This is a genomic window from Campylobacter sp. VBCF_06 NA8, assembly GCF_027737825.1.
In the GTDB taxonomy this organism is placed as follows: Bacteria; Campylobacterota; Campylobacteria; order Campylobacterales; family Campylobacteraceae; genus Campylobacter_B.
The window spans coordinates 227,757-285,427 of the sequence record NZ_JAOVUB010000002.1; the positions used below are offsets into that span (position 1 = coordinate 227,757).

Genomic DNA, 57,671 nt, shown 5'->3' on the forward strand with positions numbered 1-57,671 from the left:
ACCAAAAAATATGCAATTTTTTTCTATTGTCATTGCGAGAAGCGAAGCGACGAAGCAATCCAGTGAATTACGAGCAATTTTGCAATTTAAAAAACGCCTTACGGCGTTGCTGGATTGCTTCGAATTTGCTACGCAAATTCTCGCAATGACAAATAATCTAAAATTCAAACATAAATTTAGCTTAATTTTATAAATTTTTCAGTATAATCCAAGTTTCATTTCACACGCATTTATCCTTATTTAGTTGCAAATTTGGCAAGTTGTGAAAGCAAATTTCACGCCCAAAAAGCCCTAAATTTGCTAAAAAATGCGGAGGAATAAACTAAATTTCGGGCTAGTCCCACAAGGAGAAAACTCATGGTTACAATGAGAGATTTATTAGAATGTGGCGTTCATTTTGGTCACCAAACACGCCGCTGGAACCCAAAAATGAAGAAATTCATTTTCGGCGAGAGAAAAGGTATCTATATCATAGATTTGCAAAAAACTATCCGCTACTTCCGCTACACTTACAATGTGGTTCGCGACGCAGCAGCTGAGGGCAAAACAGTGCTTTTTGTCGGCACTAAAAAACAAGCAGGTGCGACTTTGCGTGAATACGCTGAAAAATGCGGAATGCCATTTGTAAATCATCGCTGGTTAGGCGGTATGCTAACAAATTTCAGCACTATCAAACAATCAATCCGCAAACTAGAAGTCATCGAAGCTATGGAAGAAGACGGCTCAATCAACCTTCTAACAAAAAAAGAAGCCCTAATGCTACGCCGCAAAAAAGAGAAATTAGAGCAATATTTAGGCGGAATTCGCAATATGAAAAGCTTGCCTGATATGATTTTCGTCATCGATGTAGTAAAAGAAAAAATCGCCGTAGCAGAAGCAAATAGACTAAAAATCCCTGTTGTAGCTCCACTAGATACAAACTGCGACCCAGATGTTGTAGATTTCCCAATTCCGGGTAATGATGACGCTATCCGCTCGGTTCAACTTTTCTGCCAAGAAATGGCTGAGGCTATCAACGAAGGAAAAGCTTTAAGAGATCAAGACGGCGAAGTAAGCGAAGAAAAAGCAGAAGTAAGCCAAGAAGAAAAAGATGAAATCGTAGAAGAAGCGATGAGCGAAGAAGATTTCGAAACAGCAGAGGACGCAGAATAATGGAAATTTCAGCACAAATGGTAAAAGAGCTTCGTGAAAGCACTGGCGCAGGTATGATGGACTGCAAAAAAGCATTAGTTGAAACAAACGGCGACATGGAAAAAGCCGTAGATTTGTTGCGCGAAAAAGGTCTTGGCAAAGCTGCGAAAAAAGCAGATCGCTTAGCTAGCGAAGGTCTAGTATGTGTCGAAGTAAATGGCAATGCTGCAACAATCAGCGAGGTAAATTCAGAAACTGACTTCGTCGCAAGAAACCAAAATTTCATTGATTTGGTTAAAAATATCACGGTTCATGTCCAAAAAAATAGCATTGAAACAGTAGAAGCGCTAAATGAGAGCGTAATCGACGGCGTGAAATTCGAAGATCACCTAAAAACTCAAATCGCAACAATCGGCGAAAATTTGGTTGTTCGTAGATTTGAAACTATCAAAGCTGGCGCAAACGGCGTAGTCCAAGGATACTTGCACTCAAACAGCCGTGTGGGCGTCATCATCGCAGCAGCTTGCGATAGCGAAAAAACTGCCGAAGGCGCAAAAGATCTAATCCGCAACCTTTGTATGCACGCAGCAGCTATGAAACCAAGCGTGATTAGCTACAAGGATTTGGATAAAGAATTTATCGAAAAAGAATTCGCAGCACTTGTGGGCGAGTTAGAAAAAGACAACGAAGAGAGAGTAAGACTAGGCAAACCTTTGCACAAAATCCCAGTATATGGCTCACGCGCTCAAATCACTGATGAAGTTTTGGCGACTGAGACTGAGAATTTAAAAGCAGAACTTAAAAAACAAAACAAACCTGAGCAAATTTGGGACAAGATTATCCCGGGTCAAATCGATAGATTTATCGCTGATAACACTCAAATCGATCAAAGACTTACGCTTATGGGACAATTTTTCGTAATGGACGATAAAAAAACTATCGAGCAAGTAGTGGCTGAGACAGCTGAGAAACTCGGTGGCAAAATCGAAATCGTAAAATATGTCCGCTTCGAAGTAGGCGAGGGCTTAGAGAAAAAAGTCGATGACTTCGCAGCAGAAGTCGCAGCACAAATCGGCTAAAAATGACACTTTTAAAGGGCGTTAATCTTACTCATGCGTATGATTATACGCTCTTTAACGATATAAATATCACAATAAATTCAAATTCTACTAGCGCCATTTTGGGCGTGAGTGGTTGCGGTAAATCCACACTTTTGCACATTTTATGCACACTTTTAAAGCCAAATTCGGGCGAAGTTTTTTACAATGACACAAATTTATACTCGCTAAGCGCGGACGAACGGCTTAAAATTCGCAGACATGATTTTGGCATAATTTTTCAATCACACTACCTTTTTAAGGGTTTTTCTGTCAAAGAAAATATCGAACTTGCAGCTAAGCTTACAAATAACAAAATTGATTATGAAATTTTAGAAAAACTAAAAATTACTGGGACACTATCCCAAAATATCGGCGAGCTTAGCGGTGGTCAGCAGCAACGCGTCAGTATCGCTAGGGTGCTAAACAAACGCCCACGCATTATTTTTGCCGATGAACCAACTGGAAATTTGGACAAAAACACCGCTAATGAGGTCATGGAGGTGATATTTGATTATATCGCCAAAAATGACGGCGCACTCGTGCTTGTTACCCACGATGAAAGCTTAGCTGGCAAATGTTCGTCAATTTATCGCCTAAATAATCAAAATTTAGCTAAAATATAAGCAATCACTAACCAAAATTATCCTAAAATAGGGAAATTTTTTTTCAAAAAGGCTAAAAATGAAAATTTTACTTGATAGCACAAATGAACAAGTTGCAAAAGTAGTTAATATTTGTTGCGAACGCACACACTCTGATTTAGCGCAATATAGCATGGACGAACAAGATTATGATTTGGTAATAAAAGATTATAGTGAAGAGGATAGCATTTCTCATTTTGATGTCGATAAAACCCTGTTTTTGATCTCCAAAGACGATATTATCGTGGGTGCAACACACACGCTGACTAAGCCATTTGCGCCTGCTGAATTGATTAAATTTATTAGCGGATTTTCATCGGCAAAACCAAATCCTGAGATAAAATCAAAAATGGCACAAGAATTCGCCGATGTCAGCTCGATGATGAAAGAGATCGAGTCAATCGATGAAAATGGCGACAAGGGCGCTGATATGGGAATCGGCCTAGCGCCAATCAATGATAGCGCAGACGAGGAAACAAAAGCTGAAAACCCTGCACCAAAACCAAAATCAGCCCTAAATATCGATGCTGGCGATACAATCTCTCTTGCTACTAGCGCAGAAGCTAGCGATGAGGCGCAAAACGAAGTAAAATCTGAACCTGCAAAAAATGAGCCTTTTAATATCGAAATTCCTGATAATTTAGATGATTTGGTTTTAGAACTTGCTCCTAGCGAGCCAGAGGCTAAACCAAGCGATGATAGTGTTAGCGAGCCTGCAAACGAGGCCGAAACTACCGCAGAAGCTAGCGTAGAGCCAGCTAGCGAGGTAGCTTCTGAAAGCAGCGAAGCTAGCCAAAGCGAGGCTAGCACGCAAAATTTCGAAAGCCTTTTAGATGATTTTTATAACTCTGACGATGATGTTCCGCTATCTGCATTAGCTGAAAATATCGATGATGACACACCGCTTTCTGCTATGCTAGATAATGTAAATGACGATGTCCCGCTATCTGCATTGGCCGAAAATATCGATGATGATACGCCGTTAAGTGAAATTTCACTTGATGATCTTGACGATGATAAACCTTTAAGCGCGTTAGCAGATGAAATTTCGCTAGATGATATTGATGATGACATGCCGCTAAGTGCTGTTATGGATCAAATTTCAGACGATATGCCACTTAGCGAGATTGCGCAAAATAACGAGCCAGAAGAGGCACAAGATGAGCAAAAAGAAGAAGCCAAAGAAGAACCAAAAGAGCAGAGCGACGACTCATCTGATAGTGATTTTGGTTCGATGTTTTCTTCGATGTTTGATAATGCTAGTGATGATGAGCCAAAGGATAAAGCAGAGGGTGAAAAAGAGAGTGAAGCTCCAATCGCGCTAGCTAGCGACACAGAAATTCCTTTGGCAAATGTTTCGTTAGAGCCAGCATTTGAGAGTGTAGAGCATGGCGAGGACGAGGCAAAGGCTGAGCCAGAAACCCAAATTTTACAAGATGAGACCCCAGATGAGGACGATGAGGAAACTGGCGATGATGATTTGCTTTTTGATAATATTTTAGCCCTTGAAAAAGATAAAAAAGTCGCTTCCGAGCCTGTTAAAGCGGCAGCGCAAGATGAGAAAAAAGATGAAAAACCAAATTTTGATGATTTGGATTTACCGCAAGTCGCAAGTGGCGTAGAGCTACCTGATATCAAACCAGCTGTCGATGTCAGTGTCGAGCCGACCGCTCAAAGTGAAGTTCCTGCGCATGTCGCACCAAAAACTCGCGATGAAGTTAATCGAATTTTAGAGCAAGAGCGCAGATTTTTGAGCGTTGATGAGCTAAAAGAGCAGTTACGCTACGATTTAGAGGCAAATATCGCTAGTGTGTTGGAGCAATTCTCTGGCGAGGAAAACATACAAGAAGCACTTAAAGACCTTAGAATCAATATCAATATCTCATTTGAGGATAAATAATTGCTAGGTAAAATTTTACTAGTTTCAGGTCCAAGCGGCAGCGGTAAGAGCACCCTTATAAAGAGACTTATCGCTGAGTTTGGCACAGATGAGATATATTTTTCTATCAGTTCTACCACAAGAGATATGCGAGATGGCGAAAAAGATGGCGTGAATTACCATTTCATCAGCAAAGACGAATTCAAAGCCGGCATAGAAAATGACGAATTTTTAGAGTGGGCGCTCGTGCATGGCAACTACTACGGCACATCGTTAAAAGCCGTGCGAGAGGCGCTAAATTTGGGCAAAATTGTGATTTTTGATATCGATGTGCAAGGTTTTGAAATCGTTCGCCAAAAAATAAGCAAAAACGAGCTTACTACGGTTTTCGTAACCACTCCGAGCCCAGCAGAGCTAGAAAAGCGTCTGCTAGCACGGGCAGATACAGCCTCTGGCGATATCGCCACTCGTTTGCAAAACGCAAAAGACGAGATAAAATATCTCGCGCAATACGATTATTTCGTAATCAACGACGAGCTAGAAAGCGCGTATTTAAATTTTAAATCAATCTACAAAACAATCAGATTAGAAACCGCTAGATGCGATATTTCAGCGGTTATGAAATCTTGGAAATAAGGAGAGACAATGGGCGTTAGCGTTCAACAATTGCTAATTATTTTGGCTATTATAGTGTTGCTTTTCGGAGCAAAAAAAATCCCTGAGCTTGCAAAGGGCGTAGGCAAGGGTATCAAGTCGTTTAAAAAAGAGATGGAAGACGACCCAAAGCTTGAAGAGAGCGTGAAAAAAGAGAGCGAAACTACCAAAGCTGACGAATCTCAAAAGGCTTAGTTTTTGAAAAATTTAGCTATAAACGAAATCTCTCGCGTCCTAGGGCGCGAGGTAATCATCGAAAAACCAAAAGACAAAACCCTAGCTCACTATGCTTCGCCTGTGGCTTTTTCGCTCGCAAAAGAGCTTAGAAAAGCCCCTAAAATCATCGCCCAGGAGCTAGCGGCTAAATTTAGCGATAACGAAATTTTATCAGCAAGTGCGATAAATGGGTATTTGAATTTTCATATAAAACCTAGCGTGCTTGGAAATTTAGCCCAAAATGCGCTAAATTTGGGCGAAAATTTTGCGAAAAATAGCGCAGAGCATAAAGGCGAAAAAATCCTGCTTGAATACATCAGCGCGAACCCAACCGGCCCTCTTCACATAGGCCATGTCAGGGGCGCAGTATATGGCGATACCTTCGCTAAGGTAGGAAACTACCTAGGTAGCGAGGTTTGCACAGAGTATTACATAAACGACGCTGGCAATCAAATCGAATTGCTTGGTATTTCCATGATACTGCGAGCGAAGGAAATTTTCGGGCAGAGTGTCGAGTATCCCGAGAAATACTATCGCGGCGAGTATATCGATGAGTTGGTAAATTTAAGCGTAGAGAAATTTGGCAAAGAGATTTTTTATGATGAGAGCAGAGTTTTAGAACTTGCAGAATTTGCCAAAGACGAGGTTTTGAAAATCATCAAAAAAGATTTGGCTGATTGCGGAATTACTATACAAAACTGGGCTAGCGAAAAGAGCCTTTATGGCGAGCTTGATACGACTATTGCCAAGCTTGAAAAAAGTGGCGAAATGTATAAAGAAGACGGCAAGGTTTGGATTAAATCTAGTGCCGTGGGCGATGAAAAAGACCGCGTCGTTATCCGCGAGGACGGCCGTCCGACATATCTAGCGGGCGATATTGTATATCACAATAACAAATTCGAGCGCGGATTTGAGCGATATGTCAATGTCTGGGGCGCAGATCACCACGGCTATATCGCGCGTTTAAAGGCGGCAATCCACTTCCTAGGATACGATGAAAATGCCCTAGAAATCGTGCTTATGCAAATGGTTAATTTGCTAAAAAACGGCGAAGCGTTTAAAATGAGCAAGCGATCAGGCACAAGCGTGCTAATGAGCGATGTGCTAAGCGCGATTGGCAAGGATAATTTGCGCTTTATGTTTATTAGCAAAAAGGGCGAAACACCGCTAGAATTTGACATTGACGAACTTGGCAAGGAAGACAGCTCGAACCCGATTTTTTATATCAATTACGCTCACGCTAGAATTTATCAAATTTTTGGCAAAGCTGGCAAAAATATGAGCGATAGCGAGGTTTTGGGCGCAGATTTTAGCACGCTTGACGAGGCTGGGCTAAATTTGGCTTTTGAGGCGATGACGCTAAATGAGGTTTTAAACGAAGCCTTTGCTAGCAGAGGGCTGCAAAAAATCCCTGATTTCCTTAAAATTCTAGCCGCAGATTTTCACAAATACTACAACGAAAACCGCGTGGTTGGCAGCGAAAACGAAAATGCCAAACTCAAACTTTTTGCCCTTGTCGCGCTTAGTATTCGCACGGCGTTTGGCTTAATGGGGCTAAGTGCGAAAGAGCGCATGTAAATTTTGCCGAATTTTCGGCAAAATTTCATTTCAAAATGAAAAATCCTATCAAAACTCTACTTTATAAAATCAAAAAACCGCTCCCGCCGGGTGCGCGCAAAATCAGCGGAATCATCAGCGATGTGCGTGCCTGCGAGGTGAGGGAGAATTTTTTTGTCGTGATTTTTCATGTAGGAGGGCTTAGGTTTAGCTCGATTTTTGCCAAATGGTGGGCGAAAAACGGCGATTTGATCGATGTGATTTACACCAGAGGTTGGCAGGAGGGCACTTATAGCGCGCTTAGTGTCACCAGCTATTCGACCACGGCTTATTGGGGAAATTGGAACTTGATAAAGCGATTTTGTGGCGTGGTATTTTCGCTACTTTTCGTCGCATTTATGAGCGCACTCATCGTATCTGGCGTGGAAGAAATCGCGCGGATAGAGTATTTTTACGACAAGCTAATTTATTTTCTTTTCTTTTGCATTGTCGCAATCGTCTATGGCATGGGCGTGGTAAATGCCTATGTCAAATTTAAAGTATTTTTTAGTTTTATCTACTACAAGCGCAAATCTGATAAATTTTTAAAAGCCCTAAATTTAAGATTTCCGTTAAAATAAATTTTGAATTTTAGCCCAAATTTTGATTTTTCGCCTTAAAATAGCTTCCAATCTCGCTGATTAGCACGCCTGAGATTATCAAAACAGCGCCTAAAATTTGCCAGCGATTTAGGATTTCTCCACCTACGAAAACCCCCATAATACCCGCAGTTACTGGTTCTAGCGTGAAAAACAGAGCGACCTTAATCGGCGTGGTGTAGCGCTGCATCAAAGCCTGCGCAAAAAACCCAAAAACCGTCCCTACAAGGCAAATGAAAATCATCGCAATGAAAAATTTCGTATCCAGCACAGGCGCGACACTCACGCCACTGACAAAGTAGCTTGCCAATGCGCAAAACAGGCTAAGTGAGGCGATTTGGACATAGACCATGCCAAAAATTTCGCATTTGCGCACGAAATTCGCCGTCAGCACGATATGAAACGAATACGCGCTCGCGCAAATGAGTGCCAAAATTTCGCCCGCTCCAAAGCCAAGCTCGGTTTGGCAGATGAGATAAAGCCCCGCCACAGCGAAAGCAACGCCGATATAGGCGTATGAGTAGATTTTGTATCCAAACAAAATGCTGGCGATAAATGGCACGAGCGCGACATTTAGCCCCACGATAAAGGCTACCGACGAGCTAGCGGCGAATTTCATCGCAAAGGCTTGGCTTACAAACCCCGCGAACAAAAACAGGCTCAAAACCACGCCATAGCGGATTTGCGTGCGTGAGATAGATTTGATTTTGCGCCAAAACAGAGCCGCGATAATCACGCTAGCGATAAAAAATCGCCAAAAAAGCAAGACAAAAACATCGTTGCTCTCAATCGCCCATGCTGTGGGCAAATACCCCAGCCCAAAGGCAATCGCCACAAAAATCATGCCGATATCAGCTCTAAATTCCATGCTTAAATTTTTCATAAAGACCCTTTTTGTATTTGGCAAAAATTTAGCAAATTTGGCTTAAATTTGGAATTTTAAAATGTAATTAAATTTACAAAATAATCAAGAATTAATTATAAATTTTCCGCTTCGCAAGCCCGCAACCCTGCGCCAGAATTTGAAATTTAAAAATGGGGTCAAATTTGACCCCATTGTGCTTTTTAAAGCAGAGTTAGAAAGTTATTTCTATGATTTCATAAGGCTTGGTGAAGCTTTCATCCTTGACTTTGAGCAGGTTTTGAAGCTGTGGCGCTAGGACATAATAGACGATTTTGACATCGACAGTGTAGGTGTTTTGTGGCATAGTTACGCTAAATTCTCTGCTCTCCCCAGCGTTTAATCTCGTATCTTCCTTCAAAGTTTTTGCGGCATACGATAGGGTTTCATCGCCTTTGCTATCTGTATAGATCGCACGAAGCGCGCCTAAATTTTGCGTTGATAAAATTTTGCCAAGCCTGTCTTTAAATCTGACATGCACTTCAACCGAACGCCCGCTAAATCCTGTCGGGACCTTGTGAGTGGTTAAATTTTTTAAATTTATCACCGCTTTGTCGCCGCCTAAGCGATTAAATCTAAGCTCAATCGCCTCTTTTAGGATATCTGAGTTGCGCGCGCCGTTGAAAAAGTGAGATCTGATATCTCTGATAACCGCGCCCTCCCTAGGTGCGCCAGGGGCGATGATTTTTTTGCTCGATTTGCCCATGTGGCAATCCACGCAAAGTTTGGCGTTTTGCACGCCTGCGCCCTCAGCTTGTGTGTTATAAATCGAAAGCTTAGATTTGCCGCCTTGTCCTTGGTGGCAAGAGTTGCAAAGCTCGTCGTTGTTTTGGAAAAAATCTCGTTTTTGGCTTTGGTGATACAGAGCGTCAGCCTCGCTCACATCGTATGGACCGGTCACATAGTCCTCGCTCCACGAGAAGCTTTTGTATCCAGAGATGCTCGGATCGCTTTGGTCTGGTTTGATTTTATCGACATTGTGGCAAATGTAGCACGAAATGCCGTTTTTGACATCTTCGCTTTTGGTAAATTCTTTGACCTTGTCTTTCTCGCCAAGATCAAGCGACAGCGCCACGCTCATCGATACATCGAGCTCTTTGATTTTCATTTTTGCGTTGTGGCATTGACCGCATGATAGCGTTAGACTCTCTTCTAAATTTCCCGTTTCTTTGGCGATTAATGAAATTGATTTTTTGTAAAGTTCGTTAGAATCCTCGTGTGATAGCGCGTGTAGGGATTTGACCCAAGCTTCATGCACATCGCTGTGGCAGGTGGCACAGACATTTGGATCAGCGAAATCAGCCTCAGCAGCAAACAAAAATGAGAAACCTAGTCCCAAAAGCCCTAAAAATTTAAACCTCATAATCTCCCTCCAAATCGAAATTTAGGCTATTCTAGCAAAAGAATTCTTAAAATATTCTATTAGTTAAATTACACTTTTTAGATAAATTTAATATTTTATTTATCCGAATTGCGCTAAATTTCGACGAATTTTTGGAGGTTGAAATTTGAAATTTTTAGAGCAATTTAGCATTATTTTAGGAATTTCTCTGTGCGCTGAAATTTTATCCAAACTTATCCCACTTAGCATACCAGCTAGTATTTACGGGCTGATACTTATGCTTTTGGCTTTGATTTTTAGGGTGGTTAAAATCTCGCAAATCAGGGAGAGCGCGTCGTTTTTCATGCAGATAATGCCTGTGATTTTTATCCCGGCAGGGGCTGCTATCATCGTAGCTGGCGATGTTTTGATGGCGAATTTTTGGGCGATAATCGTGATTGTGGCGATTTCTACGATTTTGGTAATGGGTGCTAGCGGGTTTGTAACGCAGATTTATTACGAAAAAATGCTAGAAAAAGAGCGCAAAAAGCTCTACGAGGACGAAAAATGAGAGAGATACTTATAAATTCGGCGTTTTTTGGCGTTTTTTTGTGTTTGATTTCGTTTCAGGCTGGAATTTATCTGAAAAAACGCTTCAAACTAGCGATTTTCAACCCGCTTTTGGTGGGGACGATTTTGACGGTTTTGACGCTGGTGATAGTGGATATCCCATACGATAAATTTAACGCCAGCGCCGCGCATGTGAGCTTTTTTCTCACGCCGATTACGGTGTGTTTGGCGGTGCCATTATACGAGCAACTCTCGCTCTTGCGTAAAAATTTTGTCGCGATTTTTGCGGGGCTGTTTTCGGGCGTGCTGGCTGGGACTTGCAGTATTTACGCGCTGGCTTTGATTTTTGGCATAGACCATGCGCTCTATGTGACACTGCTACCCAAATCCGTAACCGCGCCCATTGGCATGGGTATTAGCGAGAGTTTGGGCGGAATCGTAAATTTGACCATGGCGTGCATAATCGCAACGGGGATTTTAGGAAATATATTTGGAGAGGCGATTTTAAGGCTATTTCGTATAAAAAAATCCGTAGCAAAGGGCATTGCGCTTGGGTGCGCAAGCCATGCTATGGGGACAGCAAAAGCCCTTGAAATCGGAGATATCGAGGGCGCAATGGCGTCTTTGGCGATGGCTGTAACCGGGCTTTTTACCGTGGTTGGGGCCAGTATTTTTGCAAACTTCATTTAAGGAAATTTTATGGTAATCACAATCGCTAGACAAACAGGGGCAGGTGGGCGCGAACTAGCCCAAAAATTGGCAGCTAGGCTGGGATACACTTACCTCGAAAAGGCCGATTTGCTCAAACGAGCCGATTCTTTGGGGTGCTTTGAGATGATGTATGAATTCTACAACGAAATGCCCATAAATATGCTCTTGCACGCCATTTCGCACAACGAAATCGCAAACGAAGAGAAGCGCGAACGCATAGCCAAAATTTATCGCCAAATCGCACATGACGGAAATATCATAATTTTGGGGCGTTGTGCTGGGTATTTTTTGCGCAGTAGGGGGGATTTGCTGCGTGTGTTTTTGCGCGCTGAGGACGAGTTTAAACTCGCTCGCCTTGCTAGCGAAACCAAGGGCGATGTCAGGGAATTTATGGAAAACTCAGACTCTGGCAGAGCGAGCTTTCATAGGTATTACACGAACGAAATTTGGGGCGCGTCGCAAAACTATGATATCTGCATAAACACATCGTTTTGCGGTGTCGATGGCGCGGCGCAAATCGTGGAAAATTTGATTAAATTTAAAGAAAATTTGAGCGATAAATGATTTAAATTTTCAAAACTTATAGCGCGTAGTATAAAATTTTATACAATCAATTTTGAGAGAATTTATTAAAAATTTTGCTTTCAAAATTGATTGATATTGATAAAAGTTATTGACTTATATTCTAAATTTCGTTAAAATACCCCGATTTTTCGCTATTTTCAAAATCACTGTATTTTTGATAAGCAAAATTTACAAATTTTATCCACGGGGGAAATTTATGGATTTTCTAAAAGACTATATTGATTATATAATTATTTCTATTTTGGTTTTTATGAGCTTTTTGGTCGTTTGGTTTAGCATAGAGCGGGTGCTGTTTTACAGAAGAGTATCGCCAAAAGACTACAAAAGCAAGGCACTGTATGAAGAGGCACTGAGCAAAAATCTCACTGCGCTTTATATTGTGTATTCTAACGCCCCGTATATCGGGCTTTTGGGCACTGTGGCTGGCATTATGATTACATTTTATGACATGGGTGCTAGTGCCAATATCGACGCCAAAGCTATCATGCAAGGCCTCTCTCTCGCGCTCAAAGCCACTGCGCTGGGGCTTTTGGTCGCTGTGCCTACGCTGATGATTTACAACTGCTTTTTGCGCAAAGTCGATGTCATGCTCAATCGCTACGAGGGCTAAAATGCGACTACCTAGGAAAGAGGGGCTAAATATCGTCCCATTTATCGATATTATGCTGGTTTTGCTAGCAATCACGCTTAGCGTTTCGACCTTCATCGCACAAGGGTTAATTAAGGTCGATTTGCCAAGTGCCAAAAGCGCGCAAAGCCCAAGCGAAGAGAAGAAAATCACCATTAAAATCGACGAGCACTCGCAAATTTTCATCGATGATATCGCCGTAGATAGCGAGGCTTTGAAGTCAAATTTAGAGCATTTGCAAAAGCATGATTTGATTGTTTTAGAAAATGATAAAAACTCCAAATTTGAGGCTTTCGTCATCGTAATGGACGCCCTAAAAGAGCTAAATCACGAAAATTTCGCAATTGTGACGAAAAAAGATGAATAGCGCAATCGGATTTTTTACTTCGCTGATTTTGCATATTGCCTTGCTTGGGCTTGCGTTTGCGAATTTCAGGGTGCCAAATTTGATGCAAGATGAGGCGTTAAGCGTGATTAGAATTGAAAATTTCGTCGCTTTGAGTGATACTGCGCCCGAAAATGTGGAAAATTTAGCCGAGCAAAATTCACAGCCTGAACCTGCCCCAGAACCTGTTTCTGAACCAGAGCCACAGCCTGTCCCTGAACCAGAGCCCGAGCCTACCCCTGCGCCCGAACCTACGCCAGAGCCAGAGCCTGCCCCTGCACCTGAACCGCTCCCTAAACCTGAGCCAAAACCAAAACCAAAACCAAAAAAAATCGCAAAAGAAAAGGCTGTAAAAAAGAATTTCGATAGCAACAAAACAGGTGCAAATTTGCCAAATTTAGCCCAAACTAATGCTAGCGCAGGCGCACCAAAAGCGGGCATGGCAAACATACAAGGCAATGCCAAGAGCGATAATATCGGTGGCGTGATACAAAAAATCATCGCAGCCTACGCGCAAAAAAACTACCCAAAAAGCGCGAAAATGCGTAAGCAAACCGGTGTGGTAAAGGCGGAGTTTTCGTATTTGCCCGGTGGCGCGGTGCAGGGCGCAAAGATCACAGCTAGCTCTGGTGTGGAGGCGCTCGATGAGGCTGTTTTGAAGGCGATAGAGCGCACGAAATCGAAATTCCCGCCCACGACAAGCGCGCGAACTTTTGTCGTAAATGTGCGCTTTGTGCTGAAATAAATTTCAAAATTTTGCAAATTTAGCGATTTTAAAATTTTAAATTTGTAGATTGCCGCGCTCGTTTCACTCGCTCGCAATGACAGATTAAGGAAAATTTGCCAGCCATTGTCATTGTGAGCTTTCACAGAAAGCGAAGCAATCTACGAGATTAAATTTACGATTGATTTTTATGTTATTATGAGTAAAGCTTTGCAAAGCGAAGAAGCCTTATTTAAATGATTATTAAATTATTTTATCTTTTTTTGGTGGGCAAGGATGCCCGACCTACGATACTCATAGTTCTTTCCTTTAAAAAAATTTGATTATTAAAGTATGTTGTAACTTTTTGGTAAATTATCAATATTTATATTTTTTTGTAAAAAATATTTTTTTACTTCCTTATAAATTTCATCGTTATATAGATAAATCAAATAATATCTAGCCGACAACAATGCACCATACATGGGCACAGTGTGGTGTGGCATAGCAATTTGTATAAATGGAAATATTTTAAAACCATTTAAATTTTTACTTATGAATACAAAAGCAAAAAATTTTAGTATTAAATTTGAAAAATAAAATGAAAGCAAAAAATACATTGTTTTCAAAATTCCAGTTGATAAAAATGTTAAACTTATCACTATAAGCATAAATAAATCAAAGAATATGTCGAACATAGATTTTTTCATTGTGCATTGAGTAAAGAAAGGTTTAGCCAATTCATCTTGTATAATATTGCATTTCCTTTTTAATTTTCCGTAATCATAAAATTCGATATGATGATTTGTAAATTTAATTTTATGATTTTTAAATTTGAATTTTTGCAAAATCGCAACAATAACAATATAACCTATTGGTATCAAACTTAACCAAAGCAACTCTTGTGGCACTTTACCCCAACGCAATTCGTTGAGTATTCCAGCAAATATTCCAGCAAAAACGAAAGATGAAATCCATAGCGTTAGCACAAAAAATTCTTCATAACTTTGTATAATGAGCGGCTCTTTATCATAATCCCTAAAATTTGGATCGGTTTGTTTTTTATTTTCTAGCCATTGTTGATATTTAGCTTCTTTTTCTTTTGCTTGTTGAATTTTCATTTCGGCTTTTTTAGTCATTTGCTCTGCTTTTTCTCGCATTATTTTTTCATTATCCAAATTTAATCCTTTTTATAAAATCCCAGTCAGTATCTGTGATACTGAATTTATCAAATTTTACAAATTCAACCCCGCTTAATCAAATGTAAAATTTAGTAAATCACATTTGCAAGATAAAGTCCATTTGGTGGGGCTGGTATGCGGGTGAGGGCGTGGGAGAGGTCTATGGGGCGATTTGATTTGAGTGAGGCAAGGGCGTTTGCTAGCATTAACCTTACTTGCGCGCGCAAAAAGCCGTTTGCGACGAAATTTACCACGCTGAGATTTCCATGCGAATACGCACGCGCTACGAAAATTTCACGAACCGGGCTTTTTATCTCGCTTCCAACCTTCATAAACTCGCTAAAATCGTGCTCGCCGATAAATTTCGCAAGAATTAAATTTAGCTTTTCGGTGTCAAATTTGGGCATAAAAATTTGAAAATCGCTTAGAAATGGGTTAAATTCGCCGTGGTTGATGATGTATCGATACGCCCTAGCTTTGGCGCTGTATCTTGGGTGAAATTCATCGCTTACCACGCGCAGGTCGCGCACGAAAATATATGGCGCGCAGTGGCGATTGATGAGCTCTTTAAGGCGCGGTAGGCTTTGGTAGAGTTCGCATTTTACGGTGCTTGTTTGGCGCAGGGCATGCACGCCCTTGTCGGTGCGAGAGCTAGTGGTGAGCGCGCCAAAAATCCCGACTCTGCCTAGCGCGATTTTGAGCGCGTCCTCGACGCTACGACCATGTGGCTGGGACTGCGAGCCACAAAATCGCGCGCCGTTGTAAGCGTAGGTAAGAAGTAAATTTTGCATTTTAATATCGCGGTTTGATTTTGAAGTTATAATAAATCCAAGATAGGATAAATGTCAGCAAAAATGTTACGCTAATGGCGATTTGTGGGCGTTTGGCTAGTATCATAATCAGCGCAAAATAGCTAAAAAGCACCCCAAAAATCCCAGCGTAAATAAAGCCCTTTTCGTAGCGGTAAGTTACGATTCCAAAGCTTAGCGCAAAAAGCACGCTTGCTAGCGGAAATAGCGAAACAAGCACATAAATGCTGAAATCTTTTTTGCGTTTGTCGTTTTTGCGCATTTCGCGCCAGTATCCTAGCACATCGCTCCCTGTGCGGATATTGCTCTTAGAAAGTGTGCGTATGATAAGCTCGTCAAACTCAGTAATATGCCACTCGTCGCTATCCACGGTGTAGATTTTGCCATCGCGTAAAAGCGCGGAGAAGCTTTGATTTTCGCTTACAAACTCGCCTTTTTTGGCGATGATTATGCGCTCATCTTCGCCTTTTTTGCCGTGGTTGTAAAATACTAAATTTTTGTAAATTTTGCCGTTTTCGCCCTCGTCTTCACCCTCGATGAAAACCATCCACTCCGAAAATTTCTGTCCAAATTCACTAGCTTTGATATTTAGCGTGGCGCTGACTTTTTTGTAGTCGATGAAATTGTCTTTGAGATTTTCGGCGATTGGCATCATCACAAGCGAAATAAAGAGCAAAAGAACCGAAAAAATCGCCGCAATCACGCTGAAAAACACAGCGATTTTGCGCGTAACATAGCCGATAGTAAAAAGCACGATTGTCTCATTTTCTTTCGAAAGGCGGAAAAGCGCCATGCTAAGGGCGACAAAAAAGGCAATCGGCACGGTGAAAATGAGAATTCGCGGTAGCATAAAAAGGTAGAGTTTGATTAGCTCTATCAAATTTATCTCGATAAAAGAGGTAATGCGCGCAATCTGCAAGAAAAACACAATCGACATAATGATAAAAAGCGTGCTAAATAGCGATGCAAACGAGCTTATGAAGTTGCTAAATAGGTATTTTTGAACTCTATCCATAAATCATTTCCAAAAGCTCTAAAATTTGAGCTTTGAATAAAATCGTAAGCAAAAGTCCAGCTGATAAAAACGGCACAAACGGCAGTTCGTAGCCTTTTTTGTTGGCGATTGCGTATGCTGGCAGGGTCAAAATCGCGCCGATATAAATCGCGATTCCGCCGAGCTTCCAGCCCAAAATCGCGCCGATGATTATGGCGATAAAAATATCGGCTGAGCCCATGGCTTCGCGCTTTAAGACCTTTGTGATGATGAGGCGAAGCGCGAAAAACGCTAGCCCATACCCAGCAGCTGGATACAGCAGGCTAATATCAAAATCATAAAGCAAAGGATAGACTAAGCTAAGTGCGGTAGCTGTGAAAAGCAGGCTATCTGGCACGGCCTTGAACTCGAAATCGATTGCCGAAAGTGCTAGCAAAAGTATGAAAAGTAGCGCTAAAATGGCGGCTTTGATGATATCTGGCTCGCAGATGTAGGCGCACAGGGCTAGCGCGCCAGCTAGAAACTCCACGATTGGGTAGCGAACGGAGATTTTTTCCTTGCAAAATGCGCATTTTCCTCCCAAAAACAGCCACGAAAACAGCGGGACATTGTGGTAAAATTTCAGTGGAGTGCCGCATTTAGGGCAGTGCGAAGCAGGGAAGTTGATACTCTCGCCGCGCGGAAGCCTGTGGATTAAGACATTGCTGAATGAGCCGACACAGATGCCAAAAAGGGCGAAAATCGCCATATAAAGGTAGTATTCCATAAAAATCCATTATTAAATTGATAAATTCTGCAAACGGCTATTTTACAATTTTTTGGCTAAATTTTGGGCAAATTCGGGAGTGAAATTTAAAATTTACGAAATTTGCTCTCATTGCGCAAATCAATCGTGTCGTTAAATCTGTCATTGCGAGGAGCTGTGTAACAGCGACGAAGCAACCTACGAGTTAAAAATTTAAAGCATGCAAATTTGCACTCGTTGCGAGCTTTCGTAGAAAACGAAGCAATTTGGAGAATTATCATTTAATTTTGGAATTTTATTTTGGAAATACTGCGCCGAAATTTTAAAATTCAAAATCTTTTAAATTTTCTTAGATTGTTAGAATTTTGTGTATTTTTGTTTTGTGATATTATAAACCACCAAATCTTCGGTTTTTGTTTTTAAATTCGTTAATTATTTGCGACAATTCTTCGTTAGAAAATTCTGGCCACAAAGTATCGCTAAATGCTAGTTCAGCGTAACTTGCCTGCCAAAGCAAGAAGTTTGAAATGCGTTTTTCGCCACCTGTGCGGATTAGCAAATCCACATCGCCACTGCGCGCGGTATCTAGGCGCGCTGAAATTTCGCTCTCGCTAAATTCGCTCCCAGAGCGTGAAATTTCACGACACGCTCGCACGATTTCATCACGCGCGCCGTAATTTATCGCCAAATTTAGATTTAAATTCGCACAATTTTGCGTAAAATTTTGCAAATCATAAATTTTGCTTTTCAGATCATCGCTAAATTTCTCTATATCGCCGACAGCTTTGAAATTTATGCCGTTTTTTAAAAAACTCTCTTTTTTATCAACCAAAAATTTTGCCAAAAGTTTCATCAAAAACTCAACTTCACTTTTTGGCCGCTTCCAGTTTTCGGTGCTAAATGCGTAAAGAGTTAAATTTGGGATTTTTTCTTTTATGCAAAATTCGCAGACACTCTGCACGACCTGCGCGCCCACTTCGTGCCCGCCAGTGCGCAGAAGGGCGCGTTTTTTAGCCCAGCGCCCATTGCCGTCCATAATGATTGCTAAATGGTTTAATTGATTCACGATTTAGATTTTTTTAAGCTCGTTTGCTAGTTTTAGCGCGATTTCATCTTTGCTCGCAGTGTCTAGCTCGGTAATAAAATCGTTTGTCAAAAGCGTGATTCTCGTGACATCGCCACCTAGTTTTACCACATCATCTAGCGTATTTAGGCATACTGCGTCGAGATTTTTCTCATCTAGCATGCGTTTTGCTTCGTTTAGTGCAGTTTCTTTGTCAGTTTCGAGCTTGAAGCCGATTTTTTTGATATTTGCATGCACTGAGCTTAGGATATCATCGGTCTTGCCAAGGCGCAGGTTCCATACATCGCCGATTTCTGTCTTTTTGACCTTGCCTTTGTAGCGGACTTTTGGAGTGTAGTCGCTAACAGCTGCTGCCATTATCAGGTATGAGCCATCAGGGAATTTCGTGCTATCAAGGGCTGATTTTAGGCCGATTGTGCTCTCAAAAATCGTAAGTTTATAAGGCAAATTTGGATAATCCACGCTCGAAATCAGCGTTACATTTGCGCCTAGATAATAAAATGCGTCCGCGATTGCCTTTGAGGTTTTTCCGCTAGAAAAATTTGTAATTCCGCGGATATTGTCGATTTTCTCGGTTGTCGGACCGCCTGTGATGACGACATTTTTGCCTTCCCAAAATTTATCCTTATGGATTGCGCGTTTTACGGTTTGAAGTATCGCCTCTGTGGTGGCTAGGCCACCTTTGCCCTTTTCGCCACAAGCTAGCATTTTTTCGATTGGCTCGACAAACAAGGCTTTGACATTGCTTTTTAAAATTTCAATGCAGTTTTGGGTTATGTTGTTTTCAAGTAGCGCAGGATTGGCTGCTGGTGCGATTACGACCTTGGCTTTGGCGAAGGCTGCGTTTATGGTTTGTAAAAATACATTATCGCAAACTCCCCAAGCAAGCTTGTTTATCGTATTTGCCGTAGCAGGAGCGATTAAGACTAAATCTACTTTTGAGTAGTTTATGTGATTTACCCCTTTTTGCCAGTCTTCGTTGCCACTGCATAGCACAGGGTGATCGCACAAAGCCTCGAAAGCCTTGTAGCTCACAAACTCGCTCGCACCCTCGCTAAGTGCGACATAAACATCGAAATTCGCCTTTTTAAGCGCAGAGAGAATTTCAAACGCTTTATAAAAACTAATGCTTCCACAAACTGCTAGTAAAATTTTCTTCTTACTCATTGTTGCTCCTAAAAAATTTATAGAAAAATTCAGCTTTGTTTGTTTGTTTTGATCTAGCTATCGCTAGTGCGCCATTTGGGACATCTGAAACGATAGTTGAGCCAGCCGCTATGATGACATCATCGCCTATTTTAACTGGGGCTACGAACTGCGTATCAGAGCCTACGAAGACATTTTTTCCGATTATGGTTTTGTATTTTTTCTTGCCGTCATAATTGCATGTAATCGTGCCGCAGCCGATATTTGTGCCGCTATCAATCTCGCAATCTCCAAGGTAGCTTAAATGGCCTGCTTTGATATTATTAACTTTCGCGTTTTTTAGCTCGACGAAATTTCCGATATGAGTGTCAGAAATCTCGCATTTTGGGCGTATGTGCGCCATAGGGCCAAGGTCGGAATTTTTAATTAGTGAGCTTTCAATTACGCTTGAACTTTTGATTATAGAGTTTTCGATCACGCACTCGCCGATAATGCTGACATTTTCTTGCAACTCGCACTCGCCGATAAATTTCGCCCTGCAATCTATATAAATCGTGCTAGGAAGGCGCATTAGCACGCCAGCTTTCATCAAGCGCTCTTTTATGCGATTTTGCATAATTTCCTCAGCCACGCTTAGTGCAAATTTGTCATTTATTCCCATAAAATTTTGCTCATCAACCCATACAGCTTTGCATTTTAAGCCCATATTTTTGGCGATTTGTATGCTATCTGTGAGGTAATACTCTTTTTGTGCGTTGTTTGGTGTGATTTGAGGCAGTATTTTTTCTAGCACCTTTGTGTCGAAGCAGTAGCACCCAGCATTAGCGTCGCAAACTAGCTTTTCTTCCTCGCTAGCGTCCTTTTGCTCGACGATTTTTAAAATTTCGCCGTCAGCCGTGATAACTCTGCCATATCCAAATGGATCTTTTGCGCGAAATACGCTTAGGGCGACATCTGCGTCGCTACTGCAAAGCGAGCGCAAATCCGCGCTGTCGATTAGTGGCATATCGCCACACACGATTAGAGTTTTTTGGCTATCAAATTTGATATCTTTTAGCGCGCCTGCGGTGCCCGGGAAGTTTTCGTGGTCTTGTTTGTAAATTTTGGTGTTTGGATACTCGCTCAAAACTGCCTCTTTGACACGATCAAATTGATAGTGCAAAATCACGCTCACATCATCGCTGATTTCATACGCGCGCTCTAAAACATGGCTTAACATCGACTTTCCGCAAAGTTCAAATAGGACTTTTGGGCGGTCTGACTTCATACGCGTGCCAAAACCAGCGGCTAGAATTACTACTGAAATTTCACTCATAATTTTCCTAAAAAATAAAAATTTAGGGATTTTATCACAGCAAAGATTAATAAAAGATTACTTTTGCGGGCTGAAAATTTAAAATTTGCCATTAATAAAATTTGTAATATAAATTTAATCTCAAATTTTATAAAATCGCTAAATTTTTAAAATTTTGGGGCAAATTTTGACAAAACTTATCATCGTTACCTTTATTTGGGCGTTTAGCTTTTCGCTAATCGGCGAGTTTTTGCGCGGGATTGATAGCGCGTATTTGGCGCTTTCGCGCGTGGCTTTGGCGTTTGTGTGCTTCGTGCCGTTTATGAAATTTAAAGGTGTAAATTTGCGCCTAGCAGGGCAAATTTGCGCGATCGGCGCAGTGCAAATCGGCATAATGTATATTTTTTATTACAAAAGTTTTGCGTATCTCAAAGTCTATGAAGTGGCGCTTTTTACGATATTTACGCCGTTTTATGTGACGCTGATATATGACGCGTTTGCTAGGCGTTTTCGCTCGCTTTATCTGCTTAGCGTCTCATTTGCGGTTTTTGGGGCGTTTGTGATTAAATTTAATGGCATAAATTCTGAGTTTTTAACCGGATTTTTGCTGATTCAAGGGGCAAATTTGTGCTTTGGCGCAGGTCAGAGCGCGTATAAATATCTGTGCGAAAGCAAGGGTCTTGGCGAGCAAAAAGAGCTTTTTGGCTATTTTTTCCTAGGCGCGGTGATTGCTTGCGCGCTTGTGGCGGCGCTTTTTGGAAACGCGGCGAAATTTAATCCAAACACAGAGCAGGTTGCAATCATAATTTTTATGGGCGTGGTAAGCTCCGCGCTTTGCTATTTTTTGTGGAACAAAGGCGCTTGCGAAGTCGATGCTGGCGTGCTTGCGATTATGAATAACGCTCTAATTCCAGCTGCGATTATCGTAAATTTAGCCCTTTGGCACAAGGACGCCGAGCTTGGCAAATTCTTAATCGGTAGCGTGATAATCGCATTTTCACTAATCCTGCACAAAAAAATAATGAAATTTTACGCAAAAGCCTAAATTTGGTTAGTTTTGATTAGTTTTTGTAAAATTTAGAGATAGAATTTGTAATTAAAATTTCGCAAAATTTCATTAGGTTTAAATTTGTTCGCTAAAATTGCGGATTTGAATTTAAAAAAAAGTTGGAGAAGATGAAAAAAATAGTCAAAATTTTACTTATTTTAGCCCTGATTTCGGGTGGATATTTCGCTTATAAAAAATTTGGCGCAAAAGATGAAGCCCCAAAAATCCTAACCACAAAAATGCAAAAAGGCAATATCCGTGGCACCGTGACAGCCACTGGCGAGGTTTATGCGCAAGAGTTAGTCGATGTGGGTGCGCAAGTAGGCGGTCAGATCAAAAAGCTCTATGTCAAAGTTGGCGATGTGGTCAAAGCTGGTGATATGATAGCCCAAATCGACTCAGTTACCCAAGAAAACAATATCGCCAAGGAAAAGGCGCAGTTAAATATCTATGAGGCAAATTTGGTTTCAGCCAAAATCGCTAGCGATAACGCCCAGATTCAATACAACCGCGAGCTTAAACTCTACAAAGCAAACGCGACTTCGAAAGAAGCCCTAGAAAACGCCAAAAACAATCTCGCTGCAAAAGAGGCAGCCAAAAAGCAGATCGAAGCGCAAATTGAGCAGACCAAACTCTCTTTAAGCACGGCTGAGACAAATTTAGGCTACACCAAAATCACAGCCCCTACTAGCGGGACAATCGTATCTGTCCCGGTAGAAGAGGGAAAGACGGTCAATGCCAACCAAACCACGCCAACTATCGCAAAAATCGCGGATTTAAGCAAAATGGAGATAAAAATGGAAGTCGCCGAGGGCGATATTTCTAAAATCAGCGTCGGCACGCCGGTAGAATACTATATTCTCTCAAATCTCAACGATGTGCGCCAAGCCCATGTCTCACACATAGACCCAGGTCTTACTACGCTAAGTGATGGCAGCTACGACAAGGCTAGCACGAGTGTGAGCTCATCAAAAAGCGCTGTTTATTTTTATGTCAAATCCCTAATTGATAATAGAGATAATTACCTAAAAATCGGCATGACGACAGAGTGCGAAATCATCGTAAATCACGCAGAAGACACAAATTATCTGCCAACTTCTGTAATCAAACGCGATGAAAAAGGCGATTATGTCATGGTAAAAAGGGGTTTTGGCTCAGAGAAAACCTATATCAAAAAGGGTATTAGCGATGATTTAAATACCGAAATTTTGGGCGGTTTGAGCGATGATGATGAGATTATCATCGCAGATGGTTCAAACGCCAATCAAATCGGCGATGGCAGAGGCGGACGCGCTCCTAGAATGAGATTTTAAAATTTAAAATTTAGCCATGATAAAGTTAGAAAATATAAACAAAAAATTCAAACTCGGCGACGATGAGGTTCATATCCTAAAAGATATAAATTTGCATATAAAAGCCGGCGAATTCGTATCAATCATCGGTCAAAGCGGTAGCGGAAAATCCACGCTGATGAATATCATCGGCTGTATTGATACCCCAACTAGCGGAAGCTATAAAATCGACGATAAAGAGGTTGCCAAGCTTAGTTCAGATGAGCTTGCAAGCCTTAGAAGTAAGAAATTTGGCTTCGTTTTTCAAAAATACAATCTCATCGCCTCAATCGACGCTACCGAAAATGTCGCCCTGCCAGCTGTGTATGCAGGCGTGCCATCTCATGCTAGGATTAAGCGCGCAATAGAGCTTTTAGAAGGTTTAGAGCTAGGCGATCGCACGAAAAATTTGCCAAACAAACTCTCGGGCGGACAGCAGCAACGCGTCTCTATTGCAAGGGCTCTCATAAATGGTGGCGAGATAATCCTAGCCGACGAGCCAACAGGCGCGCTTGATAGCAAATCTGGCGTCATGGTAATGGAGATTTTAAAAAAACTCCACGAAGAAGGTCATACTATAATCGTCGTAACCCACGATAGCAATGTCGCCTCAATCGCTGATAGGATTGTCGAGATCAAAGACGGCCAAATTTTAAGCGATAATGTCAAAATGGGGCGCACCTTTGATTTGCATAAAGAAAAGCTAGAAAAAGAAAGCTCGCTTTTCTCCGCCAAAGATCAATTTATAGAGAGCTTTAAAATGTCGGTCAGCGCGATATTTTCGCATAAGTTGCGCTCGATTTTGACAATGCTTGGAATTATAATCGGAATTGCCTCAGTTATCTGCGTCGTTGCCCTAGGAAACGGCTCAGAGGAGAGGATTTTATCAAATATCCGCTCGATTGGCACAAATACCATTAGCGTCTATCCGGGGCGAAATTTCGGTGATATTAGAGCAGGCGGGATAAATACTCTAACCAAAAACGACTCCCTGGCATTAGCGCACCAGCCTTATGTGGATTATTCTACGCCAAATTCGCGCACGAGCGGAACGCTAACTTACGCTAGTATGAGTGCGACGGGGCAGGTTTTTGGCGGTGATGTAAATTCGCTCGCAGTCAGTGGAATAGATGTGGTAGAGGGGCGAAATTTCAACGAAGATGATATAAAATACTCAAATTCTGTCATCATTATCGATCAAAACACCAAAAAAACGCTATTTAAAGGCGTGGAACCACTTGGAAATACAATTTTATTCAACGGCAGGGCTTTACGCATAATCGGCATAGCTGGCGAGGATAAAAACGCCTTTGGCAGTAGCGAGAGTTTGCGCGTGTATGCGCCATATACGACCGTGATTGATAAAATTTCAGGCGATAGGCAGATTAGCTCAATCACGGTCAAAATCAAAGACGATGTCAGCACCGCAATGGCTGAGGAGAGTATCACACAGCTACTAATCCAGCGCCACGGCACGAGGGATTTTCACACGCGAAATTCAGATACGATTAAGCAAACGATAGAGAGCACGACAGGCACGATGAAAATTTTAATCGGCTCAATCGCCTTTATTTCGCTAATCGTGGGCGGAATCGGCGTAATGAATATCATGCTAGTCTCAGTTACCGAGCGCACCAGAGAGATCGGAATCCGCATGGCAATCGGCGCCAAAGAGGGCAATATCTTGCAACAATTCCTAATCGAGGCGATTTTGCTATGCTGGTTCGGCGGAATTTTGGGAATTTTGTTTGCGCTTTTAATTGGATTTGGCTTTAACACCCTAAGCCCTGATTTTTCGATGAAATTTACCATTGCGCCGATAATCGTATCCTTTGCGGCCTCATCTGCTATCGGGATAATTTTCGGGTATTTGCCAGCAAGAAGTGCAAGCAAACTAAACCCAATCGACGCATTAGCACAGGAGTAGAGATGAAATTTAATATATTTGCAAGCGCAGTTTTCGTGGCGTTTTTTGGCGGGTGTGCCGCGATAAATAGCAACCTTGATTACGAAGTGCAAGATAGCTTCATAGACGAAAACGAAACCTATGAAATCGCGCAGGATTGGTATAAGGGATACAATCAGCCATATTTAAATGCCCTTGTTGATGAGGCTTTGGCGAAAAACCACGATTTGCGCGCAGCGGCGTTAAATTTGGAGCGCGCGTATGCGAATTTAGGCCTTAGCAAAGAGGATTTATTCCCTACGCTTGGGGCTTCGTGGGGAGCGGGCGGGGTCCGCGATATCAGCAGAAGTGATGAGTGGAGCAAGACTTATAGCTCTGGCTTTAATGTCAGCTATGAGCTAGATCTTTTCGGGCGGATTCGCTCGAACATAAATGCTAGCGAGTGGGACGCGAGTGCGAGTGTGTTTGACTTACAAAACGCCCGTTTGATGCTGATAAATTCGGTCGTGAGCGGGTATTTTGAGATGCTTTATCTAAACGATGCGCTAAAATGGACGAAGCAAAATTTAAAAGATTATGCGCAAATCGAGCAGATTGTCAAGGCAAAATATGATTATGGCAGATCCGAGCTCATCGAATACAAGCAGGTGCAAAACAGCATTTTGAATCTAAAAAACCGCGTTTTGGAAATCGAGAAAAATATCGAGGATAACCGCAAATTTATGCGTGATTTAATCTCGCCTGAATTGCAGTTTCGCACAGATTTGCCAAGCATTGAGAGCGTGAAATTTCTAGGCGCAGACCTTAGTGTGCCTTACACTGCTTTGCATAATCGCCCAGACATTAGAGCCGCGATTTCTAGGCTAAATGCGGCGTTTTATGACCACAGACGCGCAAGGCTAAATTTCTTCCCGCGCGTAAATTTGGGCGCAGGGTTAAATTCGGCAAATACAGATAAATTTAGCGATGGATTTGATTTGAAATTTTTAAGCGGAAATGTCAGCATTAGCCTGCCGTTTTTGGACTATGGACGGCTAAAATCGCAGTTAAGGATAGCTGAGGTGGATTTTTACGCTTACCGAAATTCTTACGAAAAAACCCTAAGTGGCGCAGTAAATGAGACGCTAAATTTGTATAGAATTTACGAAATCAACCGCGCAAGGCTTGCAAATTTAGCCGATACTTACAAAACAGCTAGTGAAATCGAGCGCATTTACCGCGTCAAATACGACGCAGGTGCTAGCGAACTAAAAGATTTTTTGGAGGCTAGATCGAGTGCGATTTCAGCGCGAATAAATCTACTTGCGCAAAGATATGCGAGTATGCAAAATGAAATTTCGATTTACCGCGCTATGGCTGGTAAATTTCGCCAAAAATTTTAAATTTTAAAATTTGTTTAGCATTGAAAAATTTAGTTTTTCAATGCTTTTTAAGTAAAATTTTTGTAAAATCCACACCTTAAATTTTTTAAAAAAGGAAGAATATGAAAAGAACATATCAACCACACAACACCCCTAGAAAGCGCACACACGGCTTTCGTGTAAGAATGAAAACAAAAAATGGACGCAAAGTTATCAACGCAAGACGCGCCAAAGGTAGAGCAAGATTGGCTGCGTAGGTAGTTTCGCTCCGATAAGCGAAAATCAGGTTTTTTCAGAAGTTTATAAAAGTGCTGCGAAATGGCACTGTGATTGCGCTGTCGTGTATTTTATGGACGGCGAGCGCAGGTTTAGTGCGATAGCTAGTAAAAAGATTGGAAATGCGGTTAAGCGAAATCGCACCAAACGCCTGCTAAGAGCGGCGTTTTATAATCAGCAAAATTTATTAAAAGATGGCACTTTTATCATTATCGCAAAAAAACAGATTGAAAACATGAGTTTTAAAGAGATAGAGCGAAGTTTGCGTTGGGCTTTTAAAAAGATAGGTTCGATAAAATGAGAAATTTTTGTGTTTTTTTGATTAAATTTTACAGAGCCTTTATTTCACCTCTTTTACCTGCGAGTTGTCGCTACTATCCCACATGCTCTACTTACGCGCTCTATCAGTTTAAATTTAACCACCCCTTACACGCATTTTTTGCTACATTAATTAGAATTTTAAAGTGCAACCCTTTTTTCAAGGGCGGTATAGATCACCCTATTATCAAGCATAATTTTAAATTTAATTTTTTTTGGGCATGCAAAAACAGTGCTTTGGGCGTAAAACCAAAAATTTGGTTTATACCATATTCAAAAAATCAGTATTATATAATATTTAGGAGATAATCGTGTTAGATCAAATATCCCAACAAAAACGCCTAGGACTAGCTATTTTGCTAGCTTTTTTGTTTTTTGTGGCATACGACCATTTTTATATGTCAAAAGTCAGAGCTGCTATGGAGGCGAACAAAACAGCCACTGTCGCACAAAGTGCGCAAAGCGTGGCAAAACAAGCCCCAACTAGCGCAAGTGCTAGCATAACTCCAAGCGCAAGCGCAGGTGCGAGCGCGCAAAATCAGTTAGTCAAAATCGTCGGCAAAGAGGCGAATTTTACGATTGATAATTTTGGTCGCATTAGCTCATACACACTAAATGATAAAAAATTTACAAAAGATGGCGAACCGATAAATTTAATCAGCAAAGATGGCGATTCAAAACCGCTTGAAATCAGATTCGAAGACGCTAGCTTAAACGAATTAGCATTTTCTACTCCATATACTGCTTCCGCTGATAGATTAGATATCACAAACAGCACAGCTAGCGTGGTTTTGACGCAAAATTTAGGCGATTTTGTGGTTAGCAAAAATTTGAAATTTAACCCAAATGGAAGTTACGAAATCGATATCAAATTTAACCGCCCGACTTCGTATTTTATCACACCTGGCTCTCGCCCTGATGTCGAGGTAGATGGATACACAATCCACGGAATCACAGTTGGCAAAAGCGACGATACAGTCGAGATTTTTGAAGACGGCGATGTGAGCGAAAACGAACGCGTCGAAAACGCTGTATTTGTGGCTAGCTCAGATAGATACTACACAAGCCTATTTTTTGGCGAAAATTTAAACACCACGATTACTAGCGCAAACGATATTTCGCAAGCCTTCATTAGAGCAAACGGCGATTTTAAGAGCATTGGCTATATCGGACCGAAGGATTATGTAACCCTAAAAGAGGTAGATCCAAAGCTAACTAATGTCATTGAGTATGGCTGGTTCACCTTCATCGCAAGGCCTATGTTTAAATTTTTGCGCTGGATTTACAGCCATGTAGGCAACTGGGGCTGGGCGATTGTGATACTTACGCTAATTATCCGCGCAGCACTCTTTCCGCTTAGCTACAAGGGTATGTTATCGATGAATAAGCTAAAAGATTTAGCCCCAAAAATGAAAGAGTTGCAAGAAAAATACAAAGGTGATCCTCAAAAATTGCAAATGCACATGATGGAGCTATATCGCAAAAATGGCGCGAACCCAATGGGCGGATGTTTGCCGATACTACTTCAAATTCCGGTATTTTTCGCGATTTATCGCGTGCTTTTAAACGCAATCGAGCTAAAAGGTGCCGAGTGGGCTATGTGGATCCACGATCTATCGCTAAAAGATCCATATTATATCTTGCCGATTTTGATGACAGCGCTTATGTTTTTACAGCAAAAAATCACGCCTACTTCATTTACAGACCCAATGCAAGAGAAGGTAATGAAATTCTTGCCACTAATGTTTGGTGTATTTTTCCTAATGTTCCCAGCTGGCTTGACGCTGTATTGGACTGTGAATAATATGTGTTCGATAGTGCAACAATATGTCATAAACAAAATCTTTGCTCGCCAAAAGCAAGCCCAAATTTCGGAGAAAAAACATGAAAATTGAAGCGATAAATTTAACGCAAGCTTACCAAAAAGCAGCAGATGAGTTTGGGTGTTCGATTACTGAGCTAAATATTAGGGTAATTCAACAGCCAAGTAGCGGATTTTTGGGCTTTTTTAAGAAAAATGCCATTATCGAGGTTGTCAAAAAGGGTGAGAAATTTCCACAAAGCGAAAATTTAAGCCAAAAACCAAATGACGAGAAAAAACCGCAAAATTCGCAAAAAACTAGAAGTGCAAATTCGCACAAAGTCCGCAAAGAAAAGCCAAAAGCTGCCATAAATGATGAAATTTGCAAAGATATTGAGCAAAAAATCACAAATTTAATCGCACAAAGCGGATTTAATCTTAGTGTTTGCGAGGTTAAAATTCACGATGAAAACAGCGTCTATATCAAAATCGACGGCGATGATAGCGCGCTACTAATTGGCAAGGAAGGCCACAGATACAAGGCGTTTTCGTATATGATTTATAACTGGATTAGTATGAAATACAACCTCTCTGTCGTTTTCGAAGTGGCTGAATTTTTGCAAAACCAAAGCAAACATATCGACTCGTATGTGGGCGCATTAAAAGCGAACGCAAACGGCTCAAAAATCGTAACCAAGCCATTTGACGGGGCATTTGTCAAAATCGCTAGCGACAAGATTAAAGAAAGCTTCCCGGATCGCACGATCGGTATCAAATCCACTCGTAACGGCAAAATCATCATAATCGACGAAAAAAATTAATGAATCAAACAATCGCTGCTATCGCCACCGCTCACGGAGTCGGTGGAATATCAATCGTGCGCATAAGTGGGGCAGGCGCCCTGCAAATCGCGCGCGAAATTTCGCATAAAAATGACTTCGCACCGCGCCACGCCACACTAGCGAATTTATACGGCGCAGACGGGGTGAAATTTGGCGAGGCGATTTTTATATATTTCAAAGCTCCGCATAGCTTCACTGGCGAAGATGTCGTGGAGATCCAAACACACGGCGGACTTATTAGCTCGTCTATGGCGCTTGATAGCGTGGTTGCGCTAGGAGCGCGTATCGCTGAGCCTGGGGAGTTTAGCAAAAGGGCGTTTTTAAACGGCAAAATGGATTTAAGCAAGGCTGAGGCGATTAGCGATTTGATACTTTCTCGCTCAGAAAGTGCGGCTAAAATTTTATCTCGTAACCTGCACGGCGAGCTTGAAGGCTTTGTAAATGACCTGCGCGCTAAGCTTGTCAAAACACTCGCATTTGCCGAAGTTTGCATTGATTATGCTGAGGAGGATTTACCGCACGATGTGCTTGAAAATTCGCTAAAAATGCTAAATGAAAACATAGAAAATTTAGAAAAAATCACCCAGATTAGCAAGAGCAGAAAAGGGCTAATCGAGGGCTTTAAGGTCGCGATCGTAGGCAAACCAAATGTGGGCAAAAGCAGTATTTTAAACGCGCTTTTAAACTACGAGCGCGCAATCGTCAGCGATGAGGCTGGCACGACTAGGGATAGAATCGAAGAGAGCCTTAAAATCGGCACTCACCTAATCCGTATCATTGATACAGCAGGCATTAGGCATGGCGAGAGCAAGACCGAAAATATTGGCATTTCATATTCAATCAAGGCGATTGATGAGGCGGATATTATTCTGGCTGTGTTTGATAGCTCTGCAAATTTTAGCGATGAAGATGAAAAAATCGTCCAAATTTTGGAGCAAAAAGGCGATAAAAAAATATTTTATATCTTAAATAAATCTGATTTAGCGCAAAATTTTGCATATAATTTTGCGCAAAAACCGCTTAAAATTTCAGCCAAAAACGGCGTCGATGAGATTTTAAAAGAGCTTGAAATTTATCTAAATTCGCAGAATTTCGACGGACTTATGCTAAGTAATACTCGCCAAATCAATGCTTGCGAAAATGCGCTAAACGCCCTAAAAAGCGCGCGCGAAAAGCTAAACGAGGCCGAGCTTGAAATTTTCGCTTATGAAATGAATCGCGCCATAGAGCAGATTTCATCGATTTCTAGGCCCTTTGAGAGGGACGAAATTTTAGATGAAATGTTTGGGAATTTTTGCCTAGGAAAGTGATTTTATATCTTATTTAGCCAAAATTTACTATAATCACCCCTTTTAATAAGGGTGAAAATGAGAGAAAAATTTGAATATTTCCTAGTCGTAATTTTAATAAAATTAGCCAAAATTCTACCGACAAATTTCTTATATTTTTTCTTTGATTTCTTGGCGAAATTCGCCTTTTTTGCGCTAAAATCACGCGCAAAAATCGCTATAAAAAACCTTAGCCTTGCCTACCCACAAAAATCAGCTGGCGAGATTAAAACCCTAGCGCGCGAAAATTTCCGCTCTGTGGCTAAAACCCTGAGCCAAACCCTGCTTTTCTACCATGAAAGGCTCGATTTTAGCGCACTTATTGCAAACAAAGACGAGGCACTAGAAAAGGTAAAAGCGCTAAAAGGTGATAGCAAAAACGGCATTTTGTTTTTCACGGCGCATTTTGGTAACTGGGAAGTTTTAGCCCATTTTTACGGTGCGAACGGCTTTCCTGTGGCGGTTGTGGGGCGCAGGGGAAATAACGAACTCATCGAAGATCGCCTAGTTACGCCATTTCGCAAAAAATACGGCAACGAGCTAATCTACAAAGATGACGCCATGCGCGGGCTTGTCGAGCGTCTAAGGGCGGGCAAAAATGTAGGAATCCTACCAGATCAAAAACCGGGCGGAAAAAATAGCCTAAAAACCACATTTTTTGAGCGCGAGTGTTACACCACAAAGACGATTGCGTCGCTGTATTTGAAATTTAACCCAGTCCTAATCCCCGTTTTTGCGCGTCGCATTAGTGATGGTCGCTACGAAATCGTCATCAAAGATTTCACCCCGCCAAGCGCGGATTTGGATAAATCACAGGCCGAGCAGTTTATAACCCAGCAGTGCAACGATATCTTCGAAGAGGTCGTGCGAAGCGCGCCCGAGCAGTGGTTTTGGATGCATAATCGCTGGAAAGTTGATTGATGAGAGTGCTTATCTTTACCGACGGGCGCAAGGGGCATGAGAGCCAAAGCGTGGCGTTTTGCGAGTTAAAAGGCTTGGAATTTGAGCTTTGCAAGGTTAGTTATAAAAACAAAATTTCAAAAATTCTCTCATATTTTTTGGATTTTTTGGGGCTGAAATTTAAAATTTTCGAGTGCGAAAACAAAAATTTTGCGAATTTTGACATTTTCGTGGGAGCTGGGTCTGTGACATACTATCCCTTAAAATACTGTGCCGCGAAATTTGGCAAAAAAAGCGTTGCGCTAATGTATCCAAAAGGCTATAAAAAGGACTTTTCGCTCATTTTCGCAAACGCTCACGATACCACGCAAACTGCGCCAAATGTGGTGATTTTGCCGACGAATTTAAACCTTAGCAAAGTAGCGAATTTCTACGCTCCCAAAAAAAGCGCGATCGCATTTGTCATCGGTGGGCCAAACGCTTCGTTTGATATGAATAACGAAATTTGCGAGATTATAGAAGAGATTAAGGCGAAATTTCCGCTCCACGAATACACTCTGACTACTAGCCCACGCACACCACGCGATATCGAGGCGCAGTTTGAGCGCGCAAATTTCGATTTTAGCGTGATTTATAGCAAAAATCAGATCAATCCAATCGGCGATTTTTTGGAGGGTTGCGAGTGGATTTTTATCACGCAAGATTCTGTTTCGATGATAAGTGAGGCTGTGTGCAATGGTCGCGCAAATGTCGCTGTTTTGGCACTTCCACGCAAAAATTCACACAATAAATTTGACGATTTTATCGCAAATTTGGCGCAAAATGAGTGTTTGCGAATTTACGCTAAAAACGGCGAGTTAAAACCGACAAAAAAGATAAATTTAAGCCAAATTTTGCAAGGAATTAGCCTATGAGAGTGGTGCAAATACTGCCAGAACTTAACGAAGGCGGCGTCGAGCGCGGTGTGGTCGAGCTCACGCGCGAATTTGCTAAATTTGGCGTGGAAAATTTCGTCATAAGCAATGGCGGAAAGCTAGTAAGCGAGCTAGAAAAAAACGGCGTGCGCCACATAAAATTCGATGTTTGCTCCAAAAATATATTCACAGCATTTTCCCGCGCTAGTGCGCTAAAAGAAATTTTGCGCGAGATCGCCCCAGATATCGTGCATGTGCGCTCTCGCGTGCCTGCGTGGCTAGTGAAATTCGCCAAAAGAGGGCTAAAATTTGGGCTAGTTAGCACCGTGCATGGGCTAAATTCTGTGAATTTTTACAGCAAAATCATGGTGAAAGCCGATAAAATCATCTGTGTCAGCAACGCTACGAAGGATTATGTAGTGCGAAATTTCGGCGCAGATGTCAGCAAAATCAGGGTAATTCCGCGCGGAATTGATTTGGAAAAATTTAATCCTAGCAATTTAGACGCCGAATTTATGGCGAAATTTCGCGCCGAATTTGGGCTAAAAAAGGGCGATTTCATCGTCGCAAGTGTCGGTCGCATAACGCAGCTTAAAGACTATGAAACGCTCATAAAAGCGGGGCAAATTTTAAAGCAAAGCTTTGGTGAGGGGCTAAAAATTTTAATCGTGGGCGGTGTGCGAGAGGATAAAAAAGAGTATTTTTTGGGGCTACAAAATTTAGCGCGTGAGTTAAATTTGGCGCAAAGCGTGATTTTTACGGGTTCGCAAAGCAAAATCCCTGAGATTTACGCGCTAAGCAATGTGGTCGTGAGTGCGTCGAAAAAGCCTGAGAGTTTCGGGCGAAGCGTGGCTGAGGCGATTGCGCTAAATGCGCCTGTGGTGGCGAGCAATCACGGCGGCGTGCTAGATATAATCAAATCTGGCGAAAATGGCGAGTTTTTTGCTGTGGGCGATGAGAGGGAGTTGGCTACGATGATAGAGCGCGCGAAGGATTATAAATTTGACGGATATGGCTACATAGCGGAGAATTTCAGCCTAGCGCAAATGGTGGAGAAAACTATGAGTGTCTATAAGGAGATGGCGTGAGTAAAATTTTGGATTTTATCAGATTAAATCCTTGGCAAAGTGCGCTAAAATTCGGGCTTATAATTTGGCTTTGTTCGATTGCATTTGAAAATAGCGTGTATCAAATTTCGACGATTTATATAATAGTTCTGGCGATTTTGCATGTTGTAATTTACAAAAATTTCAGAGTTTTAATCGCAAATTTAAAAGAAGTCAAGCTTTTTTCGTTTTTTGTTTTTTTAATCATTGTTTCTATGGTTATTGCAAATCTCCTAAACCCCGAGCTTTTGACAAAAAAATCGTGGCGAAATATCATTATTTTTGTCACTAGATATGGTTTTGTTTTTATCGCATTGGCTTATTTTTATAAGTTGAAATTTTTCTCCAAAAAAGAGATTATTTTATATTTATTGCTTGGAACATCGATTTTATTGGTATCGGCGATTTATCAAGCGATAAATAACCCAGACTTAATTCTAAGCAAAAAGGTAAGTGATATCAAAAAAACAGGCTTAACTGGGCTTTTGGATAATCGCAACAGACTAGGTCTTATGATGGGCATAGGGGCTGTGTTTAGCTTGATTTTTACAAAATACAAGCCAAAGCTTGGCATAGTTTTGTTTTTATTGCATATTAGCGTTTTGGTTTTTACATATTCGCGTTCGTCGTGGGTCGGCGTGAGTGCGGCTATGCTTTTATGGGTGGCTTTAAATTTGAGAAAAAATATAAAATTTATACTTTTAGTTTTGATTTTATTTAGTCTTATTGTTTTGGGGATTTATTTTTATTTTGATGCCGTTGCGATTAGATTTAATCATCTTTTAACTGGGCACACTAGTTACAGAGATATTATCTGGGAATATACGATTACTCAAATCCAAAACAATCCTATTTTTGGGCATGGTGTGCAAACTTGGATTAGCCTAGAAAAACCAAAAAAACTTATGAGATTTATCATGGTGCATAATGCCGAGCTTGAAATTTTGCTTTTCACTGGAATTTTTGGTCTTCTAGCATGGCTTGGGGTGCTGTTTTGCGCTATCAAAGAGATATTTAGAAGTAAAAATTTCATCTATTTTTGCGCTTTGTCATATTTTTGCATTGTAATTCAGTTTGATTTTAGTCTGTTTGATACAAAAAGGCTGATGAGCTATCTAAGCTTATTTGCGTTTTTGATTTTTGCTGATAAATTTACACAAAAGGTTAATGCGTGAAAATAGCTTATTTTTCGTGCTCTACAATCTATGGCGGCGTAGAAAAAATCGTTTGCGATAGCGTAAATGAGCTATGCCAAAACGATGAAGTGCTTTTAATCGTGCCAAACGGGTGTTTGTATAAAGATAAAATTTCGCCAAAAGTTAGAATTTACGAGTATAAAAACTATGATAAAAGGTGGAATTTACTTTTATATTTCGAGATTTTAAAAGTATTGAAAAAATTTGGCGTCCAAATTTTACACACTCACGGCGCAAAAGCTTCGCAAATGGGATTTTTGCTGAATAAATTTATGGATTTTGTGCAAGTTGCTACAAAGCATAATGTGCGAAAGGGCAAAATTTTTAATAAAATTTCAAATGTTATTTCGGTATCAAAGAGAGTAGCCCAAACTATAAATCACAAAAGTGAAGTTATATATTTTGGTATTAAACAAAGGCAAATTTCACGAAATTTAGGCGATAAATTTAGCATTATTGCGGTTGGAAGACTAGATTTTATCAAAGGTTTTGATGAGTTGATAAAATCTGTTAGTAAGCTTGATTTTGACTTTGTTTTGCAAATTGTCGGCGAAGGAAAAGAGAGAAAAAATTTGCAAAATTTAATAAATTCTCTAAATTTGCAAAGCAAAGTGGTGCTCCTCGGATTTAAAGACGATGTCGCACAAAGGCTAGCAAATTCGCACCTACAAATTATATCATCTCGTAGCGAGGGGCTTTCGATTAGCTTAATTGAAGGGATTTTTTATGCTAATGTTTTACTTGGCACCAAAGTGGGTGGAATTAGTGAAATTTTAGATGAGGAATTTTTTATCGATTATGAAAATATGAGCGCAAAAATTAGTAAAATTTACAAAAATTACGATATGTATTTGCAAAAATTTAGCGAAAAACATAAAGAGATAAAAAATAGTCTGAAATTTGAAAATTATATATCCACTCTAAAAAATTATTACGAAAACTGCCTAAAATAGGCAATTTATACGCTAAATCCCAAGCTAAAATCACTTAATGCTCTTGTTTGCTCTAAAAGTTCGCTTTTTATGTTTTTATATGTGGGTTTGCCTTTTAGTTTTTTTATCAAATTTTTAAACATAAATTTTCCTTAAATTTTTTGCCCATTATATAGAAAAAATAATTAAATTTAACGAAGTATAAAGCGGTAATATGAGATAATCGCAGGATTTAAAATTTAGGAAATGGTTTGAAAATCTTACACGCTCTTAATTGGATAAAATTTGCAGGAACAGAAAACGCTTGTGTCCAGCTATGCAACGAATTAGTTAAAGAACACGAAATTTATCTAATGAGCGATAAAAATATTTTAAAATACATAGACAAAAATGTAAAATTAATAGAGATAAATTTTAAAAAAAACAGATACAACCCCATTTTTTTGCATAAAATTGCTAAAATTTTAGATGAAATTAGCCCGGATATCATACACGCTCACAATGCAAAAGTGATAGAGATTATCTATAATGCTAGATTTTTTATGAAAAAGAAAATTCCGCTGATTGCCACAAAACACACTTTGGAATTCAAAAAAAATTATAAATTAGCTGATTTGTGTGTGGCAGTGCTAGATGAGACAAAAAAGATTTTACCGCCAAATTCTATAATTATCGAAAATGGAATTTTGTATAAAAAGCCAGAAAAGATTAAAAAACTAGATAAATTTCACATCATTAGCTCTGGCAGATTAAGCGCCATTAAGCAAATGGATGTGGTCATCAAAGCGCTTAGTTTGGTGAAATTTGACTTTGTGTGCGAGATATTTGGTCAGGGTGAGAAGCAAGGTGAGCTAGAAAGGCTAATTAGCGAGCTAAAACTTGATAAAAAGGTCTTTTTGCGCGGTTTCGTGGATAATATAAATGATCATTTAGCAAGCTGCGATTTGCAAATCATCGCTTCGAAATTCGAAGCTTACGGACTTGTGGCGATTGACGGGGTTTATTATTCGCCACTTATGATTTCAACGAATACTGGCATTTGTGAGCGAATTTTGCCTAGTGAGTTAAAATTTAGCGCCACGCCAGAAAATTTAGCTCACAAACTAAACGATATTTACGAAAACTATGATAAATTTGTAGAAATTTTCGCCCCTATCAAAGCCAAAAAGGACGAATTTAGCGTAGCAAAAATGGCGCAAAAATACATTAATGCGTATGAAAATTTAATCAAAGAATTTAAAATTTGATTATTTGGCGTTCATTTTGAAAGAGTTGCTTAGTTATTTGGTGATTTTTACTTTTTTGCTTTACTACAAAAAGGTGTTGGTTTAATTAAAGGAGTTTTTATGCGAAGTCTAAAAATAGTTCATTGTAGTATTTTTAATGAATTTAATGATGGCAACTTTTTTTATGGTGTAGATAGAAGAGTTTCACATGGTTTGGTGCGTAATGGGCATTTTGTCTATGATTTTAGTTATCGTGACTGGGAGCGACATTTGCGCTTTGCAAAAATAAAAAATACTGGCTTATCAAAAATGAATAAAAAGCTGATTAAAATTTGCAAAAACATAAATGCTGACTTGCTTTTAATCGGTAAAGGCGAAAAAATCGCAACTTCCACGCTAAAAGAGATAAAAAAGGCACTTCCAAATTTGAAAATTGCACTATGGTATGTGGATCATTTAAACGAAGTTTCGCAGTTTTGGGAAAATTTGAGAGAAATTGATTGCTTTTTTCATGCAAATGCGTATCATTTACAAAGATTATCAAGTGAGTTTAGGGATATAAAATTTGCTTTTTTCCCAAATATTAGTGATGAGAGTTTTGACATATTTTACGAAACTGAAAAATCGAACGATATAATCTACATTTCTAGGGATTATATGGAGGATAATCGCCATAAATTTGCGATTTTACTTGATGAATTTTGTAAAAAAAATGGTCTAAAATACGAAATTTACGCAAGTCTTGGCAATGGTTTCATTTTTGGCGATAATTATTACAGAGCGATTGCTAAAAGCAAAATAGCTATAAATTTTAACCGCGATGATGAGATTGAGTGCGAAAATTCAAAGAAATTATTGGGTGCAAGTAACAGAATGGCGCATTTTATGGGATGTGGAGTTTGCACTTTTTCGCCCGTGATTGCGGGGTTTGAGAAGTTTTTTACGCACGAAAAGGAAATAGTGTATTTCAAAAATCCGAGCGATTGCTTCGAGAAAATTTTGGAATATTTACATGGCGAAAGATACGCCCAAATTGCCAAAGCAGGGAGAGAAAAAGCGCTGAATTTAGCAAATGCAAAAAGGGTAGCTAAATTTATGATAGAGACGATTTTTGGCGAAAAATTTAGTGAAAATTACGAGTGGCGCGAGCATATTTATCAAAATGGAGAAAAGATTTGAAAATTTTAAACACTTTGCAATACAAGCAATTTGGTGGTTTGGAAAAATTAAGTATATTACTATGTAATGAGCTTTGCAAAGAGCATGAAATCTATTTTTTAAGTGATTTGGCGATTAAGGATTATTTAAGTAAAGATATAAATTTTATAAATTTTAATTTTAATAAAAATCGTTACAATCCATTTTTTTTGAAAAAAACTGCAAATATGATAGATGAAATTTCGCCAGATATTTTGCAAACTCACAACATAAAAGAGCTTCAAATTTTAAATTACGCACGAAAATTTAGCAAACAAAAACCACCTATTGTCAATACAAAACACTCGCTAGAACGCAAAAAATACCTAAATTTAGCCGATTTGGTCGTGGGGGTTTCAAGTGGCGTGTGTGAAACAATACAGGTGGATAAAAAAATTTTAATTGAAAACGGTTATCCGTTTATTACGCCAAAAAAACTTTCAAGACCACATAAATTTTATATCACTTTTGCTAATAGGATTTGCGATGCGAAGGGAGTAACACTTTTAATCGAAGCTCTAAATTTAGTAAAATTTGACTATGAATGTCATTTTTTTGGCTATGGGGATAGTAAAATTTATGAAGAAAAGGTTAAAAATTTAGGATTACAAGATAAGATAAAATTTAAAGGATTTGTGAAAAATATAGGCGATTATCTGTATAGTTGTGATTTAAATGTGATGCCGAGTTTAAATGAAGCTTTTGGGCTAAGTTCGTTAGATGGGGTTTTTTATGCACCTTTGATGATAGCTACAAGACGCGGAATTTGCGAAACTATAATGCCCAATGAACTAATCATTGAAGAAAATTCACAGTTTATAGCTCACAAGCTAAACCAAATCCACGCAAACTACGATAAATTCGTGCAAATTTTCGCTCCTATCAAAGCCAAAAAGGACGAATTTAGCGTAGAAAAAATGGCGCAAAATTACATAAATGCGTATGAAAATTTGATAAAGGATTTTAAAAAATGATATATTTTTTCGCAATTTTAGCCGTGGCGATTATAGCCTTTTCGTGCAGGTATAACTGGTGGCGGATCCCGCAGGGCTGGGATAAGGCGCGCGTGCTGATGTATCATAGCATAAGCGAGCATAAGGGCGATAAATTTGATAAATGGCGCGTTCGCCCAGCCGATTTTGAAGCCCAAATCGCGTGGCTAGCCAAAAACGGCTTTACTACTTTCACGCTTAGCGAGCTAGCAAATTTAGCCCAAATCCCGTCAAAATCGGTCTGTATTACCTTCGATGACGGATTTATGGATAACTACACAAACGCCTTTGAAATTTTGAAAAAATATAATTTCAAAGCCACGATTTTCGTCGTCGCAGGTGCTACGCAAAACGACTGGGAGCGCGGAAATACCGAGCATTTAAGCCAAATTTTAACTAGCGATGAGATAAATTTAATGTACCGCTCAAATTTAATCGAGTTTGGTTCGCACTCGCTAAGCCACGCGAATTTAGAGCGTTTGTGGGCGAGTGAGCCCGAAAAAGCGCGAGATGAAATCGAAAAATCCAAAAAAGAGTTAGAGAAAATCACCGGGCGCGAGTGCAGGGTTTTTGCCTATCCTTACGGCAAATTTAATGATGAAATTTTGTCATTTACTAGGAGTGTGGGATACTGCGCCGCAGTCGTGGTAAAGCGCGGACTTTACGAAGCGGGCGATGATAAATTTGCTATAAAGAGAATTGGCGTTTTGGGGACGGAGAGTTTTTTTGATTTTTGGCTGAAATTTACGCGCATAAGGAATAAACTATGATAAATGCAAGTGTCTATGCAATCGTGCAAAACGAAGAAAAACATATCGAACGAATGCTAAAAAGTGTCGCGGATTTCGCTGAAATCATCATCGTCGATAGCGGCAGCACCGATAAGACGCTAGAAATTGCACAAAAATTTAATGCTAAAATCCACCACCACGATTGGCAAGGCGAGGGTGTGCAAAAAAACTATGCTTTTAGCCTGTGTTCGCACGAGTGGGTGCTAAATTTAGACGGCGACGAGGAAGTAAGCCCTGAGCTAAAAGCTGAAATTTGCGAGTTTATGGGGCAGAGTGAATTCGACGGGCTTGATATTAAATTTCACGAATTTTACATGGGCGGAATCGTCGATGATAGGGTGCGAAAAAACACCCACATTAGATTTTTTCGCAAAAGCTCTGGCGAATACCGAAATTTGGGCGTGCATGCGCAAGTCAGCATAAATGGCAAGGTGCGAAAATCTCGTGGCGTGATTTATCATTTCAGCGATAAACCAATCAAAGAGCTAGTGAGCAAAAACAACAACTATTCGAGCCTGCGCGCACAGCAAAAATTTGAAAAAGGCAAAAAACCGAGCCTAGCCAAACTGCTTTTTATCTTTCCGCTTGTCTTTTTCAAATCGTATTTTTTAAGGCGAAGTTTTTTCGACGGCAAAAAAGGCTTCATAATCGCCGTTATAAACGCATTTTATGCATTTATGAAAGAGGCGAAATTGTATGAAATTTGGCTTAACAAAAAAGGAAATTAAGCAAAATTTAGCTATTATAAAAAGTTATTAAATTCCACTAAAAGGGCGATAAAATGGATAAAAAAACCATTGCGGCACACAAAATCAGCGAAGACGAATATGCGAAAATTTTAGAAATTCTAGGGCGTGAGCCAAATTTGCTAGAACTTGGCATTTTTTCGGCTATGTGGAGCGAACACTGCTCATATAAATCAAGCAAAAAATACCTAAACGGCTTTCCGACAAAAGCCCCGTGGGTCATACAAGGTCCAGGTGAAAATGCCGGTGTCATTGACATTGGCGGTGGCATGGCGGCTGTTTTTAAAATGGAAAGCCACAATCACCCTAGCTACATTGAGCCGTTTCAAGGCGCAGCCACGGGCGTGGGCGGAATACTGCGCGATATTTTCACAATGGGTGCAAGGGTCGAAGCAAATCTAAATTCGCTTCGTTTTGGCGATGTCGTGGGAAATTCCAAAACAAATCGCTACCAAAGATATTTGGTCAAAGGCGCAGTTAGCGGTATCGCACACTATGGTAACTGCATGGGAATCCCTACGATAGGTGGCGAAACGACATTTGATAGCAGTTTTAACGGAAATATTTTGGTAAATGCCTTTGCTCTTGGAATTGTAAAAAGTGATGAAATTTTCTACGGCAAGGCAGAAGGCGTGGGCAACTCAGTCATCTATGTAGGCTCAAAAACAGGCAGGGACGGCCTAGGGGGAGCTGTTATGGCAAGTGATAGCTTTAACGATGAAAACAAATCTCTTCGCCCAACCGTGCAAGTTGGCGATCCGTTTGCCGAAAAGCTTTTAATGGAAGCTTGTTTGGAGCTTTTTAAGACTGACTATGTCGTTGGAATCCAAGATATGGGTGCGGCGGGTCTTACTTCAAGTAGTTTTGAAATGGCAGGGCGAAGCGGAAGCGGTATGAAAATGCACCTTGATCGTGTCCCTATGCGTGAAAGTGGCATGACGCCATACGAGCTAATGCTAAGCGAAAGCCAAGAGCGTATGCTAATTTGCGCGAAAAAAGGTTGTGAAGATAAGATAAAAGAGATTTTTGCGAAGTGGGATTTAGACGCAGAAGTCATCGGCGAAGTAACCAATACCGGTAAAATGGAGCTTTACTGGCATGGCGAGCTAGCTGGCGAGATTCCAATCGAGCCTTTAAGCGAAGCAGCACCTGTTTTAGACCGCCCTACAAAACGCCCAGCGTATTTGGACGAAATCGCAAACCAAAATTTATGCACATGCTCTGATAAATTTGACATAAACGCCGATTTCGACAAGGTTTTTTCACACCCAGATGTGTTAAATAAATCTTTGATTTATGATCAATATGACGCAAATGTCGGGCTAAACTCAGCCAAACGCCCGGGCAAACTAGGCGCTGCGGTAATGAGAGTCAAAGAAAATGGCGCAAAACTCGCAATCGCTATGGATTGCAACACTCGCATGAACTATATTGATCCTTTCACTGGCGCGGCTCTTGCTGTGGCTGTGAGCGGACGCAAGGTAGCCCTTAGTGGCGCGACACCGCTAGCGATTACTGACTGCCTAAACTACGGCAATCCGCAAAACCCAGAGGTTATGTGGCAGTTCGCACAGGGCGCAGAGGGTATCAAAGAGGCCTGCAAGGCTCTAAATACGCCAGTTGTGAGCGGAAATGTGAGCTTGTATAACGAAACAGAGGGCGTGAGTATCCAGCCGACCCCTGCAATCGTAACCGTGGGTGTAAATAATGGCGAAATTATCCCTAGCGATTTCACTCAGGCTGGTACTAGCGTCTATTTGGTGGGCGATACACACGGCGTGTTTTCAGGTTCGCTGTATCAACAAGCCGTAAAAGGCGCAATCGGAGGCATGCTACCAAAGCTAGACTTAGCCAAAGAGCGCAAACTTTGGGATTTTGCGATTAAAGCAGGCCAGCAGGGCGCATTGCGCTTCGCAAACTCCGTAGGAATCGGTGGCGTGGCAATCACCCTAGCCAAAATGGCGTGTGTGGGCAAAATGGGTGGCGAGTTTAAAATGCCGTGCGATGATGAGAGAGATATTTTCGACGAGAGCTTTACAAGGGCTGTTTTTGGCGTGAGCGACGAGGCGAAATTTGAAAGCTTGGCGCGCGAAGCAGGGTTAAATTTCGTAAAACTAGGCATTACTGGCGGTAAAATTTTCCAAATCAATAGCATTTCGCGCGATTTGGGAGAGTTGAGCGAAATTTATTTCAACGAATTTGCAAAAATCATTAGAAGCGAAGATTAATAGTGTCGAGTATTTTTTATCTATTTTTGGCTTTTTTGCTTTATCATTTTATAAAGGGATTTATAAGCGGTCTGGGCGGAAATTCCGGCTATGAGAGAAAAGAGCCAAAAATGAGCCTTGAAGAGGCGAAAATTTTAATCACCCTAACTGCAAAGGTCGCCAAAAGCGATGGTGTGGTAAATGAGACAGAAGCCACGATGATAGGCGAGATTTTGGACGATTTGGTTCGCAAAATGGGCGGTGGCGAAAACGAGAGAAAACTTTTGAAGCAAGTTTATAAGATAAACAAAGACAAAGAGCACGATATCTACTCTCTCGCGTTTCATTACAATCAAAAATTTCACCTAAGTTCGAGCCGAAAAGCGGCGCTAATTTATTTTTTCTTAAACATAGCCTATATCGATCGCTCATTTAGCGAGCAAGAGCGAGATATAATCGCCAAAATCGCGCGCGGATTTGGTATGCCGTCTCATGTGGTAAGTCAAATTTTTGCTATGTTTGAGGCGAGTTATTATGGCACATACGGCGGTTCTAGCCAAAATTATGACAACCGCGGGCGTGGTGGTTACCAAAATAGTCGAAATTCTGGTGGTTACGGTGGCAGTTACGGCGGAAATTATGGCGGCGGATATCAAAATTCTAGCTCTGGTGGCGGATATGGTGGCTCTGCGCGAAATGCCAGCTCGAAAAAAGACCCTTACGAAGTCTTGGGCGTGGATAAGGGTGCTAGTTTTGGCGAAATAAAGAAAAAATATAGAGAGCTTGTCAAAAAATACCACCCAGATATTTTAATGGGCAAGGGCGCAGATGACGAGATTATCCAAGAAGGCACGAAAAAGCTTCAAGAAATCAACGAAGCGTATGAGAGCCTAAAAGAAAAATTCGGCGAGTAAAATTTAAATAAATTTCAATTTATAAGGAGTGAGCATGAGAGCGTTAATCAGCGTTAGCGACAAAGACGGCGTAGTAGAATTTGCAAAAGATTTGGCAAATTTGGGTTGGGAAATTTTAAGCACGGGTGGCACTTATAAGCTACTTTGCGAAAACGGCGTAAATGCTGTGGAAGTGAGCGCCTACACAGGAAGCCCTGAGATGTTTGAAGGCAGAGTAAAAACCCTGCACCCCAAAATTCACGGTGGAATTTTGCATAAAAGGGACGACAAAAATCACGCCGAACAAGCCCTAAAACACGGCATTGGCGGGATTGATTTGGTTTGTGTAAATTTATATCCTTTCAAGCAAACCACGATTCGCACAGATGATTTTGATGAGATTATCGAAAATATCGACATCGGCGGACCTGCCATGGTGCGAAGTGCAGCGAAAAATTTCAAAGATGTTTTGATAGTAACGGACATTTTGGATTATGATTTAGTTATCGAAAAAATCAAAGCAAAAGCCGATGATTTGGAATTTCGCCGAAGCCTTATGATAAAAGCCTACGAGCATACTGCCGCGTATGATAGCATGATAGCAAACTATATGAACGAGCGATTTAACGGCGGTTTTGGCGCTAAAAAATTTATCACAGGCTCAAAAGTAATGGCGACAAGATACGGCGAAAACCCGCACCAAAAGGGCGCTTTGTATGAATTCGAAAACTTTTTTAGCCTAAATTTCAAAGCCCTAAAAGGCGAAGCAAGTTTTAACAATATGACCGATATTCACGGAGCTGTAATGCTTGCTAGTAGCTTTGGCGAAGCCCCAGCAGTAAGTATCTGCAAACATGCAAATCCGTGCGGGTTTGCCATAAAATCAAATTTGCTAGAAAGCTACACCGAAGCGCTCAAATGCGACCCTGTTTCAGCCTATGGTGGCGTGGTGGCGATAAACGGCACACTTGATAAGGCACTCGCAGAGAAAATCAATGAAATTTTTGTGGAAGTCATAATTGCAGCCAATGTCGATGACGCCGCACTTGAAGTTTTTGCAAACAAAAAACGCATTAAAATTTTCACGCAAGAGAATAAATTTTTAATGCGTGAAAATGATAAATATGACTTTAAATTCATAGACGGCGGATTTGTCTATCAAGAACGCGACTATGTGGGTGCCGATGAGGTCAAAAATGCTAAATGCGTTACCAAGCGTTCGGCAAATGAGGGCGAATTTACTGATTTGCAAATCGCTTGGCAGGTGGCAGCTCTGACTAAATCAAACTGCGTTGTGTATGTGAAAAACTCGGCAATGGTGGCAATCGGCATGGGTATGACAAGCCGTGTCGATGCTGCGCGCGCAGCTGTGGCAAAAGCAAAGGATTTGGGCTTAGATTTGCAAGGTTGCGCACTGGCTAGTGAAGCGTTTTTTCCTTTCAAAGATAGCATAGAAATCGCAAATGAAGTAGGCGTAAAAGCTGTAATCCAGCCGGGTGGCTCAATCCGTGATGATGAAGTTGTCGCAGCGGCAGATGAGTTTGGCATGGCGATGTATTTTACAGGAATTCGCCACTTTTTGCATTAAAATATTATTTGCAATTAAACGAGCCTAGCTTTTTCACGGCGTGGGTTAGGACAGACGAGTTAGTCTAGTCCGTCGTCCACTCCGTGAAAAATCGTCGGCATAAGTGTTAAATTTTGCAATTCCAAATCTAACTTTCGTAGGGTGGGCATCCTTGCCCACCATTATCCTTATTTATTTACATTTTCTTTATATTTAATTCGAAGAAGCGATATTATAATACAGCAAGGAACTGTAACTCTATATGCAGTGCTTGCAATATTTATTATAGTCCATCCACCAAGTATAGTCCAACCGATTGGTCCTACTACAACGGCTGCTCCGCTTGTTAAGGCGGCATTTCCAGCAAGACTTATACCCTTGCTAAAAATTAAATTCCATATATAATTCGTAACTATTAAAAGAGTTTGATATGATGCAAAGCCACCAGCTTTGAAAATAGCCATCATGGCAGCAAATGTCATATTGCCTTTTATATTTATTCCTGCATTTGATAATTCTTTTTTTAGTTTTTCTTTTTGTTTATCGTCTAGATTATCTAAACTAGTTTCTAAAATTTTAGATAAAAAATTCCACTCAATAATATCTATGTTAGATTTTTTATTATAATTTACTTTTAATTTATCGCAGACATCACATAAAATTTCTCTATAATATACGCCACCGCCCCTAGCTATATTAGCGATAGTATTTCCACCAAAAAGTTGTAATTCTTCTATTATCCTTTTATAATATTTTTGATAATCTTTTCCGTATTTTTCATATTCTTCGCTAAAACTTAAATTCTCCGTAAGTCTTTTTTCGCCATCTTTTGGGTCATAAATTAACAGATTAACTAAATCGCTTAAATCTTCCGAACTCATTTTTCCTAAAAATTCCAAATCGCTGTCATATCGATACGCCATTAAATACCCTTTTAAATAAATTTACCTAACCATAGTTAGTTGTAAAAGAATTTTACATTTATATACTTACAGTTAGTTTAACCATAGGTAGGCGACAAAGTGAAAGACTGCACCATTACAGACGAACAAATGGAGCAAATTTACAAAACAATCGGCGAAAATGTCAAACGCATACGCACACAAAAGGGCGTTTCGCAACTAAGCCTAGCTATGGCGATAGGACACAAGGCAGTCGGCACGATTTCTATGGCTGAACTTGGCATAAATAAAAAACACTTCAATATAGAACACTTAGTTAAAATCGCAAATGTCCTAGAAGTCAGCGTTTGCGAGTTTTTCAAATCAATCAAAATTTAAATTTGCTTGTCATTGCGAGAGCCAACGGCTCGAAGCAATCCAGAGAAATTTAAAGGGCTCTTGAATTTTAAAATTTTTGAATTTAAAAATTTCGGGGCAGTGTTACTGGAATAAAAATTTTAAAATTCAATAGGTAATTTTTTGGATTGTTTTGCTTTGTTTGCAATGATAAATTAGAGATTATGGAATTTTACTGGATTGCCACGGCGACAAGTCGCCTCGCAATGACAAACTATGCAAATTTTCGCAATTACAAACCAAACAACTAAGCTCAAATTCCTTATAAATTTATCTCATTTCTAAGCCATAGCATTTCACTACGCTATTAAGTAAATTTAAACTTATAAAAGGCTATAATTTGGGCTTTTTCAAACCAATAAAAAGAGGGTTTTAAGCAGATGAATTTCTTATCATTGCCCAATGCCGGGCGACAAAACGAGTTGGATATAGCAAGGGGTCTTGCTGTAATCTTTATGGTGCTAATCCACTGCGTGGAATACTTCTATAACGGCGAAGATTCCGTGTTTTTCAAGGTCGCAAACTTCCTAGGCTCACCGCCTGCTGCTCCTGTTTTTATGTTTATTTTGGGTTGCGGTATTGTCTATTCTAGGCGTAGTGCGCCGGGACTACTTTTTAAGCGTGGCGTGATATTTTTGGTGCTATCTTATGTCTTTAATGCGCTTGTGTATGTGCTTCCATACTACATTAGCTCTAAGCTAAACGATGACGCTGAAATTTTCGAAGAAAATTGGACGCAGATTTACGATGCGGACATTTTGCAGTTTGCGGGACTTGCGTTTATATTTTTTGCGCTAATGAAAAAGCTAAATTTACCAAATTTAGGCTATCTCATAGTGGGCATTATCTGCTCAGGTGCTGCAATGTATCTAGGCGAGAATTTCGCAGAGTTTGAATCAACCTGCCTACAAGCCGTAACAGGGCTATTTTGGGGCACACACGAGGGAAGCTATTTTCCATTTTTAAGCTGGATTGCCTATCCGATAGCTGGATATTTATTCGCTGATATTTTAATCTATACTCGCCCAGAAGATAAAGGCGCACTATATACAAAACTAAGCCTTATTTGCGCGGTTATCTTTATCGCCTCGGCTGTGGTATTGGCGAAGTTTTATGCGTGGGACGATATGATGGACGGCGACCCATACTACCACCAAAACATATTTTTTAACATAATGTTTATCGCCTTTGTTTTGGCATGGATTGGACTAATGTATCTGGTAGCCAAGGTGCTTCCAAATCTCATTATGTCGTGTTTAAAAACGATAAGTGTGCTTGTAACGCCGTTTTATGTGTTGCAATACATTTTCATCATTTATATTGCCGTGCTTGTTTTTGGCGACGAAGCAGAGTGGGAAATGACGCCTGTGCTACTAATGTTTGTAGCTGTGAGCGTGCTGTCATACATCGTGGCGGTAATCTACTCAAAAATTCGCAAAGCATAAAAAAGGCTACCGAAATTTCGGTAGCCCAAATTTTAAATTTTACTCTCCAAATTTAGCTAAAAAATAGCAAATTTACCATTATTATGATTATTGCAAGAGGGGCGATAAATCTTAGTGAAAAATACCAAATCTCAAACGCACCCTTGCCCATATCCTCGCTAAAAAACTCTGCCAAAAGGGATTTTTTCATCACAAATCCGACGAAAATCGCCGAACTTAGCGCGCCAAGAGGAAGCATGATATTTGAGGTCAAAAAGTCTAAAATATCGAAAAATCCCTTGCCAAAAAATGTAAAACTCTCGCCAAATTCCGCGTTCATTGATAGCGTGCAGCACACTCCTAGCGCGCCTACGACTATGCCTGATAGCCCACACGCTCTACTTCTAGAAATGCCAAAATGATTGACAAGATACAAGATAAATGGCTCTATCATTGAAACTGCGCTCGTAATCCCAGCAAAAAACAGCGACACAAAAAACAAAATCGCTAAAATTTGCCCCATAAAGCCAAGCTTAGCAAACATTGTGGTAAGCGATACAAACACTAGTCCTGCACCCTGAGATGGGCTAGCGTTAAATTCGAAGATAAATGTAAATACGATTAGCCCCATCATTAGCCCGATTGCGATATTGATAAATACGATATTTACGCAACTTTTCACTAGCTTTACACCCTCTCCAAGGCTAGCAGCATACGCAGCGATACAGCCAATTCCGATACAAAGGGTAAAAAGTGAAAGTCCAAGCGCGTCTAGGACGCTAGCGACGGTGATTTTGGAAAAATCAGGCGTGAATAAAAACTTCACCGCCTCGCCAAACCCGTCCATAAAAACCGCATATCCTAGCATTAAAAGCAAAAGTACGAAAAGCAGGGGCATCATTATCAAATTTAGCTTTTCTATGCCGCTTTTGATTCCGCGCGATACCACAAAAAGTGTCAGCGCAAGCCCTAGCGCATAAAATGCAAGGCTTGAAAATAGCGAGTGCGAAATCACGCCCCCAAAAAGTGCGCCAGCCTCATCTACTGAGGCAGGAAGCGCGCTAAAACCGATGAAAATGTATCTCATAACCCAGCCAAGGATTACGAGATAAAATGACAAAACAAAAATTCCGCCCACTATGAAAATTCCAGCGAATTTCCACTTTTCGCCATTTTTGGGGTCTAGATATCTATACGCGCTAGGCAAATCGGCTCTGCTAATGCGCCCAATCGCCATTTCAGCTAAAAATAGGCTAAATCCAATCCCGAGTGTAAGCACGAGGTATAAAAGCACAAATGCGCTTCCGCCGTTGCTACCGACTAGGGTTGGAAACTTCCACGCATTTCCAAGCCCCACAGCACCGCCAGCGACCGCTAAAACAAAGCCGATTTTGCTAAATTTATCGTTCATAATTTTTCTTTAAATTTCAAATTTGACTATCCAAAATTTACAATTCCAAGCTCTCTTAGCGCGATTACAAAAATCGCAAGCGGAGATACCACGCGAAGTAGGACATAATACCAAATCTTAAAGCCCAAATCTCCCATATACGGCGAAAGTAGGGCATAAACGCCGTCTTTTTTGATGACATATCCTACGAAAATGACAATGATTAATCCGCCAAGTGGCATTAAAATTTTAGATGTCAAATAATCCAGCGCGTCGAAAAACGGCTGTCCTGCGATGACGAAATACTCGCTTGTCGCGCCATAGTATCCCAAAATGCAGGCAATTCCTAGCACATAGGTAAATACAAAAACCGCCACGCAAGCTTTCGCGCGAGAAAATGCGCGGGATTTGACTAGGTAATAAACAGCTGGTTCAATCATCGAAATCGCTGAGGTAATGGCGGCGAAAAGTAGGGTTAGGAAAAATGCAAACGCCAAAATATGCCCGATAAAGCCAAGTTTGCTAAATAGCACGGCAAGGGAAACGAAAATCAGCCCTGGTCCTGATTGTGCTGGATCGCCGTTAAATTCGAAAATAAATGTGAAAACAACAAGACCCATCATAACGCCAATCATTACATTGATTAAAACGATATTAATGCTCGAAGTTAGGATATTGGTGCGCTCTGGTAGGCTTGCAGCGTATGTCAAAATCGTAGTTACGCCAAGGCTAAGTGTGAAAAACGCTAATCCTAGCGCGTCAAGCACGCTTTGTGAATTTAGCGCGCTAAAATCAGGCAAAAGCAAGAATTTGGCGCTTTGTGCGAATCCGTCGAAGCTAGCCGAATACAAAACCATAAGCACAAGCAGGATAAAAAGGCTAGGCATCATCCAGATATTTAATCTCTCAATTCCGTTTTTGATACCCTTTGAGACGATCAAAAAGCACACAAGCGACATTATCGTAAAGCAGATAATCGCTACGAGTGGCGAATTTGAAATCAAAGCGTTAAACATCGCACCGCTATCGTCTAAATTTTGAGGCAACGAAAAAATCGATGTGGCTGTGTATTTTAAGATCCAGCCCATTACGACGCTGTAAAATGAGTAAATCAAAAGCGCAGTAATCATCAAAAATCCAGCCTTGCTCCAAAGCTCTTTGTTGCTAGGGGCAAGTCTTCGGTAGCTATCGACTGGATCGCTCTCGCCAAGGCGACCTATGGTGATTTCGCCGATAAAAATGACAAAACTTACCAAAAATGTGAGCAAAAGATAGAGCAAAATAAATGCGCTACCGCCGTTTTGACCTACGAGTGTGGGGAATTTCCAAGCGTTTCCAAGTCCCACGGCTGAGCCTGCGACCGCCAAGATAAAACCAATGCGTGTGAATTTGTCGTTCATACTTTTCCTTTTGGTAAAAAATTTGCCAATTTTATCAGAATTTAGCTTACATTAAGCCTTTTAAATTTAAATATATTTGCAAATTTTGGCTAAAATCACGCGTTATAAAATTTAATCAAGGAAAATTTATGGAAGTAAAACTTTTGAATTTCACGCCACTTTGGGTATGTTCGAACGCCATAAGAACTTGCTGGCAAAGCTTCGAGCGGGGCGATAACGGCGGCGAAAAGGACTTAGCGCTAATCAACCGCGTAGGAAATGAAATGAAGCACTCATCTACGCTCGAACACATTTTTTATAATTTTTATATCAAGGGTATCTCGCGCGCGCTTTTACAAGAGTTAGCGAGGCATCGTATGGCAAGCCTGAGCGTGAAATCGACCCGCTACACGCTAAAAGAGCTAAGAAATGAGCCTGAGATCACAAGCGATAGTGCCGCAAAATACATCGTGCTAACAGGCAACGAGGCTGTCGATAGCGCAAGCATAAAAGCCCTAAATAATCTAAGGGAAATTTTAGGCGCAAACACTAGCCTAGATATCGCCAAATACTGCCTGCCAGAGTGCTATAAAACCGAGCTAGCGTGGAGCATAAATGCTAGAAGCCTGCAAAACTTCCTCTCTCTTCGTTCTAGCAAATCAGCACTTTGGGAGATACGCGCACTCGCAAATGCGCTCTTTGCAGCACTGCCAGAAGAGCATAAATTTATCTTCGAGCATTGTATGTATAAGGCAAATCCGCAAGAATTGTAAAATTTGTGTCATTGCAAAGAAATGCGAAGCATTTCAGTAAAAATAATTCAATGCTAAATTTGGGTTGAATTTTAATTTTAAATTTCCCTGGATTGCTTCGAAAACTTCGTTTTCTCGCAATGACATTTTATGTAAATTTAATCTCGGTCAGTATTTTAAAATACCGAATTTATCAAATTCACAAATTTAAACTCAAATTTGATAGTTTGGGTTTAAATTTGCAAAATTTTACCAACTGTTTATATTTATTATTTGTAGCCTTGCTTCTAGCTTGTCTAGCTCGATTTGAGCAACTGTTTCTCTACTCATTGTGTCTCCTTATTAGAAAATTTTTATTCTTTCAAGTTTTTTTATATCTTTATCCAAATTCAGATGAAAAATTGTGAAAAAATATTCTTTCAATAAATCATGGTCTTTTTGATTAAAAAAGCAAATTGTTGCACCAGCAGTTACAATTCTCCCGCCATCAATCCAACCTATATCAATTACAAATTTCTGTGAATATTCCCAAAAATTTGTAAGATTTTTATTTGATTTTTTATAAACCAACATACGAAATAAAACATCATACATAGTCGCTGAAAATACAACGAATATGCACACAAGCAAGCCTATAATAAAATCACTATCGAAAGTAAATAAAAAGCCAGTTATAGAAAAGATTAAAAATGGATAAATAAATACATTTTTTATTCTATTTATCGCATATAAAAATGATGAAAATTCCTTATTTCCGAGCAAACTATAAATTTTGTATATTTTCAAATCGGCATTATAATAAGTTGCTTTTGTATTAGAAAGCGATACACGGCGTTCTTTTGATAAGAAAATAATCAAATAATCAATCAATAAAAGCACTATAAATATCGTAAGCCAAATAAAAATTTTTTCCATTATATCGTTAAAATCTGCATAATTTTTTATTCCTAAAATAGCCATAAAAATTATCAAAGAAATAAGAAAAAATATAGAATTTAAAATATTATGAAAGGTAATTTCTCTGCTATAATCGCATAAAATCAATGGCTCTTTATCATAATCTCTCAAATTTCTGTTTTTGTTAAAAAAGTCGTTTTTAGAATTTAAATTTTCCAAAATTTAATCCTTTTTATAAAATTTTCGTCATTGCGAGATTTACGAAGTAAATCGAAGCAATCCAGCACGCCGTCAGGCGTTTTAAATTTTGCAATCTCTGGATTGCTTCGGCGATAAATCGCCTCGCAATGACAGCGAATTTAGCGTCTGTGAATTTTAAATTCGTAGATTGCTTCGTCGCTTCGCTCCTCGCAATGACAAATTAGGCAAAATTTGTATAAACTGTCATTGCGAGAATTTTGCGTCAGCAAAATTCGTGGCAATCTACGAGCAAAAATCACCAAAACACAAATTTTGTGTCATTGTGAGCCCCGCGCGGCAATCTATGAGTAAGAAATTTCGGAGCAGTATTTCCGCGAAATTTAAGTGGAATTTTACTCTAAATTTCAACTATCCAAATTTTCTTTTTTTCGCCTTAACGCCTCTTTGCGTTTTTCTTCCATTTTCACAGCTTCGTTGAGTGCGTCCTCGCCGTCGAATTCTGTCCCGCCAAGAAATTTAGAATAATCATCGAATTGATGATTTTTCAGCGCCCACAAAAGCCCGCCTAACACGCAAAATCCAAGTATTAGCGAAATCGTAACCATAGTCATTAGCACGGCGTTGCTCATAGTTTTATCCTTCTTAAAAGCATTGAGTTTGCGACCACGATTACCGAGCTTAGGCTCATCGAGAGTGCCGCAAACAGCGGAATTGCGTATCCCAAAAACGCAAGCGGAATCGTGATTAGGTTATAAAGTAGCGAAATAGCGATATTTTGGCGGATTTTACTGCCAGTTTTGCGCGCGATACGCATGGCGCGCACTAGGCTCGTCATATCGTCTTTGATAAGCACGATATCGCTTTTTTGCACGCTGAGATTCGCGCCATTTCCTAGGCAAATCCCAGCATGAGCGAGGCTAAGCGCGGCTGCGTCGTTTATCCCGTCGCCTACCATTACCACTTTTTTACCCATTTTAGCGAGATTTTGGATATAGCTAGCCTTTTCATCTGGCAAAATTTGCGCGCCAAATTTCACTATTTCTAGCTCGCGCGCTATCGCACTGACGGCGTTTTGGTGATCGCCGCTGATGATATGAAGCTCGTAACCTAAATCTTTTAGCGTTTTTATGGCCTCTTTGCTATCATCTTTAAGTGGCGCAAGAAGCCAAAATTTGGCTAAAATTTGCCTATTTTGCATGAAAAAATACTCGCTTAAATCCCCGCTAGCGACATTTGCGCCAAGCTCGCACATAAATTTCGCGCTTCCGCCATAAATTTCATTTTCGCCAAATTTCGCGCTAATGCCCTTGGCTGGGTGGTTTGTGATATTTTCTAAATTCGCAGGCGCAAATTTTGCAAATTCGCCCGAATTTAAAAATTCAAGCACGGCCTCGGAAATAGGGTGGTTTGAGCTTTGCACAAGCCCTTTTAGCGCGCCGATATCGCAGAGTGGCGAAATTTCGCTTTTTTTGACGATTAGCGCAGAGCTTGTGAGCGTGCCTGTTTTGTCAAAGACGATAGTATCGGCGTTGGAGAGGATTTCTAGCATTTTGGCCTCTTTGAAGATTATGCCATGCCTTAGCGCCACAGAGATCGCGCACAGCGTTGCAATCGGCGTGGCAAGGGCTAGGGCGCAAGGGCAGGCGATGATGATGACGCTAACGCTGATTAGTAGCGCGCTTGCAAAGCCTGCTTTGGCATACCAAAACACAAACGCCACAAACGCCACGGCTATGACAAAAATCGAAAAATAGCCTGAAATTTTATTAGCCAAAATTTCAAATTTTGGTTTTTTTAGATTTGCGTTTTCTAAAAGCTCGACGATTTTGCTAAGCAACGAGCCCTTAAAATCGGCGTTTGCGCGGTATTTTAGCGAGCCAGAGAGGCAGAGCGAGCCTGATTTGATTTCATCGTTTTTGCCTAGCGATACTGGGATACTCTCGCCCGAAATGCCCGAATAATCGAAACTTCCCTCACCGCTGCTTATCACGCCGTCGATTAGGACGCGATCGCCTTGGTTTATGAGAATTTCATCGCCGATTTGCACCTCGTTTGGAGATTTGTTTGCATAGCTTCCGTCAAAACTAAGTGTGCAAACCTCGCCAAGAAGCATATTTGAAAGCGAACTTAAATTTTCGCCAGCCCTTTTTTGGCTTAAAATTTGCAGATATTTTCCCGCAAAAACAAAGGTGATTATCATCGCTACGGATTCGAAATATACCTCGCCATTGCGCGAAAACATAACATAAAGCGAATAAATATAAATTACCAAAGCCCCAAGACCAACGAGCAAGTCCATATTTGGGGTGCGAGTTTTAAGCGCATAAAATGCACCCTTAAAAAATACTGCCCCAGTATAAAAAAGCACAGGCGTAGCTAGGATAAACTCGGCAAAGTGTAAAATATCCTTCGTGCCCTGCTCGATCCCCGTGAAATACCCGCCATACAGCGCGATTGAGATCCACATTATATTCATAACGCAAAAAATTCCAACCAAAAGCCTAGCGTAAAATTCCCTGCGTTTTGCCGTGTCTTTGGCGTTTTGGGTGTTTGTGTCATAAGGGTAGGCATCGTATCCAATCGAGCGGATTAAATTTAAAATTTCGGCTAAGGATATTTGCTCTTCGTCCCATACAATGCGCGCTTTGTGCGAGGCTGCGTTTAGGCTTACTTCGATTATGCCAGTGGCGTTATTTAGGATTTTTTCGTTTAGCCAGACACACGCCGAGCAGTGAATTGCGTCGATTAAAAGCGAAATTTGGTTAAATCCGTCTTTATCTTTGGTGACATAGTTTTTGTAAATACTGCTAGCTGGTCCCTGAATTTGGGCATTTTGTTTGGCTGGGCGCAGGGTATTTTTGCCAAGGCGCTCGTAAAATTCGCCCAAATTTTGCCCCTGCAAAAGATAATAGACATTTTTGCACCCATTACAGCAAAACTTATGCCCCGACTCATCGCTAAAAAGCTCCGCACTCTCAAACGAGCCGTGGCAGTGATCGCATTTTTCCATTGAATTTGTCCGTCCAAGAATTTCGCGCGATTATAGCATTTTTTTACATCCAATCAAGGATTTGCGAAATTTCCGTGGCGTGAAAAATTTTAAGCCCAAGGGAGTTTTGCGGTTTCATCGGCGAGATTATGTTTTTAAATTTTTGCAAACTAGCCTCTTTTATGCGCGCATCGAGGTTGAAAATTTCACGAATTTCGCCATTTAGGCTAACTTCGCCAATAAATGCGCTTTCTTTGCTAAGTGGGCGATTTTTAAAGCTACTTACGATTGCGGCGACTACGGCTAAATCGCAGGCGGTTTCGCTGATTTTGACCCCGCCGATGACATTTACGAAGACATCGTATCCGCCAAGACCGATTTCAAGTTTCCTATCCAAAAGCGCTAAAAGCATATCGAGGCGGTTTTTGTCATATCCTGTGGCAGAGCGTTTGGGATACGAGCTTTCGCAAACTAGGGCTTGGATTTCGACTACTAGGGCGCGTGAGCCCTCCATAGTCACGGTTATCGCTGAGCCTGAGGCAGGTTTGGTGCGAGTGAAAAATTTACTTGCGACATCCTTTGCGCTAATTAGCCCTTTTTCGCTCATTTCGAAAATTCCAACCTCGCTAGTAGAACCAAAACGATTTTTAAAACCACGCAAAATTCGAAGTTCCTTGCTCGCATCTCCTTCGAAATACAGCACTACATCGACCATGTGCTCTAAAATGCGCGGCCCTGCAATCGAGCCTTCTTTGGTGATATGCCCGATGATAAAAATGCTAATCCCGCGCTCTTTGGCAAGGCGCATTAGCTCAAATGTGATCTCACGCACCTGCGTAACCGAGCCTGGGGCTGATGAAATTTTGTCGCTATAAAGGGTTTGGATACTATCAATGATGACGCTTTTGTAGTTTTTGCTTGAAATTTCATCTAAAATCGTGTTTAAATTTATCTCAGTTAGCAAGAATAAATTTTTGTTGATTGCGCCTAGGCGGTCGGCTCGCATTTTGATTTGACTGGCACTTTCTTCGCCACTGACATAGAGTGCGGGCGAATTTGGGCTGGCTAAATTTGCAGCGATTTTGAGCAAAAGCGTAGATTTGCCTATGCCAGGACTTCCGCCAATTAGCACGAGTGAGCCCTCCACAAGCCCGCCACCTAAAACCAAATTTAACTCAGCGTCTTTGGTATCTATGCGCACGACATCTTCGATTTGGATTTCATCTATTGCTTTTGCGCCGCTCGCACCTTTTTTTTGCTCTAATTTTTCTATCTCTTTTAGGGTTTTAATCTGCTCGGCTTTTAGCTCCACGAAGCTATCCCATGCGCCACAATCAGGGCATTTGCCAAGCCATCTGGATTGTTGATTTCCGCAGTGTTGGCACTCGAAAAGTGTTGATTTTGATTTTGCCATTTTGTTTTACCTTGATAAATTTATTAAATTTCGCGCGATTATAGCAAAAATTTTTGCCTTAAATTTTTAGTAAAAATAAAATTTAAATGAAATTTAAATTAAATAATGAGAAAATGAACGATTAAATTTTTGATAAGGAGATTTCATGGACAGAAAGCTTACCAAAAAAGAGTTTT

Annotated in this window: 57 protein-coding genes (1 of these 57 only partly in view); 41 read left to right on the plus strand and 16 right to left on the minus strand. The window is 40.6% G+C overall.

All coding sequences use genetic code 11. The features are described from left to right. Nucleotides 1-357 precede the first annotated feature (357 nt). Genes rpsB through OFO10_RS03730 form a run of 8 tightly spaced genes read left to right on the plus strand, consistent with a single transcriptional unit; the run spans nucleotide 358 to nucleotide 7,798 of the window. Complete coding sequence (gene rpsB / locus OFO10_RS03695) at nucleotides 358-1,152, plus strand: 30S ribosomal protein S2 (RefSeq protein ID WP_270860623.1); 795 nt, start codon at nucleotides 358-360, stop codon at nucleotides 1,150-1,152. Continuing rightward, entirely contained in the window at nucleotides 1,152-2,210 is a 1,059-nt protein-coding gene (gene tsf / locus OFO10_RS03700; RefSeq protein WP_270866131.1) for a translation elongation factor Ts, read from the plus strand. Before rpsB ends, tsf begins: the two co-directional genes overlap by 1 nt. A 2-nt stretch (nucleotides 2,211-2,212) precedes the next feature. After that, a complete protein-coding gene (locus tag OFO10_RS03705) occupies nucleotides 2,213-2,854 on the plus strand; it encodes an ABC transporter ATP-binding protein (protein ID WP_270861911.1) in 642 nt (213 codons plus the stop codon). A gap of 58 nt (nucleotides 2,855-2,912) precedes the next feature. Continuing rightward, on the plus strand, nucleotides 2,913-4,772 hold the full coding sequence (locus OFO10_RS03710) for a hypothetical protein (protein WP_270866132.1): 1,860 nt from the start codon (nucleotides 2,913-2,915) through the stop codon (nucleotides 4,770-4,772). Next, a complete protein-coding gene (gene gmk, locus OFO10_RS03715; RefSeq protein ID WP_270861909.1) occupies nucleotides 4,773-5,387 on the plus strand; it encodes a guanylate kinase in 615 nt (204 codons plus the stop codon). A gap of 9 nt (nucleotides 5,388-5,396) precedes the next feature. Beyond that, nucleotides 5,397-5,600 carry a twin-arginine translocase TatA/TatE family subunit gene (locus tag OFO10_RS03720; RefSeq protein ID WP_270859118.1) on the plus strand — a complete coding sequence of 68 codons (204 nt, stop codon included), beginning with the start codon at nucleotides 5,397-5,399 and terminating at the stop codon, nucleotides 5,598-5,600. A 3-nt stretch (nucleotides 5,601-5,603) separates the two neighbouring features. Next, nucleotides 5,604-7,199 carry an arginine--tRNA ligase gene (gene argS / locus OFO10_RS03725; protein WP_270866133.1) on the plus strand — a complete coding sequence of 532 codons (1,596 nt, stop codon included), beginning with the start codon at nucleotides 5,604-5,606 and terminating at the stop codon, nucleotides 7,197-7,199. 35 nt (nucleotides 7,200-7,234) lie between these two features. Further along, nucleotides 7,235-7,798, plus strand: a complete 564-nt coding sequence (locus tag OFO10_RS03730; protein WP_270866134.1) for a hypothetical protein — start codon at nucleotides 7,235-7,237, stop codon at nucleotides 7,796-7,798. A 10-nt stretch (nucleotides 7,799-7,808) separates the two neighbouring features. On the opposite strand, the gene OFO10_RS03735 is transcribed toward OFO10_RS03730, so the two are convergent. Both OFO10_RS03735 and OFO10_RS03740 read right to left on the minus strand, forming a co-directional pair. Beyond that, nucleotides 7,809-8,699, minus strand: coding sequence for a DMT family transporter (locus tag OFO10_RS03735; protein ID WP_270866135.1), 891 nt, complete (start codon nucleotides 8,697-8,699; stop codon nucleotides 7,809-7,811). 193 nt (nucleotides 8,700-8,892) lie between these two features. Beyond that, nucleotides 8,893-10,080 carry an ammonia-forming cytochrome c nitrite reductase subunit c552 gene (locus OFO10_RS03740; protein WP_270866136.1) on the minus strand — a complete coding sequence of 396 codons (1,188 nt, stop codon included), beginning with the start codon at nucleotides 10,078-10,080 and terminating at the stop codon, nucleotides 8,893-8,895. 145 nt (nucleotides 10,081-10,225) lie between these two features. Here OFO10_RS03740 and OFO10_RS03745 point away from each other — a divergent pair, with 145 nt between their 5' ends. The 6 genes from OFO10_RS03745 to OFO10_RS03770 all read left to right on the plus strand — a co-directional run bounded on the left by OFO10_RS03745 (nucleotide 10,226) and on the right by OFO10_RS03770 (nucleotide 13,662). Beyond that, nucleotides 10,226-10,609: a CidA/LrgA family protein gene (locus OFO10_RS03745; RefSeq protein WP_270866137.1), complete on the plus strand. Its 384-nt coding sequence runs from the start codon at nucleotides 10,226-10,228 to the stop codon at nucleotides 10,607-10,609. Then, complete coding sequence (locus OFO10_RS03750; protein ID WP_270866138.1) at nucleotides 10,606-11,298, plus strand: LrgB family protein; 693 nt, start codon at nucleotides 10,606-10,608, stop codon at nucleotides 11,296-11,298. Before OFO10_RS03745 ends, OFO10_RS03750 begins: the two co-directional genes overlap by 4 nt. Before the next feature lie 9 nt (nucleotides 11,299-11,307). Continuing rightward, nucleotides 11,308-11,883: a cytidylate kinase-like family protein gene (locus tag OFO10_RS03755; protein ID WP_270859087.1), complete on the plus strand. Its 576-nt coding sequence runs from the start codon at nucleotides 11,308-11,310 to the stop codon at nucleotides 11,881-11,883. A gap of 217 nt (nucleotides 11,884-12,100) precedes the next feature. Continuing rightward, entirely contained in the window at nucleotides 12,101-12,514 is a 414-nt protein-coding gene (gene exbB / locus OFO10_RS03760) for a TonB-system energizer ExbB (protein ID WP_270859086.1), read from the plus strand. 1 nt (nucleotide 12,515) lies between these two features. Then, nucleotides 12,516-12,899 (plus strand): TonB system transport protein ExbD, encoded by a 384-nt coding sequence (gene exbD, locus OFO10_RS03765; RefSeq protein WP_270866139.1) that lies wholly within the window; start codon nucleotides 12,516-12,518, stop codon nucleotides 12,897-12,899. Further along, nucleotides 12,892-13,662, plus strand: a complete 771-nt coding sequence (locus tag OFO10_RS03770) for an energy transducer TonB (protein ID WP_270866140.1) — start codon at nucleotides 12,892-12,894, stop codon at nucleotides 13,660-13,662. Before exbD ends, OFO10_RS03770 begins: the two co-directional genes overlap by 8 nt. A 305-nt stretch (nucleotides 13,663-13,967) precedes the next feature. Here OFO10_RS03770 and OFO10_RS03775 read toward each other — a convergent pair whose 3' ends face one another. The 7 genes from OFO10_RS03775 to glmU all read right to left on the minus strand — a co-directional run bounded on the left by OFO10_RS03775 (nucleotide 13,968) and on the right by glmU (nucleotide 20,897). Beyond that, nucleotides 13,968-14,798 (minus strand): hypothetical protein, encoded by an 831-nt coding sequence (locus OFO10_RS03775; RefSeq protein ID WP_270866141.1) that lies wholly within the window; start codon nucleotides 14,796-14,798, stop codon nucleotides 13,968-13,970. 92 nt (nucleotides 14,799-14,890) lie between these two features. Further along, nucleotides 14,891-15,592, minus strand: coding sequence for a tRNA pseudouridine(38-40) synthase TruA (gene truA, locus OFO10_RS03780; protein WP_270864537.1), 702 nt, complete (start codon nucleotides 15,590-15,592; stop codon nucleotides 14,891-14,893). Between the two features lies 1 nt (nucleotide 15,593). Beyond that, the gene (locus OFO10_RS03785) at nucleotides 15,594-16,625 is read right to left on the minus strand and encodes an LptF/LptG family permease (protein ID WP_270866142.1); all 1,032 of its coding nucleotides are present in this window, start codon (nucleotides 16,623-16,625) and stop codon (nucleotides 15,594-15,596) included. Then, nucleotides 16,618-17,370 carry a prepilin peptidase gene (locus OFO10_RS03790; RefSeq protein WP_270866143.1) on the minus strand — a complete coding sequence of 251 codons (753 nt, stop codon included), beginning with the start codon at nucleotides 17,368-17,370 and terminating at the stop codon, nucleotides 16,618-16,620. Before OFO10_RS03790 ends, OFO10_RS03785 begins: the two co-directional genes overlap by 8 nt. A 367-nt stretch (nucleotides 17,371-17,737) precedes the next feature. Then, the gene (gene uppS / locus OFO10_RS03795; protein ID WP_270866144.1) at nucleotides 17,738-18,415 is read right to left on the minus strand and encodes a polyprenyl diphosphate synthase; all 678 of its coding nucleotides are present in this window, start codon (nucleotides 18,413-18,415) and stop codon (nucleotides 17,738-17,740) included. 3 nt (nucleotides 18,416-18,418) lie between these two features. Further along, nucleotides 18,419-19,600: a bifunctional phosphopantothenoylcysteine decarboxylase/phosphopantothenate--cysteine ligase CoaBC gene (gene coaBC / locus OFO10_RS03800; protein ID WP_270859075.1), complete on the minus strand. Its 1,182-nt coding sequence runs from the start codon at nucleotides 19,598-19,600 to the stop codon at nucleotides 18,419-18,421. Then, nucleotides 19,593-20,897: a bifunctional UDP-N-acetylglucosamine diphosphorylase/glucosamine-1-phosphate N-acetyltransferase GlmU gene (gene glmU, locus OFO10_RS03805; RefSeq protein WP_270866225.1), complete on the minus strand. Its 1,305-nt coding sequence runs from the start codon at nucleotides 20,895-20,897 to the stop codon at nucleotides 19,593-19,595. Before glmU ends, coaBC begins: the two co-directional genes overlap by 8 nt. Nucleotides 20,898-21,060: 163 nt before the next feature. On the opposite strand from glmU, the gene OFO10_RS03810 reads away from it, so the two are divergent. The 23 genes from OFO10_RS03810 to purH all read left to right on the plus strand — a co-directional run bounded on the left by OFO10_RS03810 (nucleotide 21,061) and on the right by purH (nucleotide 45,772). Beyond that, nucleotides 21,061-21,918 (plus strand): EamA family transporter, encoded by an 858-nt coding sequence (locus OFO10_RS03810; protein WP_270866145.1) that lies wholly within the window; start codon nucleotides 21,061-21,063, stop codon nucleotides 21,916-21,918. A gap of 131 nt (nucleotides 21,919-22,049) precedes the next feature. Then, on the plus strand, nucleotides 22,050-23,234 hold the full coding sequence (locus OFO10_RS03815) for an efflux RND transporter periplasmic adaptor subunit (RefSeq protein ID WP_270866146.1): 1,185 nt from the start codon (nucleotides 22,050-22,052) through the stop codon (nucleotides 23,232-23,234). Between the two features lie 16 nt (nucleotides 23,235-23,250). Next, entirely contained in the window at nucleotides 23,251-25,179 is a 1,929-nt protein-coding gene (locus OFO10_RS03820) for a MacB family efflux pump subunit (protein WP_270866147.1), read from the plus strand. Nucleotides 25,180-25,181: 2 nt separating this feature from the next. Continuing rightward, nucleotides 25,182-26,540: a TolC family protein gene (locus OFO10_RS03825; RefSeq protein ID WP_270866148.1), complete on the plus strand. Its 1,359-nt coding sequence runs from the start codon at nucleotides 25,182-25,184 to the stop codon at nucleotides 26,538-26,540. A 101-nt stretch (nucleotides 26,541-26,641) separates the two neighbouring features. Then, nucleotides 26,642-26,776, plus strand: coding sequence for a 50S ribosomal protein L34 (gene rpmH / locus OFO10_RS03830; RefSeq protein ID WP_270859069.1), 135 nt, complete (start codon nucleotides 26,642-26,644; stop codon nucleotides 26,774-26,776). 14 nt (nucleotides 26,777-26,790) lie between these two features. Then, nucleotides 26,791-27,096: a ribonuclease P protein component gene (gene rnpA, locus OFO10_RS03835; protein WP_270859218.1), complete on the plus strand. Its 306-nt coding sequence runs from the start codon at nucleotides 26,791-26,793 to the stop codon at nucleotides 27,094-27,096. Beyond that, on the plus strand, nucleotides 27,093-27,422 hold the full coding sequence (gene yidD, locus OFO10_RS03840) for a membrane protein insertion efficiency factor YidD (RefSeq protein ID WP_270859068.1): 330 nt from the start codon (nucleotides 27,093-27,095) through the stop codon (nucleotides 27,420-27,422). Before rnpA ends, yidD begins: the two co-directional genes overlap by 4 nt. A 2-nt stretch (nucleotides 27,423-27,424) precedes the next feature. Next, the gene (gene yidC, locus OFO10_RS03845) at nucleotides 27,425-29,008 is read left to right on the plus strand and encodes a membrane protein insertase YidC (protein WP_442867981.1); all 1,584 of its coding nucleotides are present in this window, start codon (nucleotides 27,425-27,427) and stop codon (nucleotides 29,006-29,008) included. Continuing rightward, nucleotides 28,998-29,735 (plus strand): Jag N-terminal domain-containing protein, encoded by a 738-nt coding sequence (locus tag OFO10_RS03850; RefSeq protein ID WP_270866149.1) that lies wholly within the window; start codon nucleotides 28,998-29,000, stop codon nucleotides 29,733-29,735. Before yidC ends, OFO10_RS03850 begins: the two co-directional genes overlap by 11 nt. Beyond that, nucleotides 29,735-31,066, plus strand: a complete 1,332-nt coding sequence (gene mnmE, locus OFO10_RS03855; RefSeq protein ID WP_270866150.1) for a tRNA uridine-5-carboxymethylaminomethyl(34) synthesis GTPase MnmE — start codon at nucleotides 29,735-29,737, stop codon at nucleotides 31,064-31,066. The genes OFO10_RS03850 and mnmE overlap by 1 nt, the downstream gene beginning before the upstream one ends. 57 nt (nucleotides 31,067-31,123) lie before the next feature. Beyond that, nucleotides 31,124-32,005, plus strand: coding sequence for a lysophospholipid acyltransferase family protein (locus OFO10_RS03860; RefSeq protein ID WP_270866151.1), 882 nt, complete (start codon nucleotides 31,124-31,126; stop codon nucleotides 32,003-32,005). Beyond that, nucleotides 32,005-32,898, plus strand: coding sequence for an ELM1/GtrOC1 family putative glycosyltransferase (locus OFO10_RS03865; RefSeq protein WP_270866152.1), 894 nt, complete (start codon nucleotides 32,005-32,007; stop codon nucleotides 32,896-32,898). Before OFO10_RS03860 ends, OFO10_RS03865 begins: the two co-directional genes overlap by 1 nt. Further along, on the plus strand, nucleotides 32,895-33,986 hold the full coding sequence (locus OFO10_RS03870) for a glycosyltransferase family 4 protein (protein ID WP_270866153.1): 1,092 nt from the start codon (nucleotides 32,895-32,897) through the stop codon (nucleotides 33,984-33,986). Before OFO10_RS03865 ends, OFO10_RS03870 begins: the two co-directional genes overlap by 4 nt. Beyond that, nucleotides 33,983-35,179 carry an O-antigen ligase family protein gene (locus OFO10_RS03875; protein WP_270866154.1) on the plus strand — a complete coding sequence of 399 codons (1,197 nt, stop codon included), beginning with the start codon at nucleotides 33,983-33,985 and terminating at the stop codon, nucleotides 35,177-35,179. The genes OFO10_RS03870 and OFO10_RS03875 overlap by 4 nt, the downstream gene beginning before the upstream one ends. After that, on the plus strand, nucleotides 35,176-36,153 hold the full coding sequence (locus tag OFO10_RS03880; protein WP_270866155.1) for a glycosyltransferase: 978 nt from the start codon (nucleotides 35,176-35,178) through the stop codon (nucleotides 36,151-36,153). The genes OFO10_RS03875 and OFO10_RS03880 overlap by 4 nt, the downstream gene beginning before the upstream one ends. 230 nt (nucleotides 36,154-36,383) lie before the next feature. After that, nucleotides 36,384-37,379, plus strand: coding sequence for a glycosyltransferase (locus OFO10_RS03885; protein ID WP_270866156.1), 996 nt, complete (start codon nucleotides 36,384-36,386; stop codon nucleotides 37,377-37,379). A 99-nt stretch (nucleotides 37,380-37,478) separates the two neighbouring features. Then, the gene (locus OFO10_RS03890) at nucleotides 37,479-38,537 is read left to right on the plus strand and encodes a glycosyltransferase family protein (protein WP_270866157.1); all 1,059 of its coding nucleotides are present in this window, start codon (nucleotides 37,479-37,481) and stop codon (nucleotides 38,535-38,537) included. Then, nucleotides 38,534-39,529: a glycosyltransferase family 4 protein gene (locus OFO10_RS03895; protein WP_270866158.1), complete on the plus strand. Its 996-nt coding sequence runs from the start codon at nucleotides 38,534-38,536 to the stop codon at nucleotides 39,527-39,529. Before OFO10_RS03890 ends, OFO10_RS03895 begins: the two co-directional genes overlap by 4 nt. Further along, nucleotides 39,526-40,317, plus strand: coding sequence for a polysaccharide deacetylase family protein (locus OFO10_RS03900; protein WP_270866159.1), 792 nt, complete (start codon nucleotides 39,526-39,528; stop codon nucleotides 40,315-40,317). The genes OFO10_RS03895 and OFO10_RS03900 overlap by 4 nt, the downstream gene beginning before the upstream one ends. Beyond that, nucleotides 40,314-41,066 (plus strand): glycosyltransferase family 2 protein, encoded by a 753-nt coding sequence (locus OFO10_RS03905; protein WP_270866160.1) that lies wholly within the window; start codon nucleotides 40,314-40,316, stop codon nucleotides 41,064-41,066. The genes OFO10_RS03900 and OFO10_RS03905 overlap by 4 nt, the downstream gene beginning before the upstream one ends. A gap of 53 nt (nucleotides 41,067-41,119) precedes the next feature. After that, on the plus strand, nucleotides 41,120-43,312 hold the full coding sequence (gene purL, locus OFO10_RS03910) for a phosphoribosylformylglycinamidine synthase subunit PurL (protein WP_270866161.1): 2,193 nt from the start codon (nucleotides 41,120-41,122) through the stop codon (nucleotides 43,310-43,312). A 2-nt stretch (nucleotides 43,313-43,314) separates the two neighbouring features. After that, nucleotides 43,315-44,205 carry a DnaJ domain-containing protein gene (locus OFO10_RS03915; protein WP_270866162.1) on the plus strand — a complete coding sequence of 297 codons (891 nt, stop codon included), beginning with the start codon at nucleotides 43,315-43,317 and terminating at the stop codon, nucleotides 44,203-44,205. A 34-nt stretch (nucleotides 44,206-44,239) separates the two neighbouring features. After that, nucleotides 44,240-45,772, plus strand: a complete 1,533-nt coding sequence (gene purH / locus OFO10_RS03920) for a bifunctional phosphoribosylaminoimidazolecarboxamide formyltransferase/IMP cyclohydrolase (RefSeq protein WP_270861856.1) — start codon at nucleotides 44,240-44,242, stop codon at nucleotides 45,770-45,772. 167 nt (nucleotides 45,773-45,939) lie between these two features. Here purH and OFO10_RS03925 read toward each other — a convergent pair whose 3' ends face one another. After that, on the minus strand, nucleotides 45,940-46,674 hold the full coding sequence (locus OFO10_RS03925) for a DUF3944 domain-containing protein (RefSeq protein WP_270866163.1): 735 nt from the start codon (nucleotides 46,672-46,674) through the stop codon (nucleotides 45,940-45,942). A 99-nt stretch (nucleotides 46,675-46,773) separates the two neighbouring features. Between OFO10_RS03925 and OFO10_RS03930 the strand changes: the two genes are divergently transcribed. Continuing rightward, complete coding sequence (locus tag OFO10_RS03930) at nucleotides 46,774-47,031, plus strand: helix-turn-helix domain-containing protein (protein ID WP_270861853.1); 258 nt, start codon at nucleotides 46,774-46,776, stop codon at nucleotides 47,029-47,031. Between the two features lie 398 nt (nucleotides 47,032-47,429). Then, the gene (locus OFO10_RS03935) at nucleotides 47,430-48,494 is read left to right on the plus strand and encodes an acyltransferase family protein (RefSeq protein WP_270866164.1); all 1,065 of its coding nucleotides are present in this window, start codon (nucleotides 47,430-47,432) and stop codon (nucleotides 48,492-48,494) included. Between the two features lie 52 nt (nucleotides 48,495-48,546). Here the strand turns inward: OFO10_RS03935 and OFO10_RS03940 are convergent, their stop codons facing one another. Further along, nucleotides 48,547-49,884, minus strand: a complete 1,338-nt coding sequence (locus tag OFO10_RS03940; protein ID WP_270866165.1) for a sodium-dependent transporter — start codon at nucleotides 49,882-49,884, stop codon at nucleotides 48,547-48,549. A 26-nt stretch (nucleotides 49,885-49,910) separates the two neighbouring features. Further along, nucleotides 49,911-51,263, minus strand: coding sequence for a sodium-dependent transporter (locus tag OFO10_RS03945; RefSeq protein WP_270861850.1), 1,353 nt, complete (start codon nucleotides 51,261-51,263; stop codon nucleotides 49,911-49,913). Nucleotides 51,264-51,391: 128 nt separating this feature from the next. Here OFO10_RS03945 and thyX point away from each other — a divergent pair, with 128 nt between their 5' ends. Next, entirely contained in the window at nucleotides 51,392-52,015 is a 624-nt protein-coding gene (thyX, locus tag OFO10_RS03950; protein ID WP_270866166.1) for an FAD-dependent thymidylate synthase, read from the plus strand. A 321-nt stretch (nucleotides 52,016-52,336) separates the two neighbouring features. Here the strand turns inward: thyX and OFO10_RS03955 are convergent, their stop codons facing one another. From OFO10_RS03955 to radA, 4 genes are all read right to left on the minus strand, one after another. Further along, nucleotides 52,337-53,110, minus strand: a complete 774-nt coding sequence (locus tag OFO10_RS03955) for a hypothetical protein (protein WP_270866167.1) — start codon at nucleotides 53,108-53,110, stop codon at nucleotides 52,337-52,339. Nucleotides 53,111-53,496: 386 nt separating this feature from the next. After that, complete coding sequence (gene ccoS / locus OFO10_RS03960) at nucleotides 53,497-53,721, minus strand: cbb3-type cytochrome oxidase assembly protein CcoS (protein WP_270859044.1); 225 nt, start codon at nucleotides 53,719-53,721, stop codon at nucleotides 53,497-53,499. After that, complete coding sequence (locus OFO10_RS03965; RefSeq protein ID WP_270866168.1) at nucleotides 53,718-56,102, minus strand: heavy metal translocating P-type ATPase; 2,385 nt, start codon at nucleotides 56,100-56,102, stop codon at nucleotides 53,718-53,720. Before OFO10_RS03965 ends, ccoS begins: the two co-directional genes overlap by 4 nt. Before the next feature lie 43 nt (nucleotides 56,103-56,145). After that, nucleotides 56,146-57,495: a DNA repair protein RadA gene (radA, locus tag OFO10_RS03970; RefSeq protein ID WP_270866169.1), complete on the minus strand. Its 1,350-nt coding sequence runs from the start codon at nucleotides 57,493-57,495 to the stop codon at nucleotides 56,146-56,148. A gap of 145 nt (nucleotides 57,496-57,640) precedes the next feature. On the opposite strand from radA, the gene brnQ reads away from it, so the two are divergent. Beyond that, nucleotides 57,641-57,671, plus strand: partial view of a branched-chain amino acid transport system II carrier protein gene (gene brnQ, locus OFO10_RS03975; RefSeq protein ID WP_270866170.1) — the 5' portion only. 1,286 nt of this gene lie beyond the right edge of the window; the window shows 31 of its 1,317 coding nt (coding positions 1-31); its start codon is at nucleotides 57,641-57,643; its stop codon lies off the right edge, out of view.

Coding starts and splice junctions, on each gene's coding strand:
- rpsB (WP_270860623.1), top strand. CDS start 358: ATGGTTACAATGAGAGATTTATTAGAATGTGGCGTTCATTTTGGTCAC.
- tsf (WP_270866131.1), top strand. CDS start 1,152: ATGGAAATTTCAGCACAAATGGTAAAAGAGCTTCGTGAAAGCACTGGC.
- OFO10_RS03705 (WP_270861911.1), top strand. CDS start 2,213: ATGACACTTTTAAAGGGCGTTAATCTTACTCATGCGTATGATTATACG.
- OFO10_RS03710 (WP_270866132.1), top strand. CDS start 2,913: ATGAAAATTTTACTTGATAGCACAAATGAACAAGTTGCAAAAGTAGTT.
- OFO10_RS03720 (WP_270859118.1), top strand. CDS start 5,397: ATGGGCGTTAGCGTTCAACAATTGCTAATTATTTTGGCTATTATAGTG.
- OFO10_RS03730 (WP_270866134.1), top strand. CDS start 7,235: ATGAAAAATCCTATCAAAACTCTACTTTATAAAATCAAAAAACCGCTC.
- OFO10_RS03735 (WP_270866135.1), bottom strand. CDS start 8,699: ATGAAAAATTTAAGCATGGAATTTAGAGCTGATATCGGCATGATTTTT.
- OFO10_RS03740 (WP_270866136.1), bottom strand. CDS start 10,080: ATGAGGTTTAAATTTTTAGGGCTTTTGGGACTAGGTTTCTCATTTTTG.
- OFO10_RS03750 (WP_270866138.1), top strand. CDS start 10,606: ATGAGAGAGATACTTATAAATTCGGCGTTTTTTGGCGTTTTTTTGTGT.
- OFO10_RS03755 (WP_270859087.1), top strand. CDS start 11,308: ATGGTAATCACAATCGCTAGACAAACAGGGGCAGGTGGGCGCGAACTA.
- exbB (WP_270859086.1), top strand. CDS start 12,101: ATGGATTTTCTAAAAGACTATATTGATTATATAATTATTTCTATTTTG.
- exbD (WP_270866139.1), top strand. CDS start 12,516: ATGCGACTACCTAGGAAAGAGGGGCTAAATATCGTCCCATTTATCGAT.
- OFO10_RS03770 (WP_270866140.1), top strand. CDS start 12,892: ATGAATAGCGCAATCGGATTTTTTACTTCGCTGATTTTGCATATTGCC.
- truA (WP_270864537.1), bottom strand. CDS start 15,592: ATGCAAAATTTACTTCTTACCTACGCTTACAACGGCGCGCGATTTTGT.
- OFO10_RS03785 (WP_270866142.1), bottom strand. CDS start 16,625: ATGGATAGAGTTCAAAAATACCTATTTAGCAACTTCATAAGCTCGTTT.
- OFO10_RS03790 (WP_270866143.1), bottom strand. CDS start 17,370: ATGGAATACTACCTTTATATGGCGATTTTCGCCCTTTTTGGCATCTGT.
- coaBC (WP_270859075.1), bottom strand. CDS start 19,600: ATGAGTAAGAAGAAAATTTTACTAGCAGTTTGTGGAAGCATTAGTTTT.
- OFO10_RS03815 (WP_270866146.1), top strand. CDS start 22,050: ATGAAAAAAATAGTCAAAATTTTACTTATTTTAGCCCTGATTTCGGGT.
- OFO10_RS03820 (WP_270866147.1), top strand. CDS start 23,251: ATGATAAAGTTAGAAAATATAAACAAAAAATTCAAACTCGGCGACGAT.
- OFO10_RS03825 (WP_270866148.1), top strand. CDS start 25,182: ATGAAATTTAATATATTTGCAAGCGCAGTTTTCGTGGCGTTTTTTGGC.
- rpmH (WP_270859069.1), top strand. CDS start 26,642: ATGAAAAGAACATATCAACCACACAACACCCCTAGAAAGCGCACACAC.
- yidD (WP_270859068.1), top strand. CDS start 27,093: ATGAGAAATTTTTGTGTTTTTTTGATTAAATTTTACAGAGCCTTTATT.
- OFO10_RS03850 (WP_270866149.1), top strand. CDS start 28,998: ATGAAAATTGAAGCGATAAATTTAACGCAAGCTTACCAAAAAGCAGCA.
- mnmE (WP_270866150.1), top strand. CDS start 29,735: ATGAATCAAACAATCGCTGCTATCGCCACCGCTCACGGAGTCGGTGGA.
- OFO10_RS03860 (WP_270866151.1), top strand. CDS start 31,124: ATGAGAGAAAAATTTGAATATTTCCTAGTCGTAATTTTAATAAAATTA.
- OFO10_RS03865 (WP_270866152.1), top strand. CDS start 32,005: ATGAGAGTGCTTATCTTTACCGACGGGCGCAAGGGGCATGAGAGCCAA.
- OFO10_RS03870 (WP_270866153.1), top strand. CDS start 32,895: ATGAGAGTGGTGCAAATACTGCCAGAACTTAACGAAGGCGGCGTCGAG.
- OFO10_RS03890 (WP_270866157.1), top strand. CDS start 37,479: ATGCGAAGTCTAAAAATAGTTCATTGTAGTATTTTTAATGAATTTAAT.
- OFO10_RS03900 (WP_270866159.1), top strand. CDS start 39,526: ATGATATATTTTTTCGCAATTTTAGCCGTGGCGATTATAGCCTTTTCG.
- OFO10_RS03905 (WP_270866160.1), top strand. CDS start 40,314: ATGATAAATGCAAGTGTCTATGCAATCGTGCAAAACGAAGAAAAACAT.
- purL (WP_270866161.1), top strand. CDS start 41,120: ATGGATAAAAAAACCATTGCGGCACACAAAATCAGCGAAGACGAATAT.
- purH (WP_270861856.1), top strand. CDS start 44,240: ATGAGAGCGTTAATCAGCGTTAGCGACAAAGACGGCGTAGTAGAATTT.
- OFO10_RS03925 (WP_270866163.1), bottom strand. CDS start 46,674: ATGGCGTATCGATATGACAGCGATTTGGAATTTTTAGGAAAAATGAGT.
- OFO10_RS03935 (WP_270866164.1), top strand. CDS start 47,430: ATGAATTTCTTATCATTGCCCAATGCCGGGCGACAAAACGAGTTGGAT.
- OFO10_RS03940 (WP_270866165.1), bottom strand. CDS start 49,884: ATGAACGATAAATTTAGCAAAATCGGCTTTGTTTTAGCGGTCGCTGGC.
- OFO10_RS03945 (WP_270861850.1), bottom strand. CDS start 51,263: ATGAACGACAAATTCACACGCATTGGTTTTATCTTGGCGGTCGCAGGC.
- thyX (WP_270866166.1), top strand. CDS start 51,392: ATGGAAGTAAAACTTTTGAATTTCACGCCACTTTGGGTATGTTCGAAC.
- ccoS (WP_270859044.1), bottom strand. CDS start 53,721: ATGAGCAACGCCGTGCTAATGACTATGGTTACGATTTCGCTAATACTT.
- OFO10_RS03965 (WP_270866168.1), bottom strand. CDS start 56,102: ATGGAAAAATGCGATCACTGCCACGGCTCGTTTGAGAGTGCGGAGCTT.
- radA (WP_270866169.1), bottom strand. CDS start 57,495: ATGGCAAAATCAAAATCAACACTTTTCGAGTGCCAACACTGCGGAAAT.